50 protein-coding genes, 1 tRNA gene and 1 pseudogene (1 of these 52 only partly in view) are annotated in these 57,671 nt (G+C 65.8%); 23 read left to right on the top strand and 29 right to left on the bottom strand.

The window, feature by feature from the left end; all coding sequences use genetic code 11:
- Positions 1 to 708 carry the 5' portion of an ABC transporter permease gene (locus BN3906_RS09050; RefSeq protein ID WP_078057324.1) on the bottom strand. It extends 135 nt beyond the left edge of the window, so 708 of the gene's 843 nt are visible here — the first part of the coding sequence; it begins with the start codon at positions 706 to 708; its stop codon lies off the left edge, out of view.
- A 52-nt stretch (positions 709 to 760) separates the two neighbouring features.
- Positions 761 to 1,933, bottom strand: coding sequence for an LLM class flavin-dependent oxidoreductase (locus BN3906_RS09045; RefSeq protein WP_066587401.1), 1,173 nt, complete (start codon positions 1,931 to 1,933; stop codon positions 761 to 763).
- A 316-nt stretch (positions 1,934 to 2,249) separates the two neighbouring features.
- On the opposite strand from BN3906_RS09045, the gene BN3906_RS14515 reads away from it, so the two are divergent.
- From BN3906_RS14515 to BN3906_RS09010, 7 genes are all read left to right on the top strand, one after another.
- A complete protein-coding gene (locus BN3906_RS14515) occupies positions 2,250 to 2,339 on the top strand; it encodes a potassium-transporting ATPase subunit F (RefSeq protein ID WP_066587398.1) in 90 nt (29 codons plus the stop codon).
- Positions 2,339 to 4,009 carry a potassium-transporting ATPase subunit KdpA gene (kdpA, locus tag BN3906_RS09035; RefSeq protein WP_066587396.1) on the top strand — a complete coding sequence of 557 codons (1,671 nt, stop codon included), beginning with the start codon at positions 2,339 to 2,341 and terminating at the stop codon, positions 4,007 to 4,009. The genes BN3906_RS14515 and kdpA overlap by 1 nt, the downstream gene beginning before the upstream one ends.
- Position 4,010: 1 nt before the next feature.
- Positions 4,011 to 6,278: a potassium-transporting ATPase subunit KdpB gene (kdpB, locus tag BN3906_RS09030; protein WP_078057322.1), complete on the top strand. Its 2,268-nt coding sequence runs from the start codon at positions 4,011 to 4,013 to the stop codon at positions 6,276 to 6,278.
- An 18-nt stretch (positions 6,279 to 6,296) separates the two neighbouring features.
- Entirely contained in the window at positions 6,297 to 6,920 is a 624-nt protein-coding gene (gene kdpC, locus BN3906_RS09025; protein WP_066587395.1) for a potassium-transporting ATPase subunit KdpC, read from the top strand.
- Entirely contained in the window at positions 6,917 to 8,818 is a 1,902-nt protein-coding gene (locus tag BN3906_RS09020) for a sensor histidine kinase (RefSeq protein WP_066587394.1), read from the top strand. The genes kdpC and BN3906_RS09020 overlap by 4 nt, the downstream gene beginning before the upstream one ends.
- A gap of 203 nt (positions 8,819 to 9,021) precedes the next feature.
- Positions 9,022 to 9,594 carry a sensor histidine kinase gene (locus tag BN3906_RS09015; protein WP_222705278.1) on the top strand — a complete coding sequence of 191 codons (573 nt, stop codon included), beginning with the start codon at positions 9,022 to 9,024 and terminating at the stop codon, positions 9,592 to 9,594.
- Positions 9,591 to 10,286 (top strand): response regulator, encoded by a 696-nt coding sequence (locus BN3906_RS09010; RefSeq protein WP_066587389.1) that lies wholly within the window; start codon positions 9,591 to 9,593, stop codon positions 10,284 to 10,286. The genes BN3906_RS09015 and BN3906_RS09010 overlap by 4 nt, the downstream gene beginning before the upstream one ends.
- A gap of 9 nt (positions 10,287 to 10,295) precedes the next feature.
- On the opposite strand, the pseudogene BN3906_RS15505 reads toward BN3906_RS09010, so the two are convergent.
- Positions 10,296 to 10,475 (bottom strand): annotated as a pseudogene (locus BN3906_RS15505) (DUF4236 domain-containing protein).
- A gap of 72 nt (positions 10,476 to 10,547) precedes the next feature.
- On the opposite strand from BN3906_RS15505, the gene BN3906_RS09005 reads away from it, so the two are divergent.
- Positions 10,548 to 11,432, top strand: a complete 885-nt coding sequence (locus BN3906_RS09005; RefSeq protein WP_078057321.1) for a Cof-type HAD-IIB family hydrolase — start codon at positions 10,548 to 10,550, stop codon at positions 11,430 to 11,432.
- Positions 11,433 to 11,671: 239 nt separating this feature from the next.
- Here BN3906_RS09005 and BN3906_RS09000 read toward each other — a convergent pair whose 3' ends face one another.
- Positions 11,672 to 12,196 carry a hypothetical protein gene (locus BN3906_RS09000; RefSeq protein ID WP_130840298.1) on the bottom strand — a complete coding sequence of 175 codons (525 nt, stop codon included), beginning with the start codon at positions 12,194 to 12,196 and terminating at the stop codon, positions 11,672 to 11,674.
- Positions 12,197 to 12,249: 53 nt separating this feature from the next.
- A complete protein-coding gene (locus BN3906_RS08995; protein ID WP_066587381.1) occupies positions 12,250 to 12,618 on the bottom strand; it encodes an SdpI family protein in 369 nt (122 codons plus the stop codon).
- Between the two features lie 319 nt (positions 12,619 to 12,937).
- Here BN3906_RS08995 and BN3906_RS08990 point away from each other — a divergent pair, with 319 nt between their 5' ends.
- Entirely contained in the window at positions 12,938 to 14,632 is a 1,695-nt protein-coding gene (locus BN3906_RS08990) for an MFS transporter (RefSeq protein ID WP_078057320.1), read from the top strand.
- A gap of 661 nt (positions 14,633 to 15,293) precedes the next feature.
- Entirely contained in the window at positions 15,294 to 15,629 is a 336-nt protein-coding gene (locus tag BN3906_RS15135) for a Rossmann-fold NAD(P)-binding domain-containing protein (protein WP_261796938.1), read from the top strand.
- Between the two features lie 101 nt (positions 15,630 to 15,730).
- Here the strand turns inward: BN3906_RS15135 and BN3906_RS08980 are convergent, their stop codons facing one another.
- The 4 genes from BN3906_RS08980 to BN3906_RS08965 all read right to left on the bottom strand — a co-directional run bounded on the left by BN3906_RS08980 (position 15,731) and on the right by BN3906_RS08965 (position 20,576).
- On the bottom strand, positions 15,731 to 16,507 hold the full coding sequence (locus BN3906_RS08980) for an SDR family oxidoreductase (protein ID WP_187119926.1): 777 nt from the start codon (positions 16,505 to 16,507) through the stop codon (positions 15,731 to 15,733).
- Between the two features lie 126 nt (positions 16,508 to 16,633).
- Positions 16,634 to 17,806: a glycerophosphodiester phosphodiesterase family protein gene (locus BN3906_RS08975; RefSeq protein WP_261796936.1), complete on the bottom strand. Its 1,173-nt coding sequence runs from the start codon at positions 17,804 to 17,806 to the stop codon at positions 16,634 to 16,636.
- A 215-nt stretch (positions 17,807 to 18,021) separates the two neighbouring features.
- Positions 18,022 to 19,203 carry a class I SAM-dependent methyltransferase gene (locus BN3906_RS08970; protein ID WP_261796935.1) on the bottom strand — a complete coding sequence of 394 codons (1,182 nt, stop codon included), beginning with the start codon at positions 19,201 to 19,203 and terminating at the stop codon, positions 18,022 to 18,024.
- A complete protein-coding gene (locus BN3906_RS08965; protein ID WP_066587378.1) occupies positions 19,200 to 20,576 on the bottom strand; it encodes an LLM class flavin-dependent oxidoreductase in 1,377 nt (458 codons plus the stop codon). Before BN3906_RS08965 ends, BN3906_RS08970 begins: the two co-directional genes overlap by 4 nt.
- A 67-nt stretch (positions 20,577 to 20,643) precedes the next feature.
- Between BN3906_RS08965 and BN3906_RS08960 the strand changes: the two genes are divergently transcribed.
- The 5 genes from BN3906_RS08960 to BN3906_RS08940 all read left to right on the top strand — a co-directional run bounded on the left by BN3906_RS08960 (position 20,644) and on the right by BN3906_RS08940 (position 27,848).
- The gene (locus BN3906_RS08960; protein ID WP_078057477.1) at positions 20,644 to 22,899 is read left to right on the top strand and encodes an ABC1 kinase family protein; all 2,256 of its coding nucleotides are present in this window, start codon (positions 20,644 to 20,646) and stop codon (positions 22,897 to 22,899) included.
- Between the two features lie 283 nt (positions 22,900 to 23,182).
- Positions 23,183 to 24,130: a carbohydrate ABC transporter permease gene (locus BN3906_RS08955; protein ID WP_066587374.1), complete on the top strand. Its 948-nt coding sequence runs from the start codon at positions 23,183 to 23,185 to the stop codon at positions 24,128 to 24,130.
- 2 nt (positions 24,131 to 24,132) lie between these two features.
- Positions 24,133 to 25,071, top strand: coding sequence for a carbohydrate ABC transporter permease (locus BN3906_RS08950; protein ID WP_066587372.1), 939 nt, complete (start codon positions 24,133 to 24,135; stop codon positions 25,069 to 25,071).
- Between the two features lie 108 nt (positions 25,072 to 25,179).
- Positions 25,180 to 26,568: an ABC transporter substrate-binding protein gene (locus tag BN3906_RS08945; RefSeq protein WP_066587369.1), complete on the top strand. Its 1,389-nt coding sequence runs from the start codon at positions 25,180 to 25,182 to the stop codon at positions 26,566 to 26,568.
- Positions 26,565 to 27,848, top strand: coding sequence for an alkaline phosphatase family protein (locus BN3906_RS08940; protein WP_066587368.1), 1,284 nt, complete (start codon positions 26,565 to 26,567; stop codon positions 27,846 to 27,848). The genes BN3906_RS08945 and BN3906_RS08940 overlap by 4 nt, the downstream gene beginning before the upstream one ends.
- 141 nt (positions 27,849 to 27,989) lie before the next feature.
- On the opposite strand, the gene BN3906_RS08935 is transcribed toward BN3906_RS08940, so the two are convergent.
- The gene (locus BN3906_RS08935) at positions 27,990 to 29,099 is read right to left on the bottom strand and encodes an ABC transporter ATP-binding protein (RefSeq protein WP_066587367.1); all 1,110 of its coding nucleotides are present in this window, start codon (positions 29,097 to 29,099) and stop codon (positions 27,990 to 27,992) included.
- A 310-nt stretch (positions 29,100 to 29,409) separates the two neighbouring features.
- Between BN3906_RS08935 and BN3906_RS08930 the strand changes: the two genes are divergently transcribed.
- Entirely contained in the window at positions 29,410 to 30,141 is a 732-nt protein-coding gene (locus tag BN3906_RS08930; RefSeq protein WP_078057318.1) for a cysteine hydrolase family protein, read from the top strand.
- Here the strand turns inward: BN3906_RS08930 and BN3906_RS08925 are convergent.
- Positions 30,086 to 31,339, bottom strand: coding sequence for an NADH:flavin oxidoreductase/NADH oxidase family protein (locus BN3906_RS08925; RefSeq protein ID WP_066587365.1), 1,254 nt, complete (start codon positions 31,337 to 31,339; stop codon positions 30,086 to 30,088). The genes BN3906_RS08930 and BN3906_RS08925 overlap by 56 nt on opposite strands.
- Before the next feature lie 64 nt (positions 31,340 to 31,403).
- Between BN3906_RS08925 and BN3906_RS08920 the strand changes: the two genes are divergently transcribed.
- Together BN3906_RS08920 and BN3906_RS08915 are read left to right on the top strand one after the other, a co-directional pair.
- The gene (locus BN3906_RS08920) at positions 31,404 to 31,991 is read left to right on the top strand and encodes a TetR/AcrR family transcriptional regulator (protein ID WP_066587363.1); all 588 of its coding nucleotides are present in this window, start codon (positions 31,404 to 31,406) and stop codon (positions 31,989 to 31,991) included.
- A gap of 175 nt (positions 31,992 to 32,166) precedes the next feature.
- Positions 32,167 to 32,895: a type 1 glutamine amidotransferase domain-containing protein gene (locus BN3906_RS08915; protein ID WP_130840324.1), complete on the top strand. Its 729-nt coding sequence runs from the start codon at positions 32,167 to 32,169 to the stop codon at positions 32,893 to 32,895.
- Between the two features lie 35 nt (positions 32,896 to 32,930).
- Here the strand turns inward: BN3906_RS08915 and BN3906_RS08910 are convergent, their stop codons facing one another.
- The 12 genes from BN3906_RS08910 to BN3906_RS08860 form a co-directional block, all read right to left on the bottom strand.
- Positions 32,931 to 33,713 carry a glucose 1-dehydrogenase gene (locus tag BN3906_RS08910; RefSeq protein WP_066587361.1) on the bottom strand — a complete coding sequence of 261 codons (783 nt, stop codon included), beginning with the start codon at positions 33,711 to 33,713 and terminating at the stop codon, positions 32,931 to 32,933.
- A gap of 202 nt (positions 33,714 to 33,915) precedes the next feature.
- Positions 33,916 to 34,755, bottom strand: a complete 840-nt coding sequence (locus tag BN3906_RS08905) for a hypothetical protein (protein ID WP_147592895.1) — start codon at positions 34,753 to 34,755, stop codon at positions 33,916 to 33,918.
- A 93-nt stretch (positions 34,756 to 34,848) separates the two neighbouring features.
- Complete coding sequence (locus tag BN3906_RS14510) at positions 34,849 to 35,301, bottom strand: hypothetical protein (RefSeq protein WP_147592893.1); 453 nt, start codon at positions 35,299 to 35,301, stop codon at positions 34,849 to 34,851.
- A gap of 64 nt (positions 35,302 to 35,365) precedes the next feature.
- Positions 35,366 to 35,656 carry an LGFP repeat-containing protein gene (locus tag BN3906_RS08900; protein WP_227871321.1) on the bottom strand — a complete coding sequence of 97 codons (291 nt, stop codon included), beginning with the start codon at positions 35,654 to 35,656 and terminating at the stop codon, positions 35,366 to 35,368.
- Positions 35,657 to 36,419: 763 nt separating this feature from the next.
- Positions 36,420 to 36,492, bottom strand: a tRNA-Ala gene (locus tag BN3906_RS08895).
- Between the two features lie 128 nt (positions 36,493 to 36,620).
- On the bottom strand, positions 36,621 to 37,553 hold the full coding sequence (locus BN3906_RS08890) for a TauD/TfdA dioxygenase family protein (RefSeq protein ID WP_066587328.1): 933 nt from the start codon (positions 37,551 to 37,553) through the stop codon (positions 36,621 to 36,623).
- Positions 37,554 to 37,826: 273 nt separating this feature from the next.
- Entirely contained in the window at positions 37,827 to 38,618 is a 792-nt protein-coding gene (locus BN3906_RS08885; protein ID WP_187119925.1) for an SDR family NAD(P)-dependent oxidoreductase, read from the bottom strand.
- A 47-nt stretch (positions 38,619 to 38,665) separates the two neighbouring features.
- Positions 38,666 to 39,472: an SDR family NAD(P)-dependent oxidoreductase gene (locus BN3906_RS08880; protein WP_066589622.1), complete on the bottom strand. Its 807-nt coding sequence runs from the start codon at positions 39,470 to 39,472 to the stop codon at positions 38,666 to 38,668.
- A 29-nt stretch (positions 39,473 to 39,501) separates the two neighbouring features.
- Entirely contained in the window at positions 39,502 to 40,851 is a 1,350-nt protein-coding gene (locus BN3906_RS08875) for an MFS transporter (protein WP_066587325.1), read from the bottom strand.
- 85 nt (positions 40,852 to 40,936) lie between these two features.
- A complete protein-coding gene (locus tag BN3906_RS08870; RefSeq protein ID WP_066587324.1) occupies positions 40,937 to 41,920 on the bottom strand; it encodes an asparaginase in 984 nt (327 codons plus the stop codon).
- Positions 41,913 to 42,464, bottom strand: a complete 552-nt coding sequence (locus tag BN3906_RS08865) for a hypothetical protein (RefSeq protein WP_066587316.1) — start codon at positions 42,462 to 42,464, stop codon at positions 41,913 to 41,915. Before BN3906_RS08865 ends, BN3906_RS08870 begins: the two co-directional genes overlap by 8 nt.
- Positions 42,465 to 42,479: 15 nt before the next feature.
- Complete coding sequence (locus BN3906_RS08860; RefSeq protein ID WP_066587314.1) at positions 42,480 to 43,382, bottom strand: polysaccharide deacetylase family protein; 903 nt, start codon at positions 43,380 to 43,382, stop codon at positions 42,480 to 42,482.
- A 200-nt stretch (positions 43,383 to 43,582) separates the two neighbouring features.
- Between BN3906_RS08860 and BN3906_RS08855 the strand changes: the two genes are divergently transcribed.
- The gene (locus BN3906_RS08855; RefSeq protein ID WP_066587304.1) at positions 43,583 to 44,626 is read left to right on the top strand and encodes a LacI family DNA-binding transcriptional regulator; all 1,044 of its coding nucleotides are present in this window, start codon (positions 43,583 to 43,585) and stop codon (positions 44,624 to 44,626) included.
- Between the two features lie 1,720 nt (positions 44,627 to 46,346).
- Here BN3906_RS08855 and BN3906_RS08850 read toward each other — a convergent pair.
- The gene (locus tag BN3906_RS08850) at positions 46,347 to 48,011 is read right to left on the bottom strand and encodes an AMP-binding protein (protein WP_066587301.1); all 1,665 of its coding nucleotides are present in this window, start codon (positions 48,009 to 48,011) and stop codon (positions 46,347 to 46,349) included.
- A gap of 804 nt (positions 48,012 to 48,815) precedes the next feature.
- Here BN3906_RS08850 and BN3906_RS08845 point away from each other — a divergent pair.
- Both BN3906_RS08845 and BN3906_RS08840 read left to right on the top strand, forming a co-directional pair.
- Positions 48,816 to 49,499, top strand: coding sequence for a GDSL-type esterase/lipase family protein (locus BN3906_RS08845; protein ID WP_078057316.1), 684 nt, complete (start codon positions 48,816 to 48,818; stop codon positions 49,497 to 49,499).
- Positions 49,500 to 49,863: 364 nt separating this feature from the next.
- Entirely contained in the window at positions 49,864 to 50,508 is a 645-nt protein-coding gene (locus BN3906_RS08840) for an NAD(P)-dependent oxidoreductase (protein ID WP_066589620.1), read from the top strand.
- Between the two features lie 66 nt (positions 50,509 to 50,574).
- Here the strand turns inward: BN3906_RS08840 and BN3906_RS08835 are convergent, their stop codons facing one another.
- Positions 50,575 to 51,447, bottom strand: coding sequence for a siderophore-interacting protein (locus BN3906_RS08835; protein ID WP_066587294.1), 873 nt, complete (start codon positions 51,445 to 51,447; stop codon positions 50,575 to 50,577).
- Positions 51,448 to 51,582: 135 nt separating this feature from the next.
- On the opposite strand from BN3906_RS08835, the gene BN3906_RS08830 reads away from it, so the two are divergent.
- A complete protein-coding gene (locus tag BN3906_RS08830) occupies positions 51,583 to 52,194 on the top strand; it encodes a TetR/AcrR family transcriptional regulator C-terminal domain-containing protein (RefSeq protein WP_066587292.1) in 612 nt (203 codons plus the stop codon).
- Positions 52,195 to 52,370: 176 nt separating this feature from the next.
- On the opposite strand, the gene BN3906_RS08825 is transcribed toward BN3906_RS08830, so the two are convergent.
- Positions 52,371 to 53,222: an SDR family oxidoreductase gene (locus BN3906_RS08825; RefSeq protein ID WP_066587290.1), complete on the bottom strand. Its 852-nt coding sequence runs from the start codon at positions 53,220 to 53,222 to the stop codon at positions 52,371 to 52,373.
- Positions 53,223 to 53,368: 146 nt separating this feature from the next.
- On the opposite strand from BN3906_RS08825, the gene BN3906_RS08820 reads away from it, so the two are divergent.
- Entirely contained in the window at positions 53,369 to 54,277 is a 909-nt protein-coding gene (locus BN3906_RS08820) for a helix-turn-helix transcriptional regulator (protein WP_066587288.1), read from the top strand.
- A 112-nt stretch (positions 54,278 to 54,389) separates the two neighbouring features.
- Here BN3906_RS08820 and BN3906_RS08815 read toward each other — a convergent pair whose 3' ends face one another.
- From BN3906_RS08815 to BN3906_RS08805, 3 genes are all read right to left on the bottom strand, one after another.
- Positions 54,390 to 55,130, bottom strand: coding sequence for an SDR family oxidoreductase (locus BN3906_RS08815; protein WP_066587287.1), 741 nt, complete (start codon positions 55,128 to 55,130; stop codon positions 54,390 to 54,392).
- A gap of 112 nt (positions 55,131 to 55,242) precedes the next feature.
- Positions 55,243 to 55,917 (bottom strand): TetR/AcrR family transcriptional regulator, encoded by a 675-nt coding sequence (locus tag BN3906_RS08810; protein ID WP_066587286.1) that lies wholly within the window; start codon positions 55,915 to 55,917, stop codon positions 55,243 to 55,245.
- A 444-nt stretch (positions 55,918 to 56,361) separates the two neighbouring features.
- Positions 56,362 to 57,564, bottom strand: a complete 1,203-nt coding sequence (locus BN3906_RS08805) for an MFS transporter (RefSeq protein ID WP_261796934.1) — start codon at positions 57,562 to 57,564, stop codon at positions 56,362 to 56,364.
- Between the last annotated feature and the right edge of the window lie 107 nt (positions 57,565 to 57,671).

Here is a 57,671-nt window from a genome sequence, read left to right as displayed (position 1 = left end):
GTTGTTGATCATGAATCCCAGGCCTTCCCTGGCATTGACCTGCTCTGCCACGATCAACGTCAGCCAGGCGGATGCTGAAGCCTGGCGGAGACCGACGAAAAGTGCCGGCGCAGCTCCGGGCAGGATCACGGTGCGCACTCGCATCAGGAAGCTGAAGCCGAGGACTTTCGAGGCCTCCAGCAGCTTGGGGTCAGCCTGCCGGAACCCGGAAGCGGTGTTCAGGTACAGGGGGAAGAGGACGCCGATTCCGATGAGCAGCACTTTCGGGAGTTCACCGATACCGAACCAGATGATGAAGAGCGGAACGAGCCCGAGGTGCGGCAGTGCACGGAGTGCCTGCAGCAACGGGTCGAGGACGGTGTCGAAGATGCGGGAGAATCCCACCACCAGTCCGAGCGTCACGCCCGCGACCGCGCCTATGCAGAATCCCACGGCCACCCGTTGCGCGGACACCGCCAATGCCTGGACGAGGGACCCGTCCGAGATAACCTCCCACCCCGCTGCAAGGATCTTCAGGGGGGACGGAAGTATCCGCTCGGGGATCAATCCCAGTGTGCTTCCCAGCTGCAGCAGTACAACCACTGCGAGAGGTGACACCATACGCCACGGAATCCCGAATCCCGTCCTTTTTCTGCCGTCCGGGTTCCGGGGCCCCGGGGCCGGTGTTTCCGGATCAGTGGTTTCCAGAGCGGTCACTGCGACTGTCATCGCGGTATTCCTTTCCTGCGTTCCATGTCAGTTCTTCCGTTGACTGCCGCCGCTAGGGGACCGGAACCGGGGACGGAGCCGGATGATTCTTCACCGGCACCCCTCGCGCCAGAAGCTCCGGTACGATACCTTCACCGAAGTAGTAGGCCTCTTCGAGGTCCGGGTATCCGGAAAGGACGAACTCGGTCACCCCGATCGACGAGTACTCGATGATCCGGTCGGCGACCTCGGCATGCGATCCGACCAGCGCGGTCCCTGCTCCTCCGCGGACCAGCCCCACCCCTGCCCAGATATTCGGGTATATCTCCAGGTCACGGGCTGTTGTTGTCTCGGTGAACGCATTTCCGCGGTCATGGAGCCGGGACATGCGGCGCTGACCTTCGGAACCGGAGGTACGGAATCCCTTCTGGGCGACGCGCACATCCTCCGGAGTAATACCGCCCAACAGTTTCTCTGCCACGGCCCAGGCCTCCTCCGTGGTGTCCCGGGAAATAACGTGGAATCTGATGCCCTGGGCCACAGCTCTCCCCTGTTGCGCCGCAAGACCGTCTATCCAGTCGACTTTCTGCTGAACCAGCTCCGGGGGTTCGCCCCATGTGAGGTAGGCGTCCACGTACTTTGCCGCCACTTCCCCGGCAAGCGGCGACGATCCCCCGAAGAGGATCCGAGGGGCCACCGCCGGGGGCGCACTGAGGAATGCGTCACGTACCCGGAGGTGCGCTCCTTCGTAGGTGACCTTCTCTCCACGCCACAGGCGGGTGACGATCTCCAGGAAATCTGCAGTTCTGCGGTAACGCTGTTCCTTGTCGAGGAAATCACCGTACGACTGCTGCTCGACCTCCTCCCCGCCGGTGACGATGTTCACGGCGAGACGGTTGCCGGAGAATGTCTGGAAGTCTGCCGCAGCCTGTGCCAGAAGCGTCGGTGAGATGAGTCCGGGCCGCACGGCGACAAGAAACTTGATCGTCTCGGTCGCCTCAATCAGTGCCGCATCAGTGATCCACGGATCCTTGCACCACGTACCGGTGGGGGTGAGCACAGATTCGAACCCGTTGGTCTCGGCCGCCTGGACGAGCTGGCGGAGGTAACGCAGGTCAAGAAGCCTGTCACCGCCTTTTCCGGCTGCACCGTGCCCTCCACCGACGATGCTCCGGGAATCACCCGAGGTCGGCAGGAACCAGTGGAAGGTCAGAGCAGGAGATGAGAGTGCCGTGTCAGTAGTCATAGCGGGTATTAAACAGACAGCTCTGTCTGCCTGTCGACGGTTCTTTTCTGCCCGAGCCTTTCCCCGCGCTCCCCGCCGGGGTGTGAGGAAACCGTCAGGATCCGCCCCGCACCCGTATGTCTTCCGTAAGGACTCCCCCACCGGAACAGCGGAACAGGTTTGATCAGGAGCCGCGCCCGCATACCGGGGCGTGCGGCCACCTCAGTGTGACCGCCGGTTTCCGAACGGAGTCACCTGTGTCCGACGTCGTCTACGTACTGGGCGTCCTCGTCCTGTTCGTCATGGTTGCAGTCATCGCGAAGGCGGTGGAGAAACTGTGATCGTCTTCGACTGGACAGCCGCCGCCCTCGGGCTCGCGGCAGTCCTCTACCTCCTGGTCGCCCTCGTGAAGCCGGAGAAGTTCTGATGGCCTGGGGGGCACTGCTCGCCAGTGCAGCGATCCTGGTCGTCCTCCTCGGGCTCGCATACCGGCCGTTCGGGGACTACATGGCCCGGGTCTTCACCTCTCCGCGGCATCTCCGGGCCGAGCGCGGAATCTACCGGGTGACCGGGGTCGACCCGGCCGGCGGACAGACCTGGCAGGCGTACCTGCGGTCCGTCCTGTACTTCGCGTTCGTCGGCGTCCTGACCGTCTACCTGGCCCAACGGGTCCAGCACCTGCTGCCCTTCACGGCGGGCCCGGACAGTGTCGCCCCCGGCGTCGCCTTCAACACCGCCGTCTCCTTCGTGACGAACACGAACTGGCAGGCGTACTCCGGCGAAACACTCTCGTACACGGTCCAGTTCGCTTTCCTTGCGGTCCAGAACTTCGTGTCTGCGGCTACCGGACTCGCGGTCGCGGTCGCACTGATCCGTGGCTTCGCGTACCGGGAATCCGGGACGATCGGGAACTTCTGGGTCGACCTGGTGCGTGCCGTGGTCCGCATTCTTCTGCCGTTGTCACTGGTCAGTGCCGTCATCCTCATCTCCGGAGGGGTGATCCAGAATTTCAGTGGTGTCGTCGATTCCGCCACCGTCGCCGGCGGATCTCAGGCCCTTCCGGGAGGGCCGGTGGCGTCCCAGGAGGCGATCAAGGAACTCGGCACCAACGGCGGAGGATTCTTCAACGCCAACTCGGCACACCCGTTCGAGAACCCCACCGGGTGGACAAACCTCTTCGAGGTCTTCCTCATGCTGCTCATCCCGTTCTCGCTGCCCCGGACTTTCGGCAGAATCGTCGGCGACAACCGCCAGGGCTATGCGGTGCTCGCGGCCATGGCCACCATCTTCCTGCTGTCGACGACTGCTCTCGCCGCCGCCGAGTTCGCCGGCAACGGCACAGCACCGGAACTGGCAGGTGGTGCGACCGAGGGGAAGGAGACACGGTTCGGGCTGGTGCAGTCGGTGATCTACGCCGCCGCAACCACCCTGACCTCCACCGGGGCCGTGAACTCCATGCACGACTCCTGCACCGGTCTCGGAGGAGCAGTCCCGATGGTCAACATGATGTTCGGTGAGATCTCCCCCGGAGGAGTCGGCTCCGGACTGTACGGGATGCTGGTCATCGCCGTCATCGCCGTGTTCATCGCCGGGCTGCTCGTCGGCAGGACCCCCGAGTACCTCGGCAAGAAGATCAGACCGAAGGAGATGACCCTCGCCAGCCTCTACATCCTGGTGATGCCGGCCCTCGTCCTGGGTGCCGTCGCCCTGAGCTTCGCCGTCCCCGGCCTGAAGAACAGTATCGTCACGGATTCCCTGACGAACAGTGGCCCGCACGGACTGTCCGAGGTTCTCTACGCCTTCGTGTCAGCCGCCAACAACAACGGCTCCGCCTTCGGCGGGCTGACCGCGGACACCCCGTGGCTGACCGCAGCGACAGGCGTGGTGATGATGCTCGGCCGTTTCATCCCGATCTGCCTGGTACTCGCTCTTGCGGGATCCCTCGCCTCCCAGCCCTCGGTACCCGTCACAGCCGGGACGCTTCCCACCCACCGCCCGCTGTTCGTCGGACTCATCGTCGGGACCGCGGTCCTGGTGACCGCTCTCGTCTTCTTTCCCGTACTCACGCTGGGACCACTGGCGGAAGGACTGATGTGACATGTCAGCAAATGCAACAGGTAATGCAGCAGGTAATGCAACGGACACCGCAACGGATCAGGAACGTTCCACACGTCGGTCACCTACTTCACCGAAGTCACCGAAGTCACCGAAGATACTGACCTGGTCACAGGTCCGGACCGCGGTCCCCGGGGCTCTCCGTAAGCTCGGTCCACGCACACAGTGGCACAACCCCGTGATGTTCATCGTCTGGGTCGGTGCCGTCCTCACCACAGCCGTCGCCGTCGCCGAACCTTTCCTCGGCGGCCCGGCCAGTTCGGGGGGAAGCCCGGTACCGGTCTCCTTCAGCTGGATCATCGCGGCATGGCTCTGGCTCACCGTGTTCTTCTCCGCCCTCGCGGAATCTGTCGCCGAGGGTCGGGGAAAGGCCCAGGCAGAATCCCTGCGCAGTACCCGCTCCACCACCACCGCACACCGTGTCACCGGCTACAGCCCGGACACGGACCCGGCCGCGGTGGACGCCACCACCGAAGACGTGGCCTCCGCTGACCTGCGTCCCGGCGACGTGGTCACGGTGGTCGCCGGTGACACTGTCCCCGGGGACGGGGACATCGTCCACGGCATCGCGAGCATCGACGAATCCGCGATCACCGGCGAGTCCGCCCCGGTCGTCAGGGAGTCCGGTGGGGACCGTTCCGCCGTCACCGGCGGCACGCGGGTTCTCTCCGACCGTATCGTCGTCCGCATCACCTCGACCCCCGGAGAAACGTTCGTCGACCGGATGATCGCACTGGTCGAAGGAGCGTCCCGTCAGAAGACCCCCAATGAGACCGCGCTGAACATCCTGCTGGCGTCCCTCTCCGTCGTCTTCGTGGCCGTCACCCTGACCCTCAACCCGGTGGCCTCCTTCGTCGCCGATCCGGTGAGTGTCACCGTGCTGGTCGCACTGCTGGTGTGCCTGATCCCCACGACCATCAGCGCCCTCCTGTCCGCCATCGGCATCGCCGGGATGGACCGTCTCGTCCAACGCAATGTCCTGGCGATGTCGGGTCGCGCCGTCGAGGCCGCCGGCGACGTGACAACCCTTCTCCTCGACAAGACCGGCACCATCACCTACGGGAACCGGCGGGCCACCGACTTCATCCCCGTCGGCGGCGCCACCCGGGCCGAACTGGCCGACGCGGCAGCCCTGTCCTCAGCCGCCGACCCCACCCCGGAGGGGACCTCCGTCGTCGAGCTCGCCCGCGGTCTCGGCGTCTCAGGCGGATCCGGCACCGCCGCCACCTCCGACGGTGCCGCCCGGGTCGACGCCGACGGAACCGGGCCTGTGTCCGTCCCGTTCACAGCCCAGACCCGCATGTCGGGCATGGACCTGCCTGACGGTTCCATGGTCCGTAAGGGGGCCCGGTCCGCCGTCACCGCGTGGCTCGACGAGGATGGCGAGGATGGCGAGGATGCGGCCCCCGGAGACTCAGCCGTCACCGCCGAACTGGACGAGGTGGTCGACAGGATCTCCCGGGCCGGAGGGACGCCGTTGGTCGTCGCCGTGAAGACTCCGGGTTCGGCAGGTCGTGTCCTGGGCGTCATCCACCTCAAGGACATCGTCAAGGACGGGCTGCGGGAGAGGTTCACCGAACTGCGCGCCATGGGTATCCGCACCGTCATGGTCACAGGTGACAATCCCCTGACCGCCGCCGCGATCGCTGACGAGGCCGGTGTGGACGACTACCTCGCCGAGGCGACCCCGGAGCAGAAACTCGGCTACATCCGGGCGGAACAGAAGGGCGGCAGTCTTGTCGCGATGACCGGGGACGGAACCAATGACGCACCTGCCCTGGCCCAGGCCGACGTGGGTGTCGCGATGAACACCGGAACTTCTGCCGCCAAGGAGGCCGGCAACATGGTCGACCTCGACTCCGACCCGACCAAGTTGATCGACATCGTGGCGGTCGGCAAACAGCTGCTGATCACCCGTGGGGCACTGACCACGTTCTCTGTGGCCAATGACATCGCCAAGTACTTCGCGATCATCCCGGCGATCTTCACCGGGGTCTTCCCCGGGTTGGCGGTACTGAACATCATGGGGCTGCACTCCCCGGCGTCAGCGGTCCTGTCCGCGGTGATCTTCAACGCGCTCATCATCATCTTCCTCGTGCCTCTCGCCCTGCGTGGTGTCTCCTACCGCCCGGCGGGAGCCGCGAAAACTCTCGGACGCAACCTCGCCGTCTACGGGCTCGGTGGCGTGGTCACCCCGTTCCTCGGCATATGGGTGATCGACCAGTTCACCCGTCTCATCCCCGGCTTCTGACCTTCTGAAAGGACCGTCATGTCCTCATCTGTCCTCCGTGGTGCCCGGAACCTGCGCGCCGCAGGCCGCATGCTCGTCATCCTCACTGTTCTTCTCGGCGTCCTCTACCCCCTGCTTGTCACCGGAATCGGGCAGCTGTTCTTCCCTTCCCGCGCGAACGGCAGCCTTCTGGAGGAAGACGGCAGAACCGTCGGGTCTTCGTTGATCGGCCAGTCCTTCACAGACGACAGCGGCAGCCCCCTGAGGCGGTACTTCCAGTCGCGGCCCTCCGCAGCCGGCGACCGGGGCTATGACGCCTCAGCGTCCGGGGGCACGAACCTCGGTCCGGAGAATCCGGCACTGATCGCCGACATCACCGCTCGCAGGGCCGGGGTCGCAGCTCTCGAGGGAGTGCGACCGGAGGATGTGCCCGCTGACGCGGTGACCTCCTCGGCGTCCGGTCTGGACCCCCACATCAGTCCCGCGTACGCCGCCATCCAGGTGCGTCGTGTCGCGGCGGCGAGGGGAATGGACGAGGACGCCGTCCGCGACCTCGTCGCCACGTACACTGAGGAACCCGACCTCGGGTTCATCGGTGACCCGGTCGTTAACGTGGTGACACTGAACCTTGCCCTCGACCGGGCGGAACAGGACGGGCGATGACAGGACGGGCGGCGACAGGACAGGGCAGGTTGAGGGTGCTGCTGGGTGCGGCCCCCGGCGTCGGCAAGACCTTCACGATGCTCGAGGAAGGGCACCGGCTGCGGAGCGAAGGCCGCGACGTGGTCGTCGGCGTCGTCGAGACTCACGGTCGGGCGGGCACGGCGCGGATGGCGGCCGGCCTTCCGGTGGTGCCGCAGGCTGTCGTCAACCACCGCGGTGTCATCCTCCACGAGATGGACCTCCCGGCCCTGCTCGAACGTTCCCCCGACATCGCCCTGGTCGATGAACTCGCACACACCAACGCCCCCGGCGCGGTGAACAGCAAGAGGTGGGAGGACGTCCGTGACCTCCTCGAAGCGGGCACGGACGTCATCTCCACGGTGAACATCCAGCACATCGAGTCTCTCAACGACGTGGTCGAGCAGATCACCGGAGTGTCACAGCAGGAGACCGTCCCGGACAGTTTCCTGCGCGGGGCCGACCAGATCGAGGTCGTCGACCTGGCACCGCAGGCACTGCGCGACCGGCTCGGCGACGGGCTGATCTACCCCGCCGAAAGGATCGACGCCGCCCTGGCGAACTACTTCCGCCTCGGAAATCTCACGGCCCTGCGGGAACTTGCCCTGCTCTGGCTGGCAGACGAGGTCGACCAGGCGCTGACGACCTACCGCAGGGAACACGGCATCGACAGTCCCTGGGAAGCCAGGGAGCGGGTCGTCGTCGCACTGGCCGGGGACGCCGAGGGTGAGCTGCTGCTGCGCCGTGGGGCGCGGATCGCCGCACGGTCCGGTTCCGGGGAACTGCTCGCCGTCCACGTCACCAGCCAGGACGGTCTGCACACGGTGGACCATCAGGCACTGGCGGGGCAGCGGGTGCTCGTCGACAAGCTCGGTGGAACCTACCACCAGGTCGTCGGGGAAGATGTTCCCGCGACCCTCGTCGACGTCGCCCGCTCACTCAACGCCACCCAGCTGGTGCTGGGGGTCAGCCGACGCAGCCGGCTCACCACCGCACTGACCGGTCCGGGCATCGGGGCGACGGTGATCCGCGAGTCCGGTGACATTGACGTGCACATTGTCCCGCACACCCGTACGGGACGCAGGTTCCCCTCATTCCTGCTGCCGAGGACCGGTGGTGCACTGTCCCGGAAACGCCGGCTGCTGGGTTTTCTCCTCGCTGCGGCGGGCGGCCCGGCGCTCACCGCCTTTCTCGTGGCCTTCCGGTCACCGGAGTCCGTCACCAGTGATGTCCTCAGCTACCAGCTTCTGGTTGTCCTCGTGTCACTGACCGGAGGGATCTGGCCTGCCCTGGCGGCCGCCGTCTTCTCCGGCGTCGCCCTGGACTACTTCTTCATCTCGCCCCTGTACACCGTCACTGTCGACGACCCGCTCCACATCGTCGCACTGGTCCTGTACTCCACCATCGCTGTCCTGGTCAGCCTGGTGGTGGACCGGGCCGCCCGCCGCAGTCGGGCCGCCCGGCGTGCGGCAGCCGAGTCCGAGCTGCTCCAGACCATCGCCGGCAGTGTACTGCGCGGTGGCGACGCGGTCCGTGCCCTCGTCGACAGGGCCGCCGAGGCGTTCGGCCTTGACTGCGTGCGTGTGGTGCAGGAGGGGCGCACCGTGGCGTCCTCGGGGACGCCGTCCGTTGACGGTGAGTGGTCGGTCATCCCCCTCACCGGGGAAGGACGCCTGGAGTTCCACGGGACCGGGGTGACGGTGTCCGACCGTCGTCTCCTCTCCGTCGTCGCCGCCCAGGTCAGTGTGGCTCTCGAGCACCGCAGGTTGACCGCCACCGCCGAGGAGATCGAGCCGATCGCCGCATCCGACAGGGTCAGAGGTGCGCTGCTGTCCGCGTTGAGCCAGGACTGTCGCTTATACCCCTCTAGATGTGCATGAGAGACAGGGCGTGGACGTGCCCGACCGTTCCTTGGTCCCGGATGGGGCCCCGACCGCCGTCACCGCGTGGCGCGACGCGGAGGCACCGAGATCTACACTCTTTCCCTACACGACGCTCTTCCGATCTTTCCCCGGCGACCCGGGCGCGACGGTCCAGGGGAAGCTCGTGGAGGACCTGCGCGACATCGGCGTTGCGCATCTCCTTGAACTCCGCGATCAGTTCGGCGTCCGAGAGCCTGGATGCGCTGGCGTCACTGGTCAACGACCTCCTCGATGTCAGTCGGGTGCAGGCCGGCGCGCTGACGATCACCACCATGCCGACGGATCCCTCCGAGGCGGTCGCCCCCGCCCTCGACGAACTGGGGCTCGGCCCGGACGAGGTGCGCCTGTGCCTCGGCCACGGTGACCGTACCGCGGAGGCGGACCCGGTCCTCCTGCAGCGTGTCCTGGTCAACCTGCTGTCCAACGCGGTGCGTCATTCACCTCCCGGTGTGCCGGTGACGGTCACGTCCAGCACGTTCGGTGAGGTTCTGGAGATCCGGGTGATCGACCACGGCGAGGGTGTGGATCCGGCACGGCTGGACGACATTTTCCTGCCGTTCCAACGGCTGGGGGACACAGACAACACCAGTGGTCTCGGCCTGGGGCTCGCCCTGTCCCGTGGATTCACGGAGGCCCTGCACGGTACGCTTCTGCCGGAGAGCACCCCGGGTGGGGGACTGACGATGGTGGTCTCCCTCCCTCTCAGCCGTGACCCCCGGGAAGGAGTGTCATGAAGATCCTCATCGCCGACGATGACCCGCAGATCCTCCGCGCTTTACGCATCACCCTCGGCGCGAGGGGATATGAGGTGGTCACCGCACCCGACGGTGCGACGGCCCTCAACGCGGCGGTGGATGCGAAGCCCGACCTGTACCTGATTGACCTCGGCATGCCCGGGTTGGACGGGATGGAACTCATACGCGGCGTCCGGGGCTGGTCACGGGCACCGATTCTGGTGGTGTCCGGCCGGACCGGGTCGGTGGACAAGGTGGAGGCTCTCGATGCGGGCGCCGACGACTACGTCACCAAACCGTTCTCCGTCGACGAACTGCTCGCCCGGATCCGGGCACTGACCCGGCGCGCGGACACCCCCGACGGGGCTCCGGTGGTCCGGCTCGGACCGGTGACGGTGGACCTCGCGGCACACAGTGCCACCCGCGACTCTGACCCGGGCTCCCGGCAGATCAGGCTCACCCCCACCGAGTGGAAGGTGATGGAGGTGCTGGTCCGTCACGCCGGAAAGCTGGTGACCCGGCAGACCCTGCTGACGACGATCTGGGGGACGGACCATGTCGAGGACACCGGCTACCTGCGGCTGTACGTCTCGCAGCTGCGCAGGAAACTGGAGGAGGACCCGTCCCACCCCGTCCACATCCTCACCGAGGCGGGGATGGGGTACAGACTGATCACCGGGGACGGACAGTGACCGATGTGTTCAGCGCTTCTTCCTGAAACTGCCGCGGATGTTCATACCGCCGGGGAGCTTGATCGAGTACGTGCCACGGGAGTTGACGGTGACCGGGCCGAAGCGGCGGGAGACGGACGCACCTGACCCCGAGTAGTTGATCCACGAGTCACTGCCGGTCTTCTGTCATTTACGGAAGTAGATGCCCATGTGTCTGATGGTAGCGGTCAGGGACGGCACCGGCGGGGTGACAGGGAGCCGGCCGTCAGGGACCATGGGGGCATGGATACCTCCGCCGTGCCCTCGCCCCGCCCCTGGACCGACGTCACCGGGGCCGTGCCCGGTCTGAAACTGGTGGTCCTCGACATGGACGGCACACTGCTCGACGGAGACGACGCAGTTCCCGACGCCTTCTGGGACCTGCTGCCGGTGATGCAGGACAGGGGCATCGTCGTAGTCCCGGCGTCCGGACGCCAGTACGCGACACTGGAGCGCATGTTCGGCGACCACGGGATCCGGACCTTCATCGCCGAGAACGGGACCCTGGTCGTGCACGACGGTGAGGTGGTCTCCACGTCGCCGGTGGACTCCCCCACCGTCGGACAGGTCATCGACATCGTGCGGACCGGGGAGACGGACCGTGACCTGGGGCTGGTACTGTGCGGCCCGCGGACCGCGTACGTGGAGCGGGAGGACGCCAGGTTCGTCGCGGAGGCCGGGCGTTACTACGCGTCCCTCAGGGTGGTCCCGAACCTGCACGCGGTGGAGGACCTCGAGTCCGGGACCGTACTCAAATGCGCGGTCTACGATTTCGACTCGGCCGCGCAGGCCGCGCCGGCACTGTTCACCGGTGGTGGACCGGGGGTCGCGGATCTGAGGGACAGTCACCAGGTGGTGGTGTCCGGCAGGAACTGGATCGACATCATGAACGGTTCGGCGAACAAGGGTCGTGCGCTGCGGGCACTGGAGATGAGCCTGGGCATCCCCCGTTCGGCGACAGCGGTGTTCGGTGACTACCTCAACGACCTCGAGATGATGGCGGAGGCGGACTGGTCCTTCGCGATGGACAACGGGCATCCGGCGGTGCAGCGCGCGGCGCAGTTCATCGCCCCGCGCAACACCGACGGTGGCGTGGTGCAGGTCCTGCAGAAGCTGCTGGGGGTGTGAAGGGGACGACCCGGATCACTCCCACTCCGCCTTGTCCGGGTCCACACCGAGAGGCCTTGTCCGGGTCCACACCGAGAGCCCGCGCCCGGGCGTCGGCCAGCGGTGAGCCCGGTTCTGCACCTTCCCGTACGGCATCGCCGAGGCGTCCTTCGAGTTCAGTCATCGCGACCTGCAGCTGCGCCCACTGCTCCGTCGACCTGTGCGCGCTGCGCTCGCCGAACCGGACTCCGGACGAACGGTCAGTTGAGCTCGTCCCGGCATTCCTCGACAGTCTTCTCGGCGATACAGTTGCTCCACTCGATCTGCCCGTCGACCCACGGATGTGTCGGCGTCTGGCCGTTGTCCACCTGCCAGGAGTAGTTGTCACAGATGATGCCGGTGCCGTCGGCCGCCACGCTGCGTACCCCGATGTCCGCGCCGATGCATGCGTCCCCCAGTTGAGGCCCCGGGGGCACGGAACCGTATCCGGCACTGTCCTCACCGTCCCGGGCCGGAACGTCCCCGGGTACGTCCTCCGGAGTGTCCATGACCTCTGGCTGCTCCACGATCTCCGGAACGTCCGGGTTCTGCCGGGGTGCCCCGGCAGGCTCCCCCAACGTCGGCGACGGCCCGGTGGACGTGGACGACACCGGGGAAGACGCAGGAGCCGTCGCTGTCACGGTGACGACATCTCCCCCGCTTCCGTCACCGGAACAACCGGACAGGATCAGGGGCAGTGGAACAACCACGGCGAGAATCACAGCTGCGGGCACTCTCTTCGTCATGAGCTGGAATCGTACCCTCGATCTGCACTTTTACCCGAGGAGTGGGCCCTGCCCTACCCGAGGGCGGCCCGGGCCGCCCGGTCGGCGACGCGTGCTGCGGCGACAGTTCCCACGATCTCACCCAGAAACCCCACCACGGGGACTGTGATCTCAGCACCCGGGGTTTCCCCGGGCCGCACGATGAACGCCACCACCACGCCGATGAGCACAGTGGCCGCCCCGAACCACGCTGTCGCCCGCATGGCGGGCACCGCTGCCCGGTGGCCGGCGTCCCATGCGGCGTCCGAGGACTTTGTGGCTTTCGTCCGGATCCCCACGGCGTCATTGCGCGCGAGCGTCCCCCGTGACGAAGCGCCGGCAACCGCCCCGGTGACGGCGGCAAGCAGTGCCACTGCGACCACGAGCGATATATAGGCACCCATGAGAACTCCTCAGCTCAAACATTCCTGTCTGAAAGGTTACCTCAGCTCACCGGACCGTGGGACCCGGGGAGAGCGCCGAACGACGTCGCCCGGTCCCGGTACCGTCGGGGTGCTGTACGGGTGCTGTACGTCCCACCGGCGACGGGGTACGGCTTCTGCCGGGAAAACACGGAGTTTCCACATACTCACAGGTGAGAGCACAAGGTGAAAGATATTCACCACATATCCGACCCCCTGTCACATTTGTTCGTCACCTTCGCGGGCTGGTACCGCTGGAAAGGGTAACTGTCACCGACAGCAGACCACCGAGGAAACCCCTGTGCCCAGAAACAACCTGAAACTCTCCGACACCGTGCGGACGGCCCGGCTGAAACGTTACCGGGAGGACGCCTCCGCCCTGCGTCGTCCTTACACCGCCGATGACGTGACCGTCGTCGACGGGCCGACCCTGAAACGCGCGGCCGGCGGGGCCTCCCTCGGAAATATGATGGAATGGTTCGACTACGGCGTGTACGGCTATCTGGCCGTCACCATGTCCGCCGTATTCTTCGAATCCCTGTCGGACTCCCTGGCACTCGTGGCCACTTTCGCGACATTCGCGATCAGCTTCGTCATCCGCCCGCTCGGTGGACTGTTCTTCGGGCCCCTGGGTGACCGCATCGGACGTCAGAAGGTGCTTGCCACCACCATGATCATGATGGCCGCCGGCACCGTGGCCATCGGCCTGATACCCGTCGGACTCGTCCCCGGCTGGGTGGCCCTGCTGATGCTCGTGGCCGCACGACTGGTGCAGGGATTCTCAGCCGGCGGCGAGTACGCCGGTGCGATGACCTTCACCGCCGAGTACGCCCCCGACAACCGTCGCGGCCACTGGGGGTCCTTCCTCGATGCCGGCTCGTACCTGGGCTTCGCCCTCGGCGCCGGACTGGTCGCCCTGCTCAACGCCGTTCTCGGTACAGAGACGATGCAGGACTGGGGCTGGCGGGTCCCCTTCTGGTGTGCCGGCGTCCTGGGGTTCATCGGCATGTACCTCCGGCTGAAGCTCGAAGACGCCCCGGCCTTCCGTGAGGCCCTGGAGGCCGCGGAGAAGAAGGACGAGGACCTCGCTGACGGCGGGAGGACCGGACTGCGGGTCCTGCTCCGGGACCACCGCCGGGAAATGCTCGTGCTGGTCGGCATCGTCGCCGCGTACAACGTGCTGGGGTACACGCTCACCTCGTTCATGAACACCTACCTCACCGAGTTCGCGTCCCACACGACCACCGTCTTCGAATCGGACATGCTGGTCCTCGCGGCGATCGTCATCACGGTCCTGACCGCCCACCCCATCGGTATCCTCTCCGACCGGATCGGACGACGACCTGTCCTGATCGTGGCGTCCGTGTCCCTGGTTGTACTGTCGTTCCCCGTGTTCTGGCTGCTGCAGACCGGCAGCATGCCGTTGATCTTCACCGGGTGCGCCGTGCTGGCGGTGAACCTCGGCGGATTCGCCGGTCCCGTCGCAGCGACCCTGCCCGCCATCTTCCCGACCCACACCAGGATGGCGGCCCTGGGCATCGGGTACAACCTGTCCGTCGCGGTCTTCGCCGGCACGACCCCGATGATCAACTCCGCCCTCATCCCCGTGTTCGGGTCCTGGTGGCCGGCGGTGTGGCTCGCCGTGTTCGGTGTCGTCGGGATGGTGGCCGTGAGGTTCCTGCCCGAGTCCGCCCGACAGCCGTTGGTGGGCAACAGTCCGCAGGTGGAGAGTGACGAGCATGCTGCCGGGGTGGCCCGCGTGCTCGAGCAGCTGCGCAGGTCTCTCCGCCTGAGACGGCGCAACCGTGCGGGCTACGGGGGCCTCTTACACACATCTAGTCGTGCATATGAGACCTGCTCGGACCAGGTGCGCCTGCGCCTCGGTCACGGGCAGACGGCGCCGTGCCCCGGGCAGACGGCACCGCCGTCGACCCTGCGGACAGTGAGGCGGGTAACCCGGTCCGCAGCCCGTCCCACAGTGCCTGACAGCGCCTGACGGTGCCTGACCACGCTCCACAACCACGGTTACAGTGGGGATACAGCACAACCCCCGGAACAAAGGACCAACTGTGACCATTCTCGTCACCGCAGCAACCGGCCACCTCGGCCACCTCGTCATCGACAGTCTCATCGCCCGCGGAGCCGACCCGGCGAACATCATCGCCGGCGCGCGCACCCCCGAGAAAGCCTCCGACCTCACTGACCGTGGCGTCCGGGTGGTCCACCTGGACTACGACGACCCCGGATCAGTCACAGCCGCCGTCGAGGGTGCGGACCGGGTACTGCTCATCTCTGGCTCCGAGATCGGACACCGGGTACCGCAGCACAGGACGGTGATCGATGCAGCGGCCGCCGCCGGCGTCGACCTTCTGGCCTACACCAGCTGCGGGGAGGCGACGACGACCGACTTCATGCTCGCACCGGAGCACAAGGCCACAGAGGAGGCCATCCACGCCTCCGGCGTGCCCTACACCGTGCTGCGCAACGTCTGGTACATCGAGAACTACCTGCCGGATGCTCTCCAGGTCAGGGAGACCGGCGTCCTCAACGGCGCCGTGGGCGACGGGCGGGTCGCCGCGGCAACCCGGGCGGACTAAGATCGGAAGAGCGTCGTGTAGGGAAAGAGTGTAGATCTCGACTACGCGGACGCCGCGGCCGTGGTTCTGCTCGCCGACGACGCCGACGGGGCACCGACCTACGCCGGCAGGACTTTTGAACTGTCCGGGAAGGCCCTGACCTACCCGGAGATCGCCGCAGCACTCGGCGAGTCGGTGGGCAGGGAGGTCGTCTACCGCGACCTCGAACCGGAGGAGTTCCTCTCGACCCTGGAGAAAGCGGGACTGCCCCAGGGCCAGATCGACTTCCTCACCGCACTCAACGCCGGCATCGCCCGAGGTGGACTGGACATCGAGAGCCCGGCACTCGGGGAACTCATCGGCAGGGAACCGACCTCCTTCGCCGACGGTATCCGCGCCGCACTGCCGAGAGACTGACGGGGACTGACAGGGACTGACTCCCAGCCGGTCGCCGGTACTGCCCGCCGGGCCTGTCCTGCCTGCCCGGCCCACCCTCACCCCGCTGTGCCCGACCCCGTCTACCCGGCGATGATCTTGTTGACCTGCCGGGCCACCGGAGCCGGAGCGAACCGGGCCGACCACCGCAGCAGCAGGTCCGGGGTGGACACGGAGTAGTCCTGGCGCTGGCGTTCGAACCAGTTCCTCGGGTGCACCGCCTTCCACACCGCGTCGGCGACGTCCTGCGTACGGATGTGGACGCCGAGCCGTTTCGTCGACGCCGCCTCGACATCAGAGAGCTTCGTCTTGACCCACAGGGGCATGATGTTGACGACGCGGATATCGTCCCTGCGCCACTCCAGGCTCATCGCCTGGGTGAAACCGTGGACGTAGAACTTCGATGCGGAGTACGGGGTGATGTGCGGCTGCCCGTAGATGCCGGACGCCGACCCCATGGTCAGCATGTGGGCTCCCCGGGTGACCTTCAGGTACGGGTAGGCCGCTTTCGCACCGAAGGTGACCCCGGTGCAGTTGACCTCGATCTGCTTGGCGATCAGGCCGGCAGGCTGTTCGACGATGTCGAGGTCGCCGATGATCCCGGCGTTGTTGTCGAGGACGTTCAACTTCCCGTCCGTGTGGGAGGTGAAGTCGGCGAGAGCCTCCTCCCAGTTCGTGTAGTCGGTGACGTCGAGCCTGCCGGTGATGATTCCGGGCGCCTCGGCAGAGAGCTTCCGGAGTCCCGCCTCGTCGATGTCGTAGGCGCCGACGGTCCACCCGGCGTTGTGGAATCTCAGGGCTACTTCACGTCCGATGCCCGCCGCACCGCCGGAGATGAAAATGCTCTTCTGGTTGGTCATGGACAACAAACTACAGCTGTGCGGGGGTCACGTCCCCGGATTCGGTTTTTCCCCGGAAGGACGCCGACCGGTCACCGCCGGCCACGGAAAGCCCGGACACCTCATCCACCACCGTCAGGCGGTGTGTCACCGGTAGGAGATCCCGCGTGTGTCGAGGATGTTCTTCAACCGGGTCGGGTAGTCGGTGATGATGCCGTCGGCGCCGGCGTCGATGTACTCCTCCATGTCGGCGGCCTCGTTGACGGTCCACGGGACCACCCGCATCCCCCGGCCGTGGGCCCGGTCGATGAACCCGGCGACGTCACCGGTGAACCAGGGGTTGGCTGTGTTGTAGGCGGGACTGAGCACCTGCACGCCGAGCTCCTCCCCGGCGCGGACCGGGTCTCCCCCGACAGCGAGGAAATCGACGGGGCCGAGGAAAGGTGACCCCGGACGCCAGGTGGTCACGTCCCAGAGTGCGACGAGCGGGACACCCGGTTCACGGTCACGGACCAGGGGCAGGGTCGACCAGTCGAAGGACTGCACGGCGATGCGGTCGGTAACTCCTGCGGCGTCAGCGTTGTCGAGGATCGCGTCCACGTACTCCCGGGGGGAGGCTGACCGGGAGGGGTCGTCAGCCTCGACCTTGGTCTCGATGTTGAAGTGCACCTCCGGGTCGCGTGAGGCGATGTCGAAGACGTCCTTGAGCTGCAGGATCCGGTTTCCCGTGACAGGGACGGCGTCGGGGAAGCCGGAGAGGGTCCTGTCACAGGTCAGGGTCTGGATCTGCTCCCAGGTGAGGTCGTGGACATCCTTGCCGACGTAGGGGAACAGGGGGTCGTCCGGGGTGACCGGGGCGGTGTCCGTGCACTTGTCGTCCTGGATCGAGGCGTCGTGCCAGACGACCGGGACGCCGTCGCCGGTGATATGGATGTCGAACTCGAGGGTGGTGACGCCGAGGTCGAGGGACTTCTCGAAGGCCACCCGTGACTCCTCGGTGTACTCGCCGCGTCCTCCCCGGTGTGACTGCAGGTCGAAGGTGTCAGGAAGATTGTCGGTGGGGTCCACCACAGGCCCCGTCGAGGAACCTGCACCCGGTCCCGCACTGCTTCCGGTGGGCGGAGTCGGAGCACTCCCCGCTACTCCGCTCCAGGAGGCGGAGTGGTCGGGGAATCCGGCAGCGGCGTGGGCGGACGGGACCTGGCCTGCGGCGAGGACGGCGGCTGCCAGCAGTCCGGCGACGGCCGGCACAGTGGCAGCAACGGTGGCCGGGGGCCGGGTGGGGACGGAGGTTCGGGAGGACAGACGGGGGAAACGCACGGGAGCGCTCTCCTTCACATGTCGGAGGTGAGGGTACGGCTGTACCGTAGAGGCCCGCCCACCGGTCCGCAGTCCCATCCGGCCGGACGCTACCGGAATTCCGGCAGGATTCACCCGGTGTACACCCTGGGTAGGTGGCAGGGAGGAAGTCCGGGGAGCTGACGACAGGGGCCGGGAGAACCCGCGCCCGCCGGATCATCCGCCCCGCCGACCGGTCACCGCCGGGCCAGCCTCCACAGTGACGTGACCTCCCGGGACCGTGCCACCTGCAGGGCGTCGGCGTCTCCGCCCGGATCCGGCCGGGCTTTCGGATGGCGGGGAACCGTGCTGCTGCGTCCGAGCACGCGCAGACCACCCTCGGAGATCCACTGCTCCAACTGGTCCCTGGAACGCAGACCGAGATGTTCTGCGAGGTCGGAGAGCACGAGCCAGCCCTCACCCCCCTCGGCGAGACGGTCACCGAGACCTTCGAGGAAGCGCCGCAGGGCCTCCGAGCCGTCGTCGTAGATACCCAGCTCAAGTCCGGAGGTGGGGACCCCCGGCAACCACGGAGGATTGAACACGACCACGTCATAGGTGGTGGTGCCCTCCGGTGCCGTCGCGGGCACGGGCCACAGGTCCGCCCCGGTCACTGTGCACCTGTCCCCCACCCCCAGACGGTCGAGATTGCTCCGGGCGCAGTCGACCGCCCGCGGGTTCACATCCGTCGCCGTCACCTGTCCTGCCCCTCGCCGTGCCAGCACTGCCGCGAGGACCCCGGTACCGGTACCGATCTCCAGGACGGAAGCCCCGGGACGCAGGTGCCGCGAGGCGACCTCGTCGACCAGGTCCACGTACTCGCTGCGGGTCGGGGAGAACACCCCGTAGTCCGGGTACACCCTCTCCGTCCGGCCGTCCCGTTCCCCGAGTGCGGGGACGGGCACACCACGCAGGTGCCACTGCCATGCCCCGAGCACACCCTGGAGTTCCGTCAGCCGGACGCGCCTGCCGCCGGACGCCGGTTCCGGAGGTCCCCATGCATGGGCGCAGGCCTCGGCCACTTCGGGGGCCCTGCGCAGCGGGAGGTCCCACTCCGGTCCCCGGTCACCGTCGCGGACGCCGAGGTCGACGACGATCCTGCCGAGGATCTCCGCCCGTCGCGCCCGCTGCTCCCGCCGGGCGAGGAAGAGTTCGGCCGCGCTCCGGGGTCGCCTTCCCTTCGTCCCGCCGGTTCGTCGGTTCCCCCGTTCCAGCCGTCTCTCCACCGCCTTCAGCAGCTGACGACCGTTGTGGAAGTCCCCCTCCCACACCAGGGTGGTCCCGCCGGACAGGGCGGCGAACGCGGCGTTCGCCGTGGTGGTGTCGTCAGCGACACCGGTCACTCCGGTCACACCGGATTCTCCGTCGGGTCCGGTCACGCCGGTGACCGCCCGTCCGTGGACCGGTGCCCCAGCAGGTTGTCCCGCAGGTACTTCCCCTCGTATCCGCGGCGGAAACGCCCCCTGGCCTGCAGCAGCGGTACCACATGGTCGACAAACTCCGTCAGGTCGTCCGGCAGGGACGGGGGCATGATGTTGAAACCGTCGGCCGCGCCACAGTCCACCCACCGGAGAATCTCGTCGGCGACCTGCTCCGGAGTGCCCACCACGGTGGCGTGGCCCCCTCCGGCGGCCAGGTAGCCCAGCAGTTCCCTGACGGTGGGACGCCGTCGGTCATCTCTTCCCGTGGACGAGCCCCCGCGCACGGCGGTGTGGTCGACGATGTGCCGCACCAGGGCGTAGCGCCCCGCAGGCGCGTCTGTCCCGCTCAGCGGCGGAAGTTCCGGAACCACCGAATCCGGGTCCCAGCCGGTGACGTCCACGCCGAGGAAGGATGAGAGGTCGCGGAGCCCGTCCTCCACACTGAGGAGGTCGTCAAGGTGCCGCCTGCGGCGCTGCGCCTCCTCCTCCGTCGACCCGAGGGACACGACCAGCCCCGGCATGATCTTCACGGTGTCAGGGTCACGCCCCACCGCTGCTGTCCGTGCCCTGACGTCGCTGCGGAAACCACGGGCCCCCTGTGCGTCCCAGGCGACGGTGAACACCCCGTCCGCCCAGGCGGCGGCAAGGTCACGGCCGGGTTCGGAGACCCCGGCCTGGAACACCACGGGCCGGTGCTGCGGGGGTTCGGGGATGTTCAACGGTCCGGCGACCGAGAACCACCTGTCGTGGTGGTCGACCGCCTTGAGCTGTGACACGTCCGTGTACACGCCCTGACGGTCGGCGACGACGGCCTCCGCCGGCCAGGAGGACCACAGTTTCACGAGGGTTGCGGCGAACTCCCCTGCCCGGGCGTAACGCACGGCGTGGTTCGGCAGGGCGTCCATCCCGTGGTTGCGGGCCTCGGCGTCCAGCTGGGAGGTCACAAGGTTGATCCCGGCGCGTCCCCCGGAGATGTGGTCGAGGCTGGCGACCATCCGGGCGACGTGGAAGGGGTCCCAGAAGGTGGAGGACACGGACGCCACCAGTCCGATGTGCTCCGTCGCCCGTGAGACAGCTGAGAGTGTGGTGAGCGGCTCGAGGAACCAGGTCGGCCCGGAGGTGAGCGCGTCAGTGCGTGCCGCCTGACCGTCGGGGAAGAACACGGCGTCCATCCTGCCGCGCTCGGCCGTGCGTGCGAGCTCCTCCCAGAAAGTGATGTCCCCCAGCCTGTCCACGGCCGATCCTGAGTCTCTCCAGGCGGCGGTGTGGTGGCCGCACCCGCTGACGAAAAGATTGAGGTGGACCTGTGCGGGCTCGCCGTTGGCTGTCATAGGGGGCCTTTCGGGGGTGGTGCGTGTTGCCGGTGTGGTGGGTGACTACGCCGGTAGCCTGAGAACCATGCTGACTGACGTGTCGACAGTTTCACCGTACCCGGCGACGGCCGCGGGTACCGGTACCGCCTCGGTCGCCACCTGGCTGCTGGTGCCTCTTCTGCTCGTCGTCGGTGTGGTGGCCCTCGCCGCGGTGACCTGGCTGCTGGCGACCGTGATGCGCAGGATCCTCGGCGTGCCGGTGGGTCGGCCACGGTCACTGCTGGTGGCACTGGCCGTGTCCCTGGCGACCGGCGGGCTGGTCTACCTGGCGGTACGTCAGTTCTTCAGTGGAGGTGACGGGGACGGCAGCTGGGGCGATTCCGTGGACCCGGGCCCCGCCGTGATTCTGGCGGGCATCGCCCTGCTGTGGATGCTGGGGTTCGGGGCGGCGGCTCTGACCGTGCTGGAGCTGGTGGTGCCCACCGGTTCCGTGGGACTGGGGGGCGGTCCGCTGGCCCGGTTGTCCGGTCTGAGGGACGCCAGGGCACGCAACCGGCGCTACCGGGAGGTCGCCGCAGTGTTCGTCAGGCACGGTCTGACCTCCGGACGGTCCCTGTTCCCCGGTGGCAGGTCCGGGGAGAGGTCCGGTGACGGGCACTCCGACCGGACCGCCCGACTCGCCCGCTCATTCCGGGAGGCCCTGGAGGAGTGCGGGACGACTTTCGTCAAACTGGGACAGAACCTGTCCACCCGGGAGGCCTCACTGCCTCCGGAGTTCACCCGGGAACTGGCGCGCCTGCAGACCTCCGCCTCACCCGCACCGTGGCCGGTGATCAGGGACGCCCTGGAGGACGCCCTGGGCGAGGACCCGGAGAAGGTCTTCGCCGGGGTCGACCACGAGCCGATGGCCGCGGCGTCCGTCGCCCAGGTCCACCGGGCCCGGCTCCGGGACGGAACCCCTGTGGTCCTGAAGGTGCAGCGTCCCGGCGTGGTCGAGGAGGTGACCAGGGACTCCGACATCGTCATGCGGATCTGCGCCCGACTGGAACGGTCGACCCGGTGGGCCCGGGAGATGGGCCTGTACCGGCTGGCGGCGTCCTTCACGGCGACCCTGGCCGAGGAACTGGACTACCGCACGGAGGCGTCGAACATGCGGCAGATGGCGGAACCTGTCGCCGCGACCGGGATGGTGATGCCGGAGGTCCACGACCGGTACTCGTCCCGCCGTCTGCTGGTGATGGACGAGCTGACCGGCACCCCGCTGGGATCGGCCGGCGGGGAACTCGCGGCGATGTCCGCGGAGGACCGCAGGAGGCTCGGGGATCTGCTGATGGCGTCGTCCCTGCGGCAGATGATGGGCCACGGGGTGTTCCAGGCTGACCCCCACCCGGGCAACATCCTGCTCATGCACGACGTGACGGTACAGTCAGGCTCCTCCCGGGACCGGTCCGGACATCTCGGCCCGGTGACGCTTGAGGCGTCCTCGTCCACGCAGGAGACAACCGTGCGCGAGACCGGGCTGGGGATGCTCGACTTCGGCGCGGTGGGACACCTGGACGCCGGGGACCGTACGGCGCTGGCCTCCGTCTTCGCCGCCATCGACCACGGGGACTCGCGGATCCTCACCGATGCACTGCTCGGACTGATGGACCGCCCCGACGACCTTGACGTCAGGGCCCTCCAGCGGTCCGTCGGGGTACTGCTGGCCAGGTACCGTGGCGGCGTCCGTCGTGGCGGGGGCACCGCACTGTTCACCCAGCTGACCAGGATGTTCAGCAACTACCGGCTGGTCGTGCCGGAGACCGTGGCGGTGGCGTTGCGTAGTCTCGCCGAGCTCGAGGGGACACTGCGTGTCCTGGACCCCGACTATCCGCTGGTGGACACCGCGCGTACGGAAGGCAGCAGGCTCGTACGGGAGCAGTTCCGTCCCGGGGGGTTGAAGGACGCCGCGGAGGGGATGCTCCTGGAATCCCTCCCGCTGCTGCGCGACCTGCCCCGCAGGGTCTCGGGTATCGCCGATGACCTGCAGGAGGGGAGGTTGTCGGTGAGTATGAGACTGTTCCGGAACCCCGGTGACAGGGCTTTCCTGACCGGACTGCTGCAGCAGGTCACCGTGGCGCTGGTCGCCGGGGCATGTGTGCTGGGCGGGGTCATGCTCATCGCGTTCGGCGACGGTGGACCGGTACTCGTCGAGAGGCTGACCTGGCATGCTGCGATGGGGTACGTGGTGCTGTTCTGCGGTTTCCTCATGTCCCTGCGGACCGTGGCGATGGTGCTCTTCCGTCCCGGGCAGGGGTCCGGGCAGGGGTCCGGTACGGGCACGGGACCGCAGGAGTTCTGACCCCGGGGATTCTCTTCTCAGACACTTCCGATCCATGTGAATTCACCCCGGAATAACCGTCATGAACTCATGGTGAATCTTCCCGGTCGGCTACTGCAATTCGATTCGGCGGAGAATATCGTTGTGGTAGCCCGAACGACGGAGCACGGGTGCGACCACAGTGGTTCTACGCACTGACGTGCGCGTTTTCGTGTGCCGTCATTCGTTCAGCATTTCCTGACACCAGACCGCTTAACGACCGATACCTCGAATCTCGTTGACCTGAGAGAAAAGCAGTACAACGATGTCACTGGTTTCCACGAGAAACAGACCGCCGGAGTCCGGGAACGCAGAACCCGCGCATCCCCGGAAACGAAAAATAAAGTACTCATGGAAGGAGTCGCTCCTTTTCCTGCTGTTCATAGGGCCCAATCTCGGAATTATTCTCGTCTTCTCGTACTGGCCCACCCTGTACAACGCATTCTTCAGCTTCGTCGACTGGGACATGATCAGCCCGACCATGCAGTGGGTGGGACTGAAGAACTACGCCGACCTCCTGCATGACGCCGAGTTCATGACCGTTCTGCGGAACACCGTCGTCTTCACCTTCGTCACAGTCGCCGGAACTCTCGTCGGAGGTCTCGGCATCGGGATGCTCCTGTCCCGCCGGCTGAAGTTCTCGGGTCTCGCACGGACCCTGACCTTCGCACCGCACATGATCCCGGGGGCCGTGGTCGGCATCATGTGGCTGTTCATGTTCGACCCCAACTACGGTCTGAGCCGGTGGCTGTTCGGCCTCGTCGGTCTCGACTCCCCGCAGTGGACCTCGACCTCACAGTGGTCACTCTGGGCCGTCATCATCGCCTACTCGTGGCAGCAGGTCGGCTTCGTCGCGATCATCTACTACACGGCGATACTCGACCTGCCCCGGGAAATCTACGAGGCGGCGTCCGTCGACGGAGCCTCCGGGTGGCGACTGTTCCGCGACGTCACCCTGCCCCTGCTCCGCCCGGTGACGTTCTTCCTCGTGTGCACCGGCATCATCTCCAGCGCGCAGGCCTTCGACATCATCGCCACCCTGACCTCCGGTGGCCCCGGGGTCTCGTCGTCCACCCTGACCTGGTCCGTGTACGAGGAAGCCTTCCACAACTTCGACATCGGCAGCTCCGCCGCGCAGTCGATGGTCCTCTTCGTCTTCCTGATGGTCGTCACCGTCCTGCAGATGCGCTACGCCAGAAGGAGTGCGGATTAACCATGTCAACCACCACCCCCGTCACCGCACCGGTCGGTGACCTCACCGGCACACCCGGAGACGGAACCCCCGGAAGCGGCCTTCCCGGTGAACTGCGCAACGCCCGGAGCCGCCGGGCCCGGTCGGTACTGTCCCGGACCGCCCTCTACATCCTCCTGGTGGTCACCGCCCTCACCTTCTCGGTCCCGCTGTACTGGATGTTCAGCTCGGCGGTGAAGTCGCAGTCCGACATCTACTCCTGGCCGATCAACTGGATCCCCGGGTCACCGACGTGGCAGGGCTTCGTCGAGGCCTGGCGGACTGCGCCTTTCGGAAGGTTCTTCGTCAACTCGGTCGTCACCAGTCTGGTCGGCACCGTCCTGGAGATGGTGCTGGCGGTGTTCTCCGCCTACGCCTTCGCGTTCATGCGTATCCCCTTCAAGGGACCGCTGTTCGTCCTGATCCTCGGATCCATGATGCTGCCGGGGCACGTCACCCTGCTCGTCAACTACATCACCATCTCCCAGCTCGGCTGGCTGAACACCTACCAGGGCCTGATCGTGCCGGACATCGGCACCGCATTCGCAATGTTCCTGCTCTACCAGCAGATGCGGCAGATCCCGAAGGAACTCCTCGACTCCGCCCGTATCGACGGTGCCGGTCATCTGCGCCAGCTGTTCTCCGTCATCCTGCCGATCTGTGTCCCCATGGCTGTCACGGCAGCGCTCATCGTGTTCATGGGCAAGTGGAACAGCTACGTCTGGCCACTGATCGCCACCAGCACGGTGGACATGAGGACGCTGCCGATCGGGCTCCAGTTCCTGCAGAGCCAGGAGGGCTACACCAACTGGGGCGCGGTGATGGCGGGAGCCGTCATCGTCTCCCTCCCGATGCTCCTCCTTTTCTTCTTCGCCCAGAAGAAGATCATCGGCGGAATCAGCGCCGGAGCGCTCAAAGGCTGATCAGGGCCGATCAGGGCAGGACCTGCCGGACGCCCCCGTTCGGCCCGCCGACACCGACCACACGTACCACCCGCAATCAACTATCACCGAGAAGGATCCTTTACCCCCATGTCTGACTACCGCGGCCCCATCCTCAGCCGCCGTTCACTGCTCGGCCTCTTCGGCGTCGGAGCAGCCTCCCTGGGCCTCAGCGCCTGTGTGAACGTCTCAAGCTCCGGAAGCGCTCCCGCCACCGGCGGCGCAGCGACCCGTGACGGCTTCCGCCAGGCGGCGATGGAGGTGCCCCAGGAATTCAAGGACCGCACCGCCATCCTTTTCTGGGCACCCTTCACCGGAACGAACTTCGAAGCGCTCCAGGCACTGTTCGACGAGTTCAACCGGTCCCAGACCGACATCTACGCCGTCGCCCAGTCCCAGGGCAACTACAACGACCTGAACCAGAAGTTCACCGCAGCGCTGCAGGCCCGCGAGGTCCCCGACCTGGTCTGCTTCCCTGAACACCGGTGGATCCAGTTCTGGCAGGCCGACGCCCTCGTCCCGCTGGACCGCTACTTCGACGCCAACTGGTCACTCGACGTCTACCTGCAGAACTACGTCGGAGAGGGAAAAGCCGGCGACGAGACCTTCGCCGTTCCTTTCGCCCGTTCCACCCCGCTCTTCTACTACAACAAGGACAGGTTCGCCGAAGCCGGTCTCCCGGAGACCGGCCCGAAGAGCTGGTACGAGTACGCGGAGATGGCCCCGGAACTCCTGAAGATCAAGGTCGGGGGCAACCCGCTGAAGGCCTTCGCCTTCGGCGCCGAGGACCAGTGGTTCGGACAGTCCCAGCTGTGGGCCTGGGGAGGGAAGTTCTCCACCGCCGACAAGATCACCGTCGCCGACGGCCCCGCTGTCGAATGGCTCGACTGGACCAGAAACTTCATCCACAAGGACAAGTTCGGGTACATGGCCGGTGAAGCGATGACCGACTTCACCACCGGGGTCGCCGCTGCAGCCCACGGATCGACCGCGTCCCTGACCGGGGCGAAGAAGACGGCGAAGTTCAACATCGGGACAGCGTTCATGCTCGGCAAGGACACCGCCGGCCCGAAGGTACCCACCGGCGGATCCGGCCTGTCCATCGTCAAGGCCGAGTCCCAGGACCGCCAGGACGCCTGTGCCGAACTGCTCCGCTTCCTCGCCCAGCCGGAGAAGTCCGCCCAGTGGCACCGCGACACCGGGTACCTTCCCATCGTCACCGCCGCTCAGGACACCACCATCGTCAAGCAGCTGGTCAAGGAGGACCCGAACTACAAGACCGCCTTCGACCAGGTCAGGAACGCCCAGACCGCGGATCCGGTCAGCTGGTGGGAAGGCCCTGTCCAGGAGATCAACAAGAGCATGGCGGCAGTCTACGGAGACAACGCCGACCCCTCCGCCCAGGTCACGGCCCTGGCCGCCACCCTGGAAGAGAGCATGGGCAAGTACATCGACACGATCGCGAAGGTGAACGCATGAACAAGGCACGGCTGACAGTCATTTCCGTGGACGCCATGGAGGACGTCGACATCGAGTACGCGCGCACACTGCCGAACTTCGCACGGCTGATCGACAACGCCGCCACGGCGCAGATCGAATCGGTGTTCCCCACCCTCACCTACCCTGTCCACTCCGCCCAGATCACCGGCTGCCCGCCCGCCCGGACCGGTATCTTCAACAACGTCCTCATGCAGCCCGGCATCGACCACCCGGACTGGTTCTGGGACTACTCCTACATCAAGGTGCCGACCGTGCTCGACGCCGCCGCAGCCGCCGGCTACCGCGTCGCCGTCGTGGACTGGCCGGTGACTGCCGGCGCCCCGTTCGACATCGTCGTACCCGAACTCGGGAACTTCGACCGGACCGGCGGCGTCGAAGCGACCTACCGTGCCGCCACCTCCGAACGGGGCTGGGAGCTCTACGACCGGCACCGTGACCTCATCGAGTACGGCAGCAAGACCAACCACGGTCCCTTCGCCGCCGCGGTCACCGCCGACATTTTCCGGGAGGACAGCCCCGAAGTGGTCTTCCTCCACCTGGTGGAGCTGGATGCGGCGCGCCACCGGTACGGCCCGGACGGTCCCCACGTCAGGGAGGCCCTCGACATCCTCGATGTCCGCCTCGGCGTCATTCTCGGCGCCCTGGACGACTCCGGCCGTGCCGAAGAGACGAACATCGTGATGGTCTCCGACCACGGACAGCTCGCCACCGTCCAGCACACCAACCTCAACGTCCTCTTCCGGGAACGGGGACTGCTGACCACCGACGAGAACAATGAGCTGGTTGACTGGGACATCTACCTGCACAGTGCGGGACTGTCAGGCCAGCTGTTCGTCCGCGACGGTCTGTCCCCCCAGCGTCTCCGGGAGATCGAGGACGTCCTCGACGAGCTCGTCTCCGACCCGAAATACCGCATCCGCGAGATCCTCACCGCCGAAGAGGCCCGGCGACTCTACGGGCTCGACGGACCTTTCACCTGGATCGTCGAATCACACCCCGGCGTGATCGTCGGCGGGGCACTCGACCGTCGCGTCATCGTCCGCCGCGGGGACCCGGACTTCGGGGGAAACCTCGGTAACCACGGGCACAATCCGGGACAGGGCAACCAGCCTGTCTTCTACGCCACGGGGCCCGCATTCATCCCCGGGGCGGACGCCGGACGCCGTCCTGTCCTCGACGAAGCTCCCACCTTCGCCCGGGTGCTGGGCGTTGACCTTCCCACCTCATGGGGAACGGCTCTCGACGAGCTCCTCGCCTGACTGAAGAGCCTGACTGACGAGCCTGACCGGCGGGAGCCACCCGCCGGACAATGCCCCGGCCCTCCGACGAGGGGCCGGGGCATTGTCCGTCCCTAGGGTCCGTCCGCAGGGTCCGTCCCTAGGGTCCGTGTGTGGTGCCGGTCAGCTGACCGCCCCGTTGATCCTCACCCCGGAGTCACCGTCGAACAGGTGTATGCGGCTGCTGTCGATCCGTACCGGCACTGTCTCCCCCACCTGCGGATGGCTGCGGCCGTCCACACGGACGACGAGTTTCTCCGGTCCGGCGACGGCGTCCAGTTTCACGGTCCCGTAGATGTAGGCGTCCGACCCGAGGACCTCGACAGCGGTCACGGTCAGCTGCAGATCCGCCTGCTCCCCCTGCGAACACACCGTCACGTCCTCGGGCCGCAGTCCCACGGTGACGCGCGGCGGGACGGCCTCACCGGCCCGTGTCATCCCGGACAGCGGCAGTACCAGCTGGCCGAGGAACAGCACACCCGGGGACGAGACAGGGACAGTGAAGAAACTCATTGCCGGAGAGCCGATGAATCCGGCGACGAAGACATTGGCCGGCCTGTCGTACAGTTCCCCGGGGGCGGCGACCTGCTGCAGGTTCCCGTCCCGGAGGACGGCGACCCTGTCGCCCATCGTCATGGCCTCGGTCTGGTCATGGGTGACGTAGACGGTCGTCACGCCGAGCTGGCGACTCAGCCGCGACACCTCGGCCCTCATCTGCACCCGAAGGCGGGCGTCCAGGTTGGACAGCGGCTCGTCCATGAGGAAGGCCTTCGGTTCGCGGACGACGGCCCTTCCCATGGCCACCCGCTGACGCTGGCCTCCGGAGAGCGCCTTGGGCTTCCGGTCGAGGAGGTCACCGAGACCGAGGAGTTCCGCGGTATCGCGGACTTTCCTGCGCCGCTCGTCCTTCGACATCTTCGACAGTTTCAGCGAGAACTCCATGTTCTCGGCGACGGTCATGTGCGGGTAGAGGGCATAGTTCTGGAAGACCATCGCGATGTCCCGCTCCCGGGGGGAGACGTCGGTGACGTCGTGGCCGTCGATGCGGACGGTTCCGGAGGTGGCGTCCTCGAGGCCGGCGAGAATGCGCAGTGTCGTGGACTTCCCGCATCCGGAGGGGCCGACGAGCACCAGGAACTCACCGTCCCCGACAGTGATGTTGAGGTCGTTGAGCGCCGGTCGGGCGGCGTCCGGGTAGGTGCAGGACACGGCGTCAAGAGATAGTGTCGACATAGGTTTGCGTTCCTTAGAGGTACAGGTTCTGGGTGCTCCGGGGCTCTGCGGAGAAGGGGTCACCGCCGGCTCACCGGACAGGCACATGCCGGACGCTATCCCACCCTGGTGCATGGACGGTGTCGGTGCGGTGAACAGCGGGTTCATCTCCCGAACGGGCCCGCTGCGACCAGCATTGACACGTTCGTGCGGTCCGGATTCGGCCGGCCCCGAACCAGCCCCGACCCGACCCCGGCCCCTGTAGGATGTCCGGACAGGAGTCGGGAGGACGCCACCCTCCCGAGACACCCGTGCAGAGAGGGAGGACAGCATGCGGGAAGACACGCCCGGGGACTCGACCGGCTTTACTGAGCCACGGTGGCGGTCCTCGGCACTGGTGACCGTCGACCTGCAGAACGACTTTCTCGACGGCGGGGCGTCCCCCGTCCCGGGCACCGGCGCCGTCGTGCCGACGGTCGCAGCGCTCGCGGCGTCCTTCCGTGGCGCGGGTCTGCCCGTCGTCCACGTGGTACGGCTCTATGTCCCCGGCGGATCCGACACTGATCTTCCGAGGCGCTCCGAGATTGAACAGGGTGGCCGTATCGTCGCCCCCGGTTCGCCGGGGTCCCGCCCGGCCGCCGGACTGCTCCCACGGCCCGTCGACCCGGACCCGGAGCTGCTCCTGGCCGGCGGAATGCAGGATATCGGCCCCGGGGAGGTCATGATGTTCAAACCGCGCTGGAGTGCCTTCCACCGGACCGGCCTGGAACAGTGGTTGCGGGGCCACGGCTGTGACACGGTCGTCGTCGCCGGGTGCAATCTCCCCAACTGTCCCCGGGCGACACTGTTCGACGCGAGTGAGCGGGACTTCCGCTCCGTCCTCGCCGTCGACGCCGTGTCCGGGACCAGTCCGGAGCGTCTGGCCGACCTGGAGGGGATCGGGGTCGTTCTCCTCGACTCCGCCAGCATCATCGCCGAGGTCACATCGGGGGACGGGCAGGGAAAGGTCAGGTCCGGTCCCGGAGCCAGCGACGGTACCGGCGCAGGGCCAGGAAGTCTCTGACCTGGTCCACGCCCAGCGCGGCAGCCGCAGGGAACCCCGGCTGCGTGGACCTGCCCCGACCGAGGCGACGCAGCTGGTGGCGTACCCGTGCCATGGTGGCCGCCGAGGCCACGGTCCGGTCCCTGATCCGCACCGGGGCGAGGTCCACCGGTGCCTCCTTCCCCGCCCTCCACTTCATCGGCAGGTCGGGGTCGACCGCCAGGGCGGTGCCGAGCCCGACCACGGACACGCCGCTGTCGATGACCTGGAGTGCCGTGGATCTCCGGGTCACTCCCCCGGTGACCATCAGCGGAAGTGGACTGTCTGCGACAAGTTGGCCGGCGAGTTCCAGGAAGTAGGCTTCCCTGGCGACGGTCCGGGCCGGGCGCCTGTCGTCGGGGGCTCCCGCTCCGCCGGTCATCGCCGGACTCTCGTAGCTGCCTCCCGACAGTTCCACCAGGTCGACACCGAGGGGTGCCAGCCAGGAGATGACCCGGCGTGCGTCCCCGGGTCCGAAACCGCCGCGCTGGAAGTCGGCGGAGTTCAGTTTCACGGCCACGGCGAAGTCGGTGCGTACGGCGTCACGGATGCGGCGGACGGTGTCCAGCAGCAGCCGGGCGCGGTTTTCCAGGCTCCCACCCCACCTGTCGGTCCTGGTGTTGACCAGCGGGGACAGGAACTGGGACAACAGGTAGCCGTGGGCGGCGTGGACCTCCACCCCGTCGAATCCGGCGTTCTGGGCGAGTACGGCGGTGTCCACGAAGCGTCGGACGGTCTCCTCGATCTGTGGCTCCGTCATCTCCTGCGCCCGGGCGAACATCGCGCTGGTGCGTCCTGTGTCCACCCGGTTGGATGAGGGGCCCCAGGCGACTCCGGGCATGTCCGCCTGGACCTGCCGCCCCGGGTGGTTGATCTGCATCCAGACGACAGAGCCTCCGCTGTGGGCGGCTTTCGCCCAGTCGCGGAAGGGCTGCACCGGACTGAGCCTGTCGAGGACGATCCCCGACGGGCCGGTCAACGCTGCATCGTGGACCATGACGTTTCCGGTGATCAGCAGGCCCGCGCCGCCGGCGGACCAGGTGCGGTAGAGCTTCAGCAGATCATCGCCCGGCAGCTGGCCGGTGGCCGCCATGTTCTCCTCCATGGCGGCTTTGGCGATGCGGTTGGGCAGGGTCCGGCCGCAGGGCAGGGTCAGTGGTGCGAAGAGGTCGTGTGACATGATTTCCCGGGTGCTCAGCAAGATGTGTACGGTGACAACATCACCATATGGAGGTATGTTAACGATGTCAACCCCGAAGGGCGACGGCTACCACCACGGCAGCCTCCGCCAGGCCCTGGTCGAAACCGCCGTGGCCATGCTGGAGCGCGGCGAAGCCTTCTCCCTGAGAGCGGTCGCCCGGGAGACCGGGGTGTCCCAGGCGGCCCCCTACCGGCACTTCCCGGACCGGAGCCACCTGGAGTCGGCCGTCGCCGCAGTGGGATTCAGGGATCTCGGAGACGATCTCCTCTCCGACCGTGAGCTGCCGCGCAGTGCAGGCGACCTGCCGGACTTCGCGGTGCGCTACGTGGAGTTCGCACTCCGGCGCCCCCGCATGTTCAGGCTGATGTTCGGCACCGGCTGTGACCGGAGCAGTGACGAACGGGTCCGGGCCTCCGGAAGGATTCATGACGCCCTGGCGCAGTCACTGTCGGCGGTCTACCCGGACCTCACGGAGCAGGAACTCGCGGACCTGGCGACCGGACTGTGGGCGACGGCGCACGGCCTGGCCTGCCTGTACTCCGACGGAAAACTCCCCGTCGGGTCCCCCGGCGAGGTCGCCGAGCGGGTACACGCCGTCTTCGCTGCGGTGGTCCCCCCGGACGGGCGCTGAGTCCGGCTCCGGCCGCGGCGCCACGTCAACGATATGTTGACGCCGTCCACTTCGGTCTCTACGCTCGGCCCGGACGCCCGGTCGCAGCGGAACCCCCGGTCTTCCGGGTAGGACCGGCACAGCTCTCCCCCGCCAAGGGGGCCACCGACTTCAGGATGCCCAGGAGGATCTGACCGTGAACACCGTACTCATGGCCGTGACCGCGGCCCGCCACTGGACGCTCACCGACGGCACGCAGCACCCGACCGGATTCTGGGCCGAGGAGTTCCTCGTCCCGTACGGGATCTTCACCCGGGCAGGATTCACGGTCACCGTCGCCACACCCGGAGGGAGGAAACCCGTGGTCGACGAACTGAGTCTGGGGCTGACGGGTGGCGTCCTCCCCCGCACCGCCCGTCAGTTCCGGTCCCGGCTCGACGAACTCTCACCGGTCCTGGAGAATCCGGCGGACCTCCACACCGTCGACGAGGAGGACCACGGACTGGTCTTCTGCCCGGGCGGCCACGGGCCGATGGAGGATCTCGCCTATGACCCGGCCTTCGGACAGCTCCTCAACAGGCGGCTCCTCTCGGGACGCCCGCTGGCCCTGCTGTGTCACGCCCCGGCTGCGCTCCTCGCCACCGTCGGTGACGACGGGGTCACGCCGTTCGCCGCCCGCCGTGTCACGGGACTGTCCAACCGGGAGGAACTCGTCAACCGCTTCGCGAGGAAGGCCCCCTGGCTGCTCGAGGACATGCTCAGGGACATCGGTGTCGACTACGACAGGGCCCTGATCCCTTTCCTTCCCCACGTCGTCAGGGACGGCAACCTGTACAGCGGCCAGAATCCTCAGTCGTCGAAGCGGCTGGCCGAGACCCTGGTCACCGATCTCAGGGACGGCACAGCCGGACGGTACGGACGTTGACCGTTGACCTGGACTGCAGGGCCGTGCGAGGTGCGCTACCGGGCTGCGTTCGACATCATCTCGGTGAACTGCGCCGACTGTGAGACAGCACTGGCACCGTCGATCACGAGCTCGGCTCCGGAAATGTAGCTCGACTCGTCCGAAATGAGGAAGGCGACCGCCGGAGCAATGTCCTCGGGACGACCGACACGGTTCAGCGCGGCGAGAGGGAAGGGGGCGTCCGCCGCGGCTCCCAGGGAGGCTTCTGTCATCGGTGTGGCTATCGCACCCGGGTGGACGGAGTTGACCCGGATCCCGAACTGGCCGAGCTCCAGGGCCGCCGACTTCGACATCCCACGCACAGCCCACTTGGAGCCGGAGTAGGCGACAGCGTTCGCCTGCCCGTTCATGCCGGCCAGCGAGGAGATGTTCACGATGGACCCTCCACCGTTCTTCTTCAGTTCGGGGATGACGGCCATCATTCCGAGGTACACGCTGCGCACGTTGACGGCGAGCAGCTTGTCGAGCGTGCCGACGGTGGAGGACTCCAGCGGCTCCATGATCAGGATCCCGGCGTTGTTGACGAGAGCGTCGACATGTCCGAACGTGCTGACGGTGGTCTCAATGACACGCTTCCAGTCTTCTTCGCTCGTGACGTCCTGTCTGACGAACACGGCCCGCTCGCCCAGGTCTGCAGTAGTCTTCTCCCCGAGTTCGGCGTTGAAGTCGGTCAGCACCACAGAGGCGCCCCGTTCGACGAGAAGTTTCGCTTCCGCCGCGCCCTGTCCACCGGCTGCGCCGGTGACGATGACGACTTTGTCCTGCAGAGAATCAGCCACTGTAGTTTTCCTCGGGTTCTGCTGCACGCTCGGGTGACAGCAACTGGTCACGCCGCGGATGCGGTCGCAGAACCCATTCTGCGTGCCGGAGCTCACCGGGGTCAACCTGCCGTACGACCCCCCATAGAGCCGCCCGTCAGGCGTTCACCACACTGCCGGGGCATCCACCCCGTGGCCGGTCTGCAGACGGGCGCGTGGCAGGCTAGGCGGCAGGAGCGTTGTTGATGCGGTCAGCCTGAGCTGCAGCAATACTCGTGATCAGCCCGGCGTCCGCGGTCTGCGGTGCCACCACGGTGAAAGTGATCCCACCGGTGGTGGCAGTGACCACGGTGATGGTGGTGCCGACACCTTCACCCTCGACAGGCTGATCATTCAAGGTCGCACCGGTAAGAGTGACATCGGCGCTGACGAGGACCTCCGCGTTGTCCATACTCACCTGCGAGGGCACCGCAGTGAAGGCACTGGCGGCCACGGTTCCGGACTCGTCCATGGTGCGGGTGAACTCAGCACACTCGGACAGTTCCGCGGGATAGTGGGCCGGATCGACGGGATCGCTGGTCAAGGTGATCATGATGGCGTCATCCTCATCGGCGAGGTTGCCGTAACCGGCGGTGGCGTGGGTGTCGGTGGGTAACATCATCCAGTCAATGACGGACAGTGAGTCCATGGCCACTCCGGTGCACTGGGTGGGCGTGGTGGTTGTCATCTCGGCGATGGACTGCCCACCGATCAGCCCCGGGAGGTCATCAGACGAACCCTCAGGGTCGTCGGAGAGTTCCTTGATCAGTTCCGCCATACTGGGCTCACCGGAGGCAGTGGGCGGAATGTATTCGAAACCCTCCGGGGTCAGTGAACCGTCGACGATGAGATCAGACAATGCCCTGGAGGCGGGCTGCCCAGCGTCCAGACTGGTCACTGCACTGGCCTGGTCGGGGTTCGAGACCACCTCATCAGCAGCGTCACTGCTGCAGGCGGTGAGGCCCACCACGCAAGCGGCGATCGAGGTAAGGGCAATACTCGGACGGGCAAAAAAGTGCATCATATTTCTTTCCTATAAGGCAAACTTCGTATTGAGTGCAATATAAATAACTTCGCCGACGGTTCATATTTCATGAATGAAGGGTGTCGGTGATGATTAAGAGACAAAACGTCTAACTTCCTCCGCCGATATAGTATCCTTGTCGTACCAGACAATATCATTTGCATGAAACTCATTGAAGACAAGAACAATTCTCTCGTCAAGGAGTGCTATATCGTGAAGACCCTTGAACGTTTTGTGTCCCATTTTCCGAAGTTTCTTGTTTACTTTCGCCGGCTTTTTGTTCAGCGGAACACCGTAGATGGTATCACTATCATTGACGTCCGTAGAGAATGAATTAGACACGCCGTGGGTCAGATTGATAAAGACACTCCGATAGCTGCCGTCGATTAACATCGTACCTTCAACGCTTGTGTGCGCATCGAAAATACTTTCAAGTCCCGGCACGTTTTTTGGCGGATTGAATCTGTATTCATTTATGATGTCTTTGTAGTATTCGGCGTCGTGACTTAGTTCAATGTCGACCGGCGGACTTTCGACGAAATCCATGTCTTACGCGGCTCCTAGGTTTGTCGTTTCAATCTGGTTCGGGTGCTTCGCGATCCAGCATTCTTTAAGTGCCTGGCCGATCATCATGGTTGAACCGTCCCTTACCGTCGGGTGTGATGATCTCATCGGTGGTGGGGTACTTCAGGCGGGAGTTCTCCCACCCGAGATCGCGCCACTTGTCGCGGATACGGCCCTCCACCTGGCGGGCGACCCCGCCGGAGACGTCGGGATGCCAGTAGATCGAGGAGGCCTTGGCGAACACCTGGAACTTGCCTCCGCGTGCGGCATCGGATTCCGGGGTTGTTGCGTCCCCGAACTTCGCGTATCCGCCGAGACGGTGGAAGGTCTCCTCGATCCGCCCTTTGATCCGGTAGCCGTGGAGAACATCGGCCTGAGCGGTCGATGTGGGAGTGGCAGTGGCGACGGTGGCGGTGACCCAGCAGGGCGGTGAAACGTCTGCGAGGGGTGTGTCCGGTCATGCCGTGCGAACGCCGGAGACGTGCCGACGGTGAGGGAGAAGCGTCATGGACGGGTAGGTTAACTGAGGAAACTTTGTTTCGGTAGAGTGGGCTGAGACAAAGACATGCAGAAGCACCCCCGCGCTCTGTGGTGCTTGGAATGTGAAAGTGTGTATGTACAGTCTTTCTGCTGTGAATGATGGTGCTTGACGCGCACGCTGTGCGTTACCCCCGCATCCTGCGGTGGAGGAGGCTCCAGTGGCACAGCCAGAATCGGGGCTACGCGGTCGCGGCGTTCAGTTCTGCACCCGCTGCCTCCTAGCCCCTCCCAACGGTCACCATCGACCTGTGGGATCAGAGGTGCTGCTGCATATAGGTCTGTGCCACATACTTTCAGAAGACGGTGAATTGCCGGAAGTCGGATTCACGTGCTCCGTGTGCCAGGTATGCCGGGTTGGCAGAACCACCCCCCCACCGTCGGCAAACCTCCTGGGACTCCAGGGCCTCCGCGCCCCTGTCACCCACGAAGGGCACTTTGCCCCGCAACCCCTCTACTGTCAGTTCTCGCACATCCGCTTCCCCGGAGCACGAAAAACCGGAGATCATCAACCCTTTCGGGTTTCTGACCTCCGGTGCTTGCAGTTCGTGGACTGCACGTTGTGGAGCTATGGGGAATCGAACCCCAGACCTTTGCATTGCGAACGCAACGCTCTACCAACTGAGCTATAGCCCCGTCGTCAGCTCCGGTCTTCACCGAAGACGACACCGAGAGAGCATACACCTACCACCGGCGGAACTCATAGTCGGTACGGGACGTCGCCGCGACGAGGCAGTACCGTCCGGTCCCCGTCTGGCCGGGGGTCAGATGACCGAGGCGTCCCCCCGGTAGTCCACCAGCGGCCGGGGAGTGTCTATGACGGAATAGTCTCCGGCGTCCCCGGTGATGATCCGCGAACGTTGCCCCGTCACTGAGGTCGGTACAGAACCCGCGAGGGTCACACGGTGAAGTTCCCGCCGCTCATCGCCGAAGTCGTGGACGCCGTAATGCTGGGTCGCGTGGTTGTCCCACAGGACCACGTCTCCGTCCTGCCACTCCCACCTGAAAACATTGTCCGGACGGGTGATGCGGTCCTGGTAGATGGCGAACAGGTCATGGAACTCGCTCGGTCGCAGCCCCACGAAGCCGTTGACGAAGTGCCCGAGCAGCAGCGATCTTTCGCCGGTCTCCGGATGGACATGGACCACCGGGTGTTCGGTCTCGAAAGGCACCCGGGTGAACTCCCTCCGGTATTCGGTGTTGTCCCGGTTGCTGTCGAGGCTGGAGGCGTAGTCGTAGTCGTTGGAGTGGACGGCCCAGAGGTTGTCCGCCAGTACACGCAGCGCCTCAGGCAGCGCGTTGTACGCGGCGACGGTGTTCGCGAAGATCGTGGATCCCCCGTAGCTGGGCCGGGTGACCGCACGCAGGATGCTGATCTTGGGCACCCGGTCAACGAACGAGACGTCCGTGTGCCAGGAGTTCGCAGCTCCCTCGACGACGAGCCTGTCAAGCCCCGTGGAATGTACGGTGGGGTGTGCCAGTGTGGGTGTCCCTATCCGGGACGCGAAGGCGTACTGGCTGTCGTCGTCCAGGAACTGTCCCCGGAATCCGACGGCCTTGTATGTGGCCAGTGCGGTCCGAATGAACTCCACCTCCCTGTCGCTGATGTCTGCTGAGAGGTCGATGCCTTCAATGACCGCGCCGATGTTTCGGCCCTGCCGGATGACGGTGGGTGTTCGGGTGAGGGTGCTGGTCATGGTGAACTCCGCTTTCGGTGGTATTGTGATAATCAGCAGATAAGATGATTGGGAATCCCTACTGATGTATTTGCCGACTGTCGGGGACAGAAACTGCGGACAAGCAGGGGAATCATCGCCGTCCAGCTGCTCCGAGCATCCGCGCGGAGAACCGCCGACTCCAGTTCCACTATAGACAGCTCTGTCTGTTCGCCGACAGTACGGTCACCCCGGACACTCCCCAACCATTTCCCTCACCGTGAACCGAAGAAGAGCGGGCTCACGACCGGAGCGTCACACCATCACATCACCTGAATTGGGGTGGAGAGTCTGGCCCGTGTACAGATCGCCCGACGGGGAGGACGCCAGCAGCAGAACCGACGGGGCGATCTCCCCGGGGACCCCGAAACGTCCCAGCGGCAGTTCGCCCTCCTTCGCCGACTTCCACTCCTCGGTCATGGCATCCGTCAACGGCGTCACGACCGGACCCGGCGCGACACAGTTGGCCAGGATGCCGTCACCGGCCAGTTCCAGCGCCGCCGACTTCGTCAGTGCCACAACCCCCGCTTTCGCCGCAGCATAATGGGCGACCTCCACCCCGCCCTTCACCGCAAGCTGCGAGGCGACATTGATGATCCGTCCCGCACCTCGCTGGCGCATGAGCCGGGACTCCTCCCTCATCAGAAGAAAGACGCCGGTCAGGTCAATGTCGATCGTCTCCCTCCACATGTCCAGGGACATCTCCGGGAAGGGCGACTGGGTGAGGATCCCCTGCGAATTGACGGCGATGTCGAGGATTCCTCCGCCGTTGTCAGCCGCGGCGTCTACGGCGTCCTTCACCGATTCCTCGTCCCGGACATCGAGACGCACCGTGTGCACCGTTCCCACCAGTTCGTTCCTGGTTCGGTCCAGGCCGGCGACATCGATGTCTGCGACAGTGACAGTGCTTCCCAGTTCAGCGAAGGCAGCGGCAACGGCTCTGCCGATTCCGCTCGCCCCGCCGACAACGAGCACCGACCTGCCCTGAAGATCTTCGAACACACTCACAGAATTCTCCTTGTCCAGTTCATCTGAGGTTTCGGTCATTTGAGCTCCCGGTCGTTCCGGGACGCAGTTCCCGCATCATTCCCGCATCATTCCCGCATCGCGACGGTGAGGCCCCCGTCGACGATGAACTGCTGACCGGTGACGTACCGGGCCTCGTCACTCAACAGGAACCGGATCACCCGCGCAGTTTCTCCGGTGGTGCCGACCCTGCCCCACGGTATGAACTCACCCGCCGCCCGGAGACCGTCCGGCCCCAACGAATTGACCGGGTCGGACGACTGCGGAGACTCGATGAGGCCCGGAATGACGGCATTGACCCGGATACCCCGACGTGCCTGCTCCACCGCGGCGGAACGGACCAGGCCGAGGACGCCCGCCTTGCTCGTCGCATAGTGCGCATGGTCGGCCCATCCGTAGACTCCCCCGGCGATGGACGAGATCGCCACCAGTGATCCACCGTCGTCCATCCGCCGAATTCCTTCACGAAGTGTTCGCATGACCCCGTGGAGGTCGACCTGCAGCATGTCGTCCCAGTCGTCGTCGGTCATCTCGGTCAGGGGCCGGTTCCGCAGGATGCCGGCCGCAGCGACAACCGACCGCACCGTGCCGAACCTCTTCTCCGCAGCGTCGAACAGGGCGACTACCTCGGACGTACGTGAAACATCGGTCGGAACGACAAGGGCCTCGCCCCCGGCGTCCTCCACCAGGGACACCGTCTCCTGCGGATCGTGCGGGTCTCCCCGGAACCACGGGATGACGATATTGGCTCCCTGCTCGGCGAGCAGTTCCGCCAGAGACTGTCCGATACCGCTGGCGGCACCGGTGATCACCGCCGTCTGCCCCTCGAACTCGCTGTACACGGCAGGTCTTCCTGCCCTTCCGGTGGACTTCATGCCGGTGGACCTCATGCTGTCGCCTTCCATCAGTGCTTCACCGTCTCGACGTGCTTCGCGCCGAACATCAGCAGACCGGACACGAGCATCCCTCCGGCACCGACCCACAGGGCCGCGGATCCCAACCCGATTCCGGACGCCACGAGACCGGTGAGGATTGCCGAAGCGATGACGGTACCCGGCTGACCCATGGCCGCGATGAAACTCGACCCCGTGCCCCGGACGTGCGACTCGAAGCACTCTGCCTGGTAGAAGAGGATTGCGGCGTACGGGCCGAGCAGGAAGAACAGCGTGCCCATGTAGGTGATCAGGGTGAAGGCCAGGTTGCCCGGGCCCAGGACGAACGCCGCCCAGAACACCGACGCCATGATCCAGCCCATGATCACCACCTTCTTGCGCCCGATCCGGTCACCGAACCAGCCGTGGAAGACATAGCCGGCGGCAGCGACAAGGTTGGAGACGATCACGATGAACAGGGAGTAACTCGGCGAGACCCCTTTGACCCCTTCAAGCATCGTGGTTCCCAGGACAGAGGTGGTCGAGATTCCGAAGTAGTTCGCGATCCAGGCCAGTGACAGCACGATCGTGTTGCGACGGTTCTTTCCGCTGAAGATCTCGCGGAAGGGACTGCTGCTCTTCAGGGTGAGTCCGAACCGGTCGGCGATGACCCGGGCCTCATCCCCACGACCCTCCTTGACCAGACGGTCAAGGTACTGGTGCAACCGGTACTGGGGAGTCTCGTTGATCCCTTTCCGCAGCAGCAGGACGAACAGGGCGGGAACCGTGGCGATCACGAAGGCCCACCGCCATTCGCCTTCACCGAGCACCGCATTGACGACTGCGATGAATGCGGCGGCGAGCAGAGCTCCGATGGGCCAGCCGGTCTGCACGAAGCTGTAGATGAACCCGCGGTGCCTGCGGACCTTGTCCGAGTCAGTCAGTGCCAGTACCTCGTTGAGGTACGTGGCGTTGACGGACTGTTCGGCCATTCCGAATCCGGACAGGGACCTGAATCCGACGAGGGACGCCATGCCCGTGGAGATGCCGGTGAGGAACGAGGAGACCGCCGCACCACCGACCGTCACCATCATTCCGCGGCGCCGTCCGAGACGGTCGACGAACATTCCGACCAGGATGACCACGATGAACACGCCCACGGAGACGAGGGTGTTGGCGAGCAGGGCCGTGGTTTCGGACCAGCCGAAGCTCTCTTTGATGCGCGGCAGCAGGGTGCCGAACAGGATGAAGTCGTACACGGCGAGGGTCCAGGCGAAGAAGGCCAGGGTGGCGCCGCGCCGCGCCTCTGCGACGGGGATTCTGGGGAACTCACCGGAGGTGAGGTCGATCCCCTCTGGTTTGGGTGTGACTGTCGTGCTCATGACACGTGTGCCTCTCAGATGTGCATTTCATTGAACGGGGAGGGAGAAAAGCAGGGCAAAGCAGGGAGTAGGTGGGGCGGGGCGGTCATCTGGTGGAGAATGCGCCACGGACGTCGTCGGGGCCGGCCCCCCGGGACAGCAGGACCCACAGCAGCATGCGCGCCTGGAGTCCGTTGAGGTGACCTGCGGGAATGACGCCGCGAGCGGTCAGGTCGATCTCACTGCCGGCGAATCCGTAGGTGGATTCGAGAACTCGGCCACCACCGGTGCGGGAGGTGAGGATCACGGGCATCCGGGAGCAGATCCCGGTGATCGCCGGCACCTGCCACTCAGCTACGTGACCTCCTCCGAAGCCTTCGACCACGAGTCCGTCGTAGGGACCGTCGGCGATGTGACGCAGGATGTCGTCGGAGTCCCCGAGTGTGGAGCGGTAGACGGCGATCCTGGCGTCCTGTCCTCCGATGGGGAGAGCCGGCCTCCGTGCCGGTACGGAGTAGTAGCTGGGCCGGTCTTCGACGACCTCGCCGACCGGTCCGGCACCGTCCGAGACAAAGGCGTCCACTGCACTGGTGTGGGCCTTCCGGACCAGTCCCGCGGCGTGGATCCTGTCGTTGACGACCACGAGGGGACCACGCCCCGCGCTCGACGGATCACCACCGACGAGGATGGCGCTGCGCAGGTTCCTGGCACCGTCGGCACCTGTCTCATCAGGGTTCCTCATGGCCCCGGTGAAGACCACCGGTACCGGGGAATCCCAGGTCAGATCGAAGAAAAACGCCGTTTCCTCCAGGCTGTCGGTGCCCTGGGTGACGACAACGGCATCCACTCCCCGGTCCACCATGGCGCGTGCACGGCGGTCCAGGGTACGCAGGGTGTCGAAGGTGAAGGACGCGCTGGGCAACTGCGCCGCCTGTTCGGCGATGACGTCGAAACGGTTGTCGTCGAATCCGGCCGAGTCGATGAGCTGCGCGGCAGTCAGCGACGGCACAACTCCGGTGCCTGTTCCGGCCGAGGTGCTCGAGATGGTTCCGCCGGTGGCGAGGTATCCGATTAGGGGATGTCTATGCATGTTCTGGGTGTGCTGTCTGTCCGGGTAGGTGTGTGCAGAGGTGACTGTCGGACGGGGTCACGGCTGTGACGTGGATGCCGTGGTCGTCCACCCGGACGTCGAGACGACCGCCCGGGGTGTCGACCGTCTGCCGGGTCGGGGGGAAGTTCGCGGAGACCTGTCGCCGCCACAGCGCAGTGCGCCACAGTGAAATGCCCAGGGACGCCCAGCCTGCGGCGTCGAGGACACCGTCGGCGGTCTCCGTGGGAGTACAGGTGCGGTGGTCGGGCACGAGGGAGATCCGGGACGCCGACAGGCTGACCAGGCCACGCTGGTGGAGCCATTCCAGCAGTCCGTCGAGGGAGTCGTGGCGGACCTGCCTGCCTGTGGGCTCCCTGACGATCCATGCCCTGGTCTGTTCATCGGCGGTGACGGTGCACCGTCGCGGGTCCAGTTCGCTGTTGAGCAGCATGCTCGCGGCCTGCCTGGCACGGCGGCGTCCCTGCGGGGTGTCCTCCACTCCGGCGGTGAACCAGTCCTGCCGACTTCCGCCCGATCCGCACATTCCGCACATGGTGGATCAGTAGTCCCGCGGGCGTTCGGTGCCCTCGAAGGGGAAGCGCCGCCGGAAATCATCGGCGATCTCGCCCATGGTGGTGAACTCGACGCCCTCGAACTCCTTCATGTAGTTGATCAGGCGCTCGAGCATGAGCAGCACCTGCGGGCGCCCGGACACGTCAGGGTGGATGGTGATCGGGAACACCGCGTAGTCCAGTTCGCGGTAGACCCAGTCGAACTGGTCCTTCCAGAGCTGTTCGATGTCGTTGGGGGAGACGAAGCCGTGTGAGTTCGCCGAGGACTTGATGAACATCATCGGGGGCAGGTCATCGACGTACCAGTTCGCCGCCACTTCGACGAGGTCGATCTCCCTGCCGAACTCCAGCGGCTTCATCCAGTACTCGGGGGCCCTGGTGTAGTCGATGGGGGTCCACTTCTCTCCGACGCGCGAGTACCAGGGGACGAAGTCCTTGTGGGACTGCGAGTGGTCGTAGGTGTAGCCGAACTCCTTCAGGACTGTCGGTGTGTACGAGCTCATCTCCCACCAGGGGGCGGTGTAACCGCGGGGCGCTTTGCCCGCAAGCTCGGTGAGAAGCTCGGTCGCCTTCTCCACCACGTCGTGCTCCTGCTGGGGGGTCATGGCGACGGGGTTCTCGTGGGAGTATCCGTGACCACCGACCTCGTGGCCGGCGTCGACGATGGCCCGGCACTGGTCCGGGAAGGTCTCAAGGGAATGTCCCGGGATGAACCACGTGGTCCGAAGGTCATGACGGCTGAACAGTTTGAGCAGGCGGGGGATCCCCACCTCGCCCGCGAAGATGCCGCGCTGGATGTCGTTGGGGGAATCGGCTCCTCCGTACGAGCCGAGCCAACCGGCTACGGCATCGATGTCGATACCGAAGGACACAAGGATTTTCTTGGACACGATCTACCTTTCTGCAAGAGGTGCAAACGTTCTTGCCGATTGACAATATGGAGATGCTGTTGCGCGGATGTTACGTGATAATCACGCGTTCGTTGCGGTGTATCGCCATTTTCGTTGACTGCAAAGGTTTGCATCAGTTTGCCAATCAGTTGCGAGAACATGTCAACTCTGGTAGGTCTTGCGGTGACGGACGGAGGGATATGACGGCAGACGGCGCAGTTGGTTCCGGCCGGCACGACCAGCCGGTGACCCTCAAAGATGTCGCCCGGGCGGCGGGTGTGCACATCTCGACGGTCTCCCGGGTCCTCCGCCAGCAGGAGCCCGTGCACGGGTGGACCGACACAGCCCTGCGGGTCCGTGAGGTCGCCGCCCGTCTCGGCTACCGGCCCAATTCCCTGGCGTCAGGCCTGCGCACCAACCGGTCCCACTCGATCGGCCTCCTGATGCCGAGGCTCACCGACACTGTCATCGCCACCATCTGTGAGTCCATCGAGGACGCCGCCAGGTACGCGGGCTACCAGACTCTGCTGACCGCTCCGCCGGACACGATGAACTCCCAGATGGAGTCACTGGACTTCCTGCTGTCCCGGCAGGTCGAGGGCGTCATCGCCACTTCCCTGCACCGTGATGACTCGCTCTTCCTCGACCGACTGTCACGGCTGCCGATTCCTTTCATCACCGCCAACCGCCACATCGACCCCTGCATACCGGCGGTGGTCAGCGACGACTTCGACGGCGGGCGCAAGGCCACGGAGTACCTGATCAGTCTGGGACACACGCGCATCGGAATTGTCGCCGGACCGCGGCATGCCTCAACAGGCTACGACCGACTTCAGGGCTACCGTCAGGCTCTCGAGTCCGCGGGGATCCCGGCGGACGAGTCTCTCGTCATCCACTCGGAATGGGAGGTGCAGGGGGGCGTGCTCGGCGCCCACGCACTTCTCTCCCTGGCGGACCCCCCCACCGCCATCTTCGCGGTCAACGACACTGCCGCAATCGGTGTGATGGGTGCTGCCCACCAGCGGGGGCTGTCCATCCCCCGGGATCTCTCACTCATCGGCTACAACGACATCCCGATCGTGGCACAGCTGCCGATTCCACTGACGACCGTGCGTTCGGATCTCACGCTGATGGGTTCAACGGCGGTCCATGAACTGATCTCCGCCATCGAAGGTGGACAACTGCACAGTGTGACGCTGCCCGTCTCCCTCATTGTCCGGTCCTCGACGGCCGAACGTCACTAGGACCCCCCCGGTTCTTCCCTGCCCCGGAGCTGTCCCGTACCGGTGCTCCGGGCGTTGTCGCGTGCACTCTTCCACGGCGTGTCCGCTTCCTGTGCAGGCCCGGTGGTCGCTGTACCTGCAGGACAGCCGGCGGTGACAGACCGATGCGGCCCGGCCCCGGGTCTGCGTATCATCCTGAGAAAGAAGCTTACCGTTAGTAACTAACGAACGATGAATCAGATAAAGATAAAACAAATCCCCCCGGTGTAGACCGAGGGGTTGTTCTGCTCTGATGGTGTCAGAATCAGAGGGAACCGAAGATGGTACCGAGGAGAGTGGTGGCAACCTCGCCGATGTTGCCGAGGATCTCGATGATGATGTCGGTGATACCGGACATGATTACTCCTTGAATGTAGTGAATGTGGACGTCTCGCACCTGACGGTCCGTGACCCCAGTTAGTCTACCGGATGTATCTGCACTGCATTATCTGTAACTGAGAATATAACATGTTCCGGGGGGAGCTGGCCGATCGTCGAATCCTGTTTCACCTGATAAAGAGCGCGTCGGCGTCCGGAGCTCGGGGGGGAGGGGAAGACTGACCACAGGTTCCTCAGTGCACCGAAGCCGGTCCCGTCGGCAACACAGTTCTCCCGGCGCCCGGCAGCGACGTTGTTCTGCGGGGAGGGTTCTCCGACCGGCCCGGTGAAATCCCCGCCGCCACCGGACTCTGCGTGCCGCTCCGACCGGGTCGAGGGATACCTCATGTGGCGCAGGGACGGACGGCTCCCGGACCGCCCCTGGGACCGACCCTGGGACCGACCCGGGACCGACCCCGGGACACCGTCGGGAGAGACGTCAACGGCAGCCCGTGGCGTCCAACGGAGCCCCCCCCTCGGATACGGGACCCCGACTTCGAGCGCCGATGAGGGACGCGTCCCGTGCGTCCTCCGCGGTCCAGGCCTCCGCCAGTCCAGGCCTCCACAGTCCAGGCCTCCACAGTCCAGGCCTCCGCGGTCCAGGCGTCCGGCCAATCCAGGCAGCGGCGATGAGGCTGAGACAGGACGGACCCCTTCCGACCCGTGCACGCGGCATGCGAGAAGCAGCGGAAGAAAGGTCAGACCACTTACATGAGCCGCCTGGTTAACTGCGGGAAACAGGGGCAGTCGCGCCCGAACGAGGTCGAGGGCTTCCCCGGCGTAGTCCCCGGTGAGGTGACTTTCAGGAGGTGTCTCCGTCCACCGGACCTCCGTGTTGCACCGCACGATTGCACCGCACGGTACTGCCGGATCGAAGAGACTCTGGTGGGAGAAGGTCGGGCGTGAGGAAGTCGAGCGTGAGGAGGCCTGCGTTGTCGGAGGCTCGCCCGGTTCTCCGCCGTGTGGGACATGCCCGGATGGAGTATGTCCTGGCGACGGTCAGCGAGTGTTCCTGTACGCACGTCGCATGAGGGACCCTTCCGGCGACAGAGTGCCGGTCACCGTGGACAGCGCTCCCCCGATACTGAGGGGCAGGAAGTCGTGAGCGCGCGTCTGCGGTGCGGGCAGACTCGCGGTGGAGCGCCTCCGTGGCGGGTGGCGCACGCAGGGTTCCGCTTGCCGGGATCGGTTTCACGTGAAACCGCATGGCGGGTTGCCCGCCAGCTGTCCGTACACGGCGGAAAGCATTCTACGAGCAGGGCGGAGCATGGGCCGACCGGCCACCTGGAGGCGATCGGAAACCAGGTAGCCGGGACCCGGTCGGTCAGTTGACCAGGTCCCTCTTCACCACCTTGCCGATGACATTGCGGGGCAGGGGCTCGGTCTGGAGCACGACGTCCCTCGGCACTGCCGGGGTGATGAGGTTCTCCTCGACGAACTTGCGGACATCATCCTCGGTGACTTCGGCGGTACCGTCGACAACGACATAGGCCTTCACACGCTGGAAGGTCTTCTCGTCCTCCACACCGGTGCAGTAGGCGTCGTGGACACCCTCGATCCGGCAGATGAGGTCGGAGACCGAACTCGGCCAGATGTTCTCCCCGCCGACGATGATCATGTCATTGTCCCGACCCAGGACAGTCAGGCGTCCTGAAGCGGGGTCGATGATCCCCCGGTCCCCCAGGTTCAGCATTCCGGCGGTCTCCTCCGCCTGGTCCCGGTCACCCAGATAGCCCTTCATGGCCATCATGGTCCGTGCGTGGATGATACCGACCTGACCCGGTTCGACCTCGCGGCCCTCCTCGTCGAGGAGTGCGACGCGTCCGTTCCAGACCGGGAAGCCGGCGGTCGTGGGATCCGCCTTGATGTCCTCGGGACCGGCCCAGGCGATGAGGAGACTCTCGGTGGACCCGTAGGCGGAACCGAGGATGTACCCGTACTGCTTCTCCAGGCCGAGGACGAGATCCTCGCTCATCGCGTTACCGGCGTTGACGATGAACTTCACCGAGGAGTGGTCGTACTTGCCCGGGTTCGCGAGGTCGACCGCCAGCTGGTCCTTGAGGAAGACCGCAGAGCTGATGATGCCGTCACACTTGTATTTGTCCACCTGGCGCAGCACATTCTCCGGGTCGAAGACCCTCTGGGTGACGATCGTGCACCCTGCCAGCAGCGCGATCACCGAGACCGCCCAGCCGAGCACGTGGAACATACTCGCGGTGAGCTGCAGAGTGGACCCTGCCTTCACTCCGAGGCTACCGATGGCCGGGCCGAGGACGCCCAGAGGCAGTGTCGGCTCTCCGTGGCTCACCGCCTTCGGCGTCCCTGAGGTCCCCGAGGACATCAGCACCACACCGCCCTGGTTCACCTTCTTCGGCAGTGAATCGTCACCGGTGCCCGGCGCGGCCCAGAGGTCCTGGATGGTGGGGAAATCAATGTCGGTGCGGTGACCGGGACCGGCCCACGCGTGCACGATGGTGAGCCCCTCGACATCTGTCGGAAGCTTGTCGTCGAACTCCGAGTCCGCGAAGAGGACATCGAGGTTGTGCTCCACGGCAATGTCGTGGAGCTGCTGGCGGCTGGCCCCGACGTTGAGAAGGAAGACGGTGTAACCCAGGTAACCCTTGGCGGACAGGGGAATCATGAAACCCCGTCCGTTGCGTGCGAGGATGCCGACCCTGCTCTTCTCGGTGATCCCCCGGCTGGCGAGCACCCGGGCGGTGAGACGGGCCTGGGTCCGTAGTTCCCGGTAGGTGAGTTCCCCGTCATCGTCGATCAGTGCGGTGCGGTCCGGGTACCGGGCGGTGCCGGCCTCGAGCAGACCCGTCATGGAGGCACCGTAGCGGGCAAGATTACGGAATGACGCCAGGTGCTGGGATGCCGTCCCCCCTTTGAGGAGGCCGGTACCGAGAACGGCCTTGCCGCCACGTAGCATGCCCCTGGCATCTCTGACGAACTGCTGGCGTTCAGAGCTGTCGAACACATTGATCACGGGGAAGAGCCTTCCTGTCTGGGGTGGGTGGCCTCAAGGACCACTACCATATCCCTTTTGAAACGATTCTGTCGCAACTATCGGTTATGTGGGCAGATTGTTACAGTCTGCAGCGCATCTGCCCCGGGGCCCGGGCTGCCGGACCTGCTGTCCGACCTGCTGCCGGCCCCTTCCGGTCGCCGAGGCTACCCGCGGAGATTCTTCCCCGGTCACCCCCGGCAACACAGTCACACGGATGTAGTTTTGTGTGACTGATGTTTCTGGTGTTGCAGCAGGTACAGTAGTGGTCACGGACACCTGGCGGAAAGTCACGGTAGTGTAACGTGCTATCCGAGAACGGCGTTCGTCACCATGCCGGCCGGCGGTTCAGGGAGCCCTGACGCCGGAGCAACGAATCCGTGCACACGACGGGCTTGACGGACCGTCGGAGACAGAGACAACGAGAGGATGCTCAGCACCTATGAGCGCACGCCACACGAAGGAAAGGTCGGCCGGGAACTCCCTGCGGCACCGGATCGCGGGAACTGCCCTGCCTCTTATACCCATCTAGCTGCGTATAAGAGACAGACCGTGGACAGCGCTCCCCCGATACCGAGGGGCAGGAAGTCGTGAGCGCGCGTGTGCGGTGCGGCCCGCCTCGCGGCGGAGCGCCTCTGCGGCGGGCTCGCGGGTCGCGGCGGCGACAGCCGGAGCCGCCGGGGGGACGGCTGCATCGGCGAGGAGGATCTGGGTCCGGGTACGGGTCGCTGATACACACCTAGAGGTGTAGAAGAGACAGCCGCGAACCCCGACCTCTACAACTACCTGGCGGGCAAAGGACTGCCCCTGCCGAACCCGGTCCTGTCCGGTTCCGGCTGCGGGACAGACAACCGCTTCAGTGACGCCGTCCGCGACGGGAGCCAACTGCCCACCGACAACTACTCATGTGCGGGAGCCTCCTACCGCACCGGCGGCATGCACATCATCGACCAGATCAATGTCGCACGTGACAGGGGGGCGCTGACGCCCGAAACCAGACAGGTCGTGCTTTTCGCCGGTACGAACGACACCTACCCCTACGTGCTCAACGACCACATGCCGGTCCCCCAGATCCGGGAGAACCTCCGGGCCTCCATCAGTGATGCTGCTCGCGCCGCCCGGGAGGCGGCACCGAGCGCAAAGATCAAGATCGTCGGCATGCCCCAGGTCTCCAACGGTGCCGGAGAGGTCTGCCCCGTCAACGTCGTGCCCAACCTTCCCATGTCCCTGCCCTTCGTACAGATCGGAGAGATCGAGACCGCCCTCGAGGACGCGGGACGTGCGGCCGCCTCCGACACGGATTCCACCTGGGTCTCCCTCAAGCAGGTCAGCCGCGGTCACGAGATGTGCTCGAACGACCGGTGGGTCACCGGCCTCATCGACACGACCTCCGAACGCCGCAACCTCCCGCTGCACATGACGGACACCGGTCTCCGCACCATCGGCAACTACGTCGGCAAGTTCAAGTGACGAGGTGGTGCCGGTGAGCGGTGGAACTGCTCCGGCACCCGTATGACCCTCCGACTGTGAGCCACCGTCACAGACAGGGACGCCGCGACCCGCACGGGTCGCGGCGTCCCTTTTCGTCCCCGGTCTTTCTCCCGAAGTCAACGACCACCTGCGCCGTCAGTGTCGCCCTCACCGTCGCCCTCACCGTCACTGTCCTCCCCCACCTGTGCCCCACTCCCCCGTGCGACCGGAAGACAGGATCCGGAGTTGCACGGCCGGGTTGGCGGGAAGGTACGGCATCTTTCCCCGTTCGGCACTTCCCAAAAGAAAGCATTGGTGTTAACCTGGTCGCGGAAGTCAGAAACACGAACTCAGGAGTATGGACATGAGCAGGATTCTCGTCTTCGGGGCAGCCGGTACCGCCGGCTCCCGGATCACGGCAGAGGCACTGAACCGCGGACATGAGGTAGTTGCCGCGGTACGCCACCCGGACAGTGCGACCGTCGACAGCAGGGCCGAGGTCGTCAAGGGCGACGCCCTCGACGCGGACTCCGTCCGGGAGCTCGCCGCCGACGTCGACGCCGTCGTCATCGCTATCGGCACCATGACATCGTCCCCCTGGGCCGACGCAGCCCGGACCGTCACCGAAACCGTCGCGGGACTCGACAATGACCCCTACATCGTCCACATGGGCGGCGGGGCTTCCCTGCTCGGCCCTGACGGCAGGCGGATCGTCGACTCCGAAGGATTCCCGGAGGCGTTCATGCTCCCCGCCCGCGGTCAGACCGAAGCCCTCGACTGGTACCTCGCCAACGCAACCGGACTGGGCGTGCGGTGGACCTTCGTCTCCCCGCCCCCGGTCGACTTCAAGCCCGGTGAGCGGACCGGCAGCTACAGGACCAGTCTGGACACCCCGGTCGTCGATGACGGAGGCGCGTCGCGCATCTCCTACGAGGACTTCGCCGTCGCCCTCGTGGACGAGATCGAGTCCCCGAAGTTCGTCGGCAGGCGCTTCACCGTCGGCTACTGACAGGGACCGCAGGCGGGAGCTACTGTCCGGGCAGCAGTCGGAGCCCCGGAAGGGCAGCACCTCCCTCTACCGGAGCCTCCAGTAGTTCCCGGCGTGAATGGCACCCCGTGGCACACCTGCCTTTCGCAGCGAGCAGACCAGTTGCCGCGTGAAGGAGCGCTCCCCCGCGATACCGACAAGATCCGGCACAGTCGACAACCGTCCTCCGTCGACCAACGGCTCCGGACCGACCGGGGTGAGAACTCCGGCCGCGTCCGCGAGAACTGCCTCCGCAAAGCGCTTTTCCGGGGTCCGGTCCCCGCTGCGCGCGGGTACCGTGACCACCGAGACGTGTCCGCCGGGATGGCGTCCTTCTGCAGCCGCCACCGTACCCGGGATGTAGAGGGCCGTCGGTACAGACGGCGGGGTCTCTGCGGCGACAGCCAGAGCCGCCGGAGCGCCGGCTTCATCGGCGATGAGGATCTGCGTCCGTGTACCGTCCGGCACCCGGTACCGACGCCCGTTGTCGATGACCCGGACAGCGGTTCCCGGCCCGGCCCCCCGCGCCCAGGTGGTGAGCGGACTGTCACCGTGGAGAAGGATGTCGAAGTCGATCTCGAGCTGTTCCGGGCGGTAGCCGCTGACCGTCAAAGGACGGCGGAGCGGGCGGGTGAGTGCCGCAATGAAGCCCCACTGCGCTGCCCCGGTCCACGGATCCGAGACCGTCGGCCACATGAACCTCCGGGCCTCCTCCGCCGGCCAGGGAATCAGCAGTGTGCACCGGTGGTCGCCCCCCTGATAGCGGAACTCCTCAAGATCGAATCCGCTCAGCGTCACCCGGAGGACATTCTGCGCGACCGTCCGCCGACCGACGAGCGTCAGTTCATACCTTCGGGCCCACGCCGGCCGTATCTGCGGCCGCCGCATGCGTCGAACGGCACTGCTGTTGTTGACATCCATGGAGTTCAGCTTTCTCGACGGGGCGGTATCTCCGGCATCATGACACACTTGATCAGGACACCCTTAGTTAGACTTGATCAGGGTACCATAACGTACCGTAAGTGACTGTCCTGATCCAGACCCTCCAGGAGCGTTATGCCACCCCACAGATACTCCCGACAGGACGTCATCACCGCCGCCCTGGACCTGCTGAACGAAGAAGGACTGGACGCGGTCACCGTCCGCGGAGTCGCCAGGAGAATGCATGTCAATGTCAACACCGTGTCCTTCCAGGTCGGCACCAAAGCCCGTCTCCTCGGACTGATGTCGGACGAAGTCCTGACACATCTGTCCCTGGAGGACCTTCCCGACAACGGCCTTGACCGGGTGCGGGAGATCCTGAGACGGTACCGGAAGACTCTCCTGATGTACCGCGACGGTGCCCGCCTGACCGCAGGTAACGCACCCTTTGAAGAGCACACCCTCGAACTCACCGAGGAGCTTGTGTCCTCTCTGAGCGCCGCAGGCGTGCCCGACACGCAGTGTGCGCTCGGCATGTGGGCTCTCTTCTATTACCTGCTGGGTATCACCCAGGAACAGCAGGGTTCGCAGTACCACCCGGCCGCCGAAACTGCCCCGGCCTCAGACAGATACCCCACTCTGCACCGTCTTCGCGGAGACATTTTCTCCGAGGACTTTGACCGGCGCTACGAGTTCGGAGTTGAAGCCGTTCTCGCCCGTCTCAGTGTGGCCGCTGAAGAGTGCTGAAGAGCTCTGGCGCTGGCAGGGGCTCTCCTGTCAGACCGCAGAATCACGGTTTCACGTGAAACCGGCGACGCCTTCCGGTCCGGAACCGCTGTACCGGTGACAGGCCCGCAGCTGGAAGCCGGGGGATGCCGGTCCGCCATGAGAGACAGACATACTGCATCGGGCCGGCCCACTGATCAACTGTCCGCGCGTTCTGTGTCGACATACGCAGTGGCCGCCGAGGCAGCATGCAAAGGAGCGATCTCGCGGGCGATCCGGGCAGTCATGACCTCTCTGCGCTCAAAGGCGTCCGCACCCACAGGAAGATGCAGAGGCAGGGTCTCACCCGAGGTGACCTGGTAGATGAAAGCCGCACCCTTGACCGGGTCGCCGAGCTGGGTGTGGTTGGCCTCCCCGGCCCAGTCGAGAGTGACGTGTGCAGGCGTCCCGTCATAATCGGGAATGCGGCGTTCAGGCAGCTGGACCGAACTGGCATCGAGGAAATCGGTGCGGAACACACCAGGTTCGACGACCATGCTCTGAATCCCGAAAGGCTCCAGCTCGGCAGCGAGAGCTTCACTGACGCCGGCTACCGCGGCTTTCGATGCCGAGTACATGCTCACTCCCGGCTCTCCCTCGAAACCTGACCGGGAGCCGATGTGCACCAACTTGCCTCCGCCGGCTGTGCGCATATGAGGTAGAACAGCGCGTGTGGTGTTGATCAGACCGAACACGTTCACGTCGAACAGAGACCGGGCCTCGGCGTCACTGATCTCCTCAAGTGCACCCAACAGCCCCCGCCCGGCATTGTTCACCAGGACGTCGATCCTGCCGAACTTCCCGACCACCTCTTCGACGGCCCGGTAAATCTGGTCGGTATCGGTGACATCCAGACCTACCGTAAGTACCTCTTCACGCTCGCGTATGTCCTCCGGGACCGAGTCAGGGCGGCGGGCCGCAACTGCCACCTTCTCGCCTCCTGCCACCGCAGCTCGAGCGATCTCCACCCCGAGTCCCCGGGATGCTCCAGTAACCAGCCAGACTGACATGGCATTCTCCTTCTCCTCGATCTGAGTGCCGCCGTGTCGCGACAACAGTCAGTGTCAACCACACTGCTACACCTCAGAAGGTCCGGTCATGCCCGGGACAAAATGGGCCACCCTTCACCCGCCTCCCGAGTGCGATAATCTCAGCCATGGACAAGTCGCTCCAACCGACTCTTGCGGGTTTTCTACGTGCGTCCCGCAGCAGGCTCACCCCTGAGCGCGTGGCCATCACCGACACAGGCAGACGACGCGTGGAGGTCCTGCGCCGCGAGGAGCTGGCAATGCTTGCCGGCGTCAGCGTCGACTACTACACCCGGCTGGAACAGGGCCGCAGCAGAAGTGCTTCCGCCGAGGTCCTCGAAGCACTCGCGGATGCCCTCCAGCTCAATCAGATCGAACGCGCCCACCTGCACACCATCGCTCGTCCCACCCTCGCACGTCGGCGCAGGGCGGCCGGGCTGCAGCAGCTCCACCCGGAGACCCGTACCCTGCTCGAAGACTTCGACGCCGCCCTCCGCCCGGCGTTCGTACTGGGTCGAAGACTCGACGTCCTCGGACAGAACCGGTTGGCAGGACTTCTCATCGCCGATTTCTCCGCCATGCCCCGCGTCGAGCGCAACCAGGCCCGTTTCGTTTTCCTCGAACCCCACGCCCGTGAGCTCTACTCTGACTGGGACCTGGTTGCCACCGACACTACAGCGATGCTCTGCGTCGATGCAGGACGTCACCCCGATGACCCCGACCTCAGTCAGCTCATCGGGGAGCTATCGATCCGCAGTCCCGAATTCCGCCGGCTCTGGGCCCGACACCGGGTCTATGAACGCACCACAGGTACAAAGGTCTACCACCACCCGGTCGTCGGCGACCTCACCATCACCTACCAGGCACTGAAACCTACCGGAGACCCAGACCAGACGCTCATCGTCTACCGTACCGATCCCGGTTCCCCGTCCGATGACGCTCTCCGTATGCTGTCGCGGGCTGGCGGTGAACATCCTGATGGCGACGCCGTGAGCAGTGAACTACTCCGTACACCGCACGCAGGGGACGCCGAATGAGCTGACTTGACCCAGCCCTACTCCTCCGGGAGTACCCGAGATCCCTTGTCGAAGGTCCCGGACACCGGAGAATCGTGACCGAGTGCACCAGGGTAGGCGGACGACTGTGAGATCAGGCGAGTCCGCCGTTGGTGAAGATGGTCTGCCCGTTCACCCACCGGGCAGGCCCGGCGAGGAACGCCACGGTCTCCGCGATGTCCTCCGGCTGACCAAGGCGCTCCAGGGGCGCAGCCTTCGACAGGCCAGCGATCTGCTCCCCGGTCTTGCCTTCGAGGAACAGCGGTGTAGCGGTCGGCCCAGGGGCCACGGCGTTGACGGTGATGTCCTTCCCGCGCAACTCACGTGCCAGGATCAGGGTCAGCCCCTCGACAGCGGCTTTACTGGCCACGTACGGGCCGTAGCTGGGGAACTGGGCGCGGGTGACGGTGGTGGAGAAGTTGATGATCGATCCGCCCGCACGCACCCGTCGCGCCGCCTGCTGCGAGACAAGGAACGTGCCGCGCACGTTCGTGCGCATCAGCCGGTCGAAGGCATCGATGTCGTACTCCGCGATCGGTGCCAAAATCATGATCCCCGCGGTGTTCACAACCACGTCTATGCCGCCCAAGGCGTCCTCCACCTTGTCGAACAGCTTAGCCACGGCGTGTTCGTCGGCGACATCCGCGCCGACGGTGACCGCCCGTCCCCCGGCATCCGTGATCTCGGCGACGAGGTCTTCGGCCCTGGACCTGTTGCCTGCGTAGTGCACGGCCACGGCGTACCCGTCGGCGGCAAGGCGCTCGGCGACCGCCTTGCCGATACCACCGGAACCACCGGTGACGAGGGCGGTGCGGAAAGTGTTATGAGTGTTCATGGTTGGGAATCTCCTTGTTTCCAGGATCAACGGATACCGCTCACGCGGGATGCGCGCGGGAGAAAAAGTGTGGTTCACTGCTGTCCGCGGGACTGTCTGCGAGGTACGCGGGTCAGGAAGAGCGGATGCGTTCGAGCCATTCGGCCAGCAGCACCGCTTCCGCTGAGGTGAACACCTCGGAATCGGCGAGTCCGGCTAGCAGGGTCGTCGCGGCGACCTGCTGCGCCCGGTCAGCGTCCGGGGCATGGTCGGTCAGGATCGCGCGCAGGGTGGCCTCGCGCATCACGGTGGACGCGGACTGGTCGGGGTACTGCTCCGGACGCAAGATGAGTGACAGAGCGATGCCGCTGTTTGCGGCCATCACGATCTGCGCGGCTTCCCCCACCTCCAGCCCAAGTCTGCCCTGTGCCGCGACGCGTTCCAGCACCCCGCAGAGCAGCTCCATGGCCTCACCGGCCGCGACCGGCCGCGTAGGCAGCGAGCTGGCGAACACAAGCCGGTAGGCATGGGGGTTGGCCAGCGCGAATGCAGTGTGGTTGTCCCACCCGTCACGCAGATCCTGTACCGGGTCATCTGAGGCGGTGGCTGTGCGCTTCGGGGCCAGGTACTGTTCCCACACCCGATCGGCCACTGCTGCCAGCAATCCGGCCTTGTCACCGAACATGCGGTACAGCACCGGTTGTCCGATACCGGCAGCCTCACACACTGCACGCGTGGAAAAGTCACCGGTATCTGATGCGGCGAACAGCTCCACCGCACGATCCAGAATCATTGATTTCTCAACCATGAAATCAACGATAACATATCGTAGCTCCCCTGACCTTCTCCGGTGGATGCCGGTGTTCGAACCCGCAGAACCGCCACATCACCTCGACGCTGATCACCAGGCAGCAGAATGAGCGGACCGCCACGACGCCGGGCTCCCGGAGACGGGTCTGCCCTGCCTGAAACGATGACCGGGCCGGGTAACGCGCGGAAATCTGCCACGACAGAAGCGAACCGAGTTGGCACCGGGACCGAGGCAGTGCACCGCGCCACCCCGTCGTATGCCAGCACCTTCAGGGATGGCCCGTGTCAACAGGGTCCCGGACCTCACTCCCCCGGTTCCCGTTTCTGCTCCGCTCGCCGACAGGGAATGACAGGCACCGTGCGGCGATGCCGAGCGGTCCGGCCGTCGATGTGCTGTCCTGCTCCGGAATGAACAGGTGCGGTGATGCCTGTACAGAAGGCGTCACAGCCGTGGGCCCGGTCTGAAGGCATGACGGCGCGCCACAAGTACGATCAGGAACGCGACGGCCGCCAGCGTGCCCACGACGGGCGGAAGTGCCCCTGCGGTGCTGTCGGCGAGGATGACTCCTCCGAGCGCGCCACCACCGAAGATCGCGAGATTCCAGGTCACGGTCATCATTGCCTGGGCGACATCGCCGTCCGTGCCGGCAGCATCGGCCAGCGCGGTCTGCAACTGCGTGGCCGCCCCGCCGAATGTCAGTCCCCACAGGACGACCGAGGCCCAGAACGCCATCGGCATGCCTCCTGCGGCCATCAGGACGACCCCGGTCACGGCGAATACCGCGGTTGCGGTCAGCACGAGGACACGCAGCATGCGGTCGACGAGGACACCGGTGATCCAGATGCTCACCAGCGAGGACAGGCCGAACACGAGCAGCGCGAGATCGACGCGTACGCCTACGCCCGTCCAGGCGATGTACGGGGCGATGTAGGTGTAGAGGAGGTTGTGGCCCAGCATCCATACGAGTGCCGTGACGAGGATCGGCGCGACGCCCGGCAGCCACATCACACGGAAGAGGGGCGTACGGTCCCCCTCACCCTGACCGGGACGGTCCGGGACTCCGAGGAGAACCCACACGATGAGGATGGCTGCCGCCAATGACATGACGACGAAGGCCCATCGCCAACCTAACCCCGTTCCCAGGAGTGTTCCCAGCGGGGTACCGATCGACAGGGCGATAGGCGTGCCGACCATCGCCACCGCCATGGCCCGACCACTCTGCCGGGGAGGGACAAGGCGGCGGGCGTAGCCGGCGAGCATGCCCCACAACAGCCCGGAGAACGCTCCCGCGACACCGCGGGCCACAAGCGCAAACTCATATGTGGGGGTCAGCGCAGTGGCGAGGTTCGCCACAAGAAACCCGGAGGCCCCGATGACCAGCAGTGGCTTGCGCCGCATCCCCCGGGTCAGGGCGATCGCGGGAAGGGCGGCGATCACCGTACCGGCGGCATACAGACTCACCCACTGTCCCGCCGCCGACTCACTCACGTCGAGGCCGGCGGCGATCTGCGGCAGGAGACCGGCGGGCATCGTCTCGGTCATGATGCATACGAATCCCGCCAGCGCCAGCGCCAGAAGCGCCCCGACGGGGAGCCTCGGATCAGTGTCAGATGTGTTCGCTGTCTCTCTCATCGTTTCAGTCACACGCCCTCCTCTATTTATGGATCGATTGTGCCATAACTAGGTTGCCACGGGTCAGGTAACTGAGCAAACTAGTTATGGCACGACCAACCCAGTGGAGAGGAACTCAT

Source organism: Corynebacterium provencense, from assembly GCA_900049755.1.
GTDB lineage: Bacteria > Actinomycetota > Actinomycetes > Mycobacteriales > Mycobacteriaceae > Corynebacterium > Corynebacterium neomassiliense.
Note: the sequence above shows the minus strand (reverse complement) of the source record. Positions and strands in the feature narration are given on the sequence as shown.

What these genes read in the sequence shown, in the direction of transcription:
- BN3906_RS09045 (WP_066587401.1), bottom strand. Translation starts at nt 1,933, where the DNA reads ATGACTACTGACACGGCACTCTCATCTCCTGCTCTGACCTTCCACTGG.
- kdpA (WP_066587396.1), top strand. Translation starts at nt 2,339, where the DNA reads ATGGCCTGGGGGGCACTGCTCGCCAGTGCAGCGATCCTGGTCGTCCTC.
- kdpB (WP_078057322.1), top strand. Translation starts at nt 4,011, where the DNA reads ATGTCAGCAAATGCAACAGGTAATGCAGCAGGTAATGCAACGGACACC.
- kdpC (WP_066587395.1), top strand. Translation starts at nt 6,297, where the DNA reads ATGTCCTCATCTGTCCTCCGTGGTGCCCGGAACCTGCGCGCCGCAGGC.
- BN3906_RS09020 (WP_066587394.1), top strand. Translation starts at nt 6,917, where the DNA reads ATGACAGGACGGGCGGCGACAGGACAGGGCAGGTTGAGGGTGCTGCTG.
- BN3906_RS09010 (WP_066587389.1), top strand. Translation starts at nt 9,591, where the DNA reads ATGAAGATCCTCATCGCCGACGATGACCCGCAGATCCTCCGCGCTTTA.
- BN3906_RS09005 (WP_078057321.1), top strand. Translation starts at nt 10,548, where the DNA reads ATGGATACCTCCGCCGTGCCCTCGCCCCGCCCCTGGACCGACGTCACC.
- BN3906_RS09000 (WP_130840298.1), bottom strand. Translation starts at nt 12,196, where the DNA reads ATGACGAAGAGAGTGCCCGCAGCTGTGATTCTCGCCGTGGTTGTTCCA.
- BN3906_RS08995 (WP_066587381.1), bottom strand. Translation starts at nt 12,618, where the DNA reads ATGGGTGCCTATATATCGCTCGTGGTCGCAGTGGCACTGCTTGCCGCC.
- BN3906_RS08980 (WP_187119926.1), bottom strand. Translation starts at nt 16,507, where the DNA reads ATGACCAACCAGAAGAGCATTTTCATCTCCGGCGGTGCGGCGGGCATC.
- BN3906_RS08965 (WP_066587378.1), bottom strand. Translation starts at nt 20,576, where the DNA reads ATGACAGCCAACGGCGAGCCCGCACAGGTCCACCTCAATCTTTTCGTC.
- BN3906_RS08960 (WP_078057477.1), top strand. Translation starts at nt 20,644, where the DNA reads ATGCTGACTGACGTGTCGACAGTTTCACCGTACCCGGCGACGGCCGCG.
- BN3906_RS08955 (WP_066587374.1), top strand. Translation starts at nt 23,183, where the DNA reads ATGTCACTGGTTTCCACGAGAAACAGACCGCCGGAGTCCGGGAACGCA.
- BN3906_RS08950 (WP_066587372.1), top strand. Translation starts at nt 24,133, where the DNA reads ATGTCAACCACCACCCCCGTCACCGCACCGGTCGGTGACCTCACCGGC.
- BN3906_RS08945 (WP_066587369.1), top strand. Translation starts at nt 25,180, where the DNA reads ATGTCTGACTACCGCGGCCCCATCCTCAGCCGCCGTTCACTGCTCGGC.
- BN3906_RS08940 (WP_066587368.1), top strand. Translation starts at nt 26,565, where the DNA reads ATGAACAAGGCACGGCTGACAGTCATTTCCGTGGACGCCATGGAGGAC.
- BN3906_RS08935 (WP_066587367.1), bottom strand. Translation starts at nt 29,099, where the DNA reads ATGTCGACACTATCTCTTGACGCCGTGTCCTGCACCTACCCGGACGCC.
- BN3906_RS08930 (WP_078057318.1), top strand. Translation starts at nt 29,410, where the DNA reads ATGCGGGAAGACACGCCCGGGGACTCGACCGGCTTTACTGAGCCACGG.
- BN3906_RS08925 (WP_066587365.1), bottom strand. Translation starts at nt 31,339, where the DNA reads ATGTCACACGACCTCTTCGCACCACTGACCCTGCCCTGCGGCCGGACC.
- BN3906_RS08920 (WP_066587363.1), top strand. Translation starts at nt 31,404, where the DNA reads ATGTCAACCCCGAAGGGCGACGGCTACCACCACGGCAGCCTCCGCCAG.
- BN3906_RS08905 (WP_147592895.1), bottom strand. Translation starts at nt 34,755, where the DNA reads ATGATGCACTTTTTTGCCCGTCCGAGTATTGCCCTTACCTCGATCGCC.
- BN3906_RS14510 (WP_147592893.1), bottom strand. Translation starts at nt 35,301, where the DNA reads ATGGATTTCGTCGAAAGTCCGCCGGTCGACATTGAACTAAGTCACGAC.
- BN3906_RS08890 (WP_066587328.1), bottom strand. Translation starts at nt 37,553, where the DNA reads ATGACCAGCACCCTCACCCGAACACCCACCGTCATCCGGCAGGGCCGA.
- BN3906_RS08885 (WP_187119925.1), bottom strand. Translation starts at nt 38,618, where the DNA reads ATGACCGAAACCTCAGATGAACTGGACAAGGAGAATTCTGTGAGTGTG.
- BN3906_RS08880 (WP_066589622.1), bottom strand. Translation starts at nt 39,472, where the DNA reads ATGAAGTCCACCGGAAGGGCAGGAAGACCTGCCGTGTACAGCGAGTTC.
- BN3906_RS08875 (WP_066587325.1), bottom strand. Translation starts at nt 40,851, where the DNA reads ATGAGCACGACAGTCACACCCAAACCAGAGGGGATCGACCTCACCTCC.
- BN3906_RS08870 (WP_066587324.1), bottom strand. Translation starts at nt 41,920, where the DNA reads ATGCATAGACATCCCCTAATCGGATACCTCGCCACCGGCGGAACCATC.
- BN3906_RS08865 (WP_066587316.1), bottom strand. Translation starts at nt 42,464, where the DNA reads ATGTGCGGATCGGGCGGAAGTCGGCAGGACTGGTTCACCGCCGGAGTG.
- BN3906_RS08855 (WP_066587304.1), top strand. Translation starts at nt 43,583, where the DNA reads ATGACGGCAGACGGCGCAGTTGGTTCCGGCCGGCACGACCAGCCGGTG.
- BN3906_RS08840 (WP_066589620.1), top strand. Translation starts at nt 49,864, where the DNA reads ATGAGCAGGATTCTCGTCTTCGGGGCAGCCGGTACCGCCGGCTCCCGG.
- BN3906_RS08835 (WP_066587294.1), bottom strand. Translation starts at nt 51,447, where the DNA reads ATGGATGTCAACAACAGCAGTGCCGTTCGACGCATGCGGCGGCCGCAG.
- BN3906_RS08830 (WP_066587292.1), top strand. Translation starts at nt 51,583, where the DNA reads ATGCCACCCCACAGATACTCCCGACAGGACGTCATCACCGCCGCCCTG.
- BN3906_RS08825 (WP_066587290.1), bottom strand. Translation starts at nt 53,222, where the DNA reads ATGTCAGTCTGGCTGGTTACTGGAGCATCCCGGGGACTCGGGGTGGAG.
- BN3906_RS08820 (WP_066587288.1), top strand. Translation starts at nt 53,369, where the DNA reads ATGGACAAGTCGCTCCAACCGACTCTTGCGGGTTTTCTACGTGCGTCC.
- BN3906_RS08815 (WP_066587287.1), bottom strand. Translation starts at nt 55,130, where the DNA reads ATGAACACTCATAACACTTTCCGCACCGCCCTCGTCACCGGTGGTTCC.
- BN3906_RS08810 (WP_066587286.1), bottom strand. Translation starts at nt 55,917, where the DNA reads ATGGTTGAGAAATCAATGATTCTGGATCGTGCGGTGGAGCTGTTCGCC.